Below are 57671 nucleotides of genomic sequence, written 5' to 3'. Positions count from 1 at the left end.
CGCCTGCGCACCCTGACCCGGCGCGGGCCGATCCATGAAGAAGAACAGTTGCAGGTGGCCGATTTGCAGATCGACGTGCTCAAGCGCCGGGTCACCCGCGCCGGCAGCCGGATCACCCTGACCAACAAGGAATTCGCGCTGCTGCAACTGTTCGCCACCCACGAAGGGCAAGTGCTGTCGCGCTCGCTGATTGCTTCCCGAGTGTGGGACATGAATTTCGACAGCGACACCAATGTGGTCGATGTCGCCGTGCGCCGCCTGCGGGCGAAGATCGACGACCCGTTCCCGCTCAAGCTGATCCACAGCGTGCGCGGCATCGGCTACCGCTTCGATACCCAGCCATGAAAGTCGCCGGCACGTATTCCCTGACGCTGCGCCTGGCGCTGGTGTTCGCGGTGCTCGCCTTCGCGTCCCTGGCGGGCCTCGGCGCTGCACTGTACAACGCGCTGGATGAACAACTGACCCGCCGCGACGACATCCAGCTGGTCAGCCGCATCGATCAGTTGCGCACCATCCTCAACGACAGCAACACCCTGGAGCTGATCAAGAACAAACCGGCACTGTTCCAGAACATGCTCGGCAACCGCGAAGCGCTGTTGACCATCGGCGCGACGGGCCAGCCCCCCCTGTTCGTGGTCAATCCCAGTAACCTGACCTTGCCGACCGTACCCGCCGTGCCGATCAACCATGTGATGGCCCTCAACGATGTGCAGCATCTGCCGAGCATCAACGGCGTGCCGTTCTCGGCGGTGGCGGCCAGCATCGACTCCGGCGATCAGGGCAATCTGCAAGTGCTGATCGGCAAGGTGATGAGCGAACGCACGGCGATGCTCGCCAGTTACCGACTCAGCGTGTATGGCCTGGCCTCGCTGGCGGCGATTGTGCTGGCACTGGTTGGCTGCCTGCTGGTGTATCGCGGCCTGCTGCCGTTGCGGCGGCTTGCCCGGCATGCCCACGGAATCGGCATCGCCAACCTCGGTGAACGTCTCGACCGCAACGGCACGCCCCGGGAATTGCAACCGATGATCGAAGCCTTCAACGCGATGCTGGACCGGCTCGACCGAGGTGTCACCCAACTGAGCCAGGTCTCCACCGACATGGCCCACGAACTGCGCACGCCGATCAACAACCTGCTCGGCGAAACCCAGGTCGCCCTGCAACAGAACCGCAGCGTCGAGGCCTATCAGCAGTTGCTCGCCTCCAACGTCGAAGAACTCGAACGGCTGGCGCGGATGCTCGACAACATGCTGTTTCTCGCCCGTACTGACCCGGCCAGTGCCTTGAGCCAGCGTCAGGAGCTGGACGCCTGCGATGAGATGCAGCGCATCGCCGATTACTTCGAAGGACTGGCCGCCGATGTCGGCGTCACCATCGAGGCCCGTGGCAGCGGCGTGATCTGGGCCGAGCCGATGCTGCTGCGCCGGGCGCTGGCCAATCTATGCGCCAATGCGATCAAGTACGGTGCGGCGGACTCGACGATGCAGGTTGAAGCTTTGGCCGAACCGGATGGCAGCTACCTGCGGGTGCGCAATCAGGGGGCGACGATTCCCCCGGAGCATCTGTCGCGGCTGTTCGAACGTTTCTACCGCGCCGATCCGTCCCGCGAGCGTTCGGCCCAATCCAACGGTCTGGGCCTGTCGATCGTGGCGACCATCATGCAATTGCATCAGGGCCGCTACAGCGTCAGCAGCGTTGAGGGTGTCACCTGCTTTGAGCTGTTTTTTCCGGCCCGCCAACTTCGGGATTGAGTGCTCTTTGTGGGAGCGAGCCTGCTCGCGATAGCGTCGAATCAGCCAGCTTAATCAGCGTCGGACACTCCGCATCGCGAGCAGGCTCGCTCCCACAGGGCTGCAGCCAAGGCCGAGGGCAGCGATCATTAACGTCGTGGCAACGCCAAAAGTGACATGTAATCCGCTGGCAATCACTTCAGTCGATGCCCGGGTCGGATCGTCCGTGGTCAGGGCAAACACCGCGCCCATGGCCGCCGCCCCGGTGATCAACCCCAGATTGCGTGACAACCCGAGCATGGCCGAGACCACCCCGCGTTGATCCGGCCCGACACCCGCCATCAGCCCGGTATTGTTGGCGGCCTGGAACAGCGCATAACTCAATGCCACCGCCGTTATCGGCAACACATAGGCAAGCAGTCCGAGACTCACCGGCAACAGCGCCAGCAAAGCGCAACCGCAGGCCAGGCCGAGCAGCGCACCCGGCACCATTCGCCGCGCCCCGAAACGATCCACCAGACGCCCGGCCGGCACGCCACTGAACGCCGCCAGCAGCGGCCCGACCGACAACACCAGTCCGACCTGAGTGCTGCTGAGCCCCAAGCCTCGGCTCAGGTAAAACGGCCCGACCACCAGTGTGGTCATCATCACCGTGGTCACCAGCAAGGTCAGCGCCAGACTGCTGCTGATGCGTGTCTCGGTGAACAACGACAAATGAATAAGCGGCGCCCTGCTCTTCTTCTCGATCAGGATGAACAGCCCCACTCCCGACAGGCTGATCAACAACAACGTCGAGGTGAATCCTTCAACTGTCATCGCCAGCGCATAGGCCGCCAGCGTCAGCATCAGCACCGCGGTGCCGGGATAATCGAACACAACAGGCTTGAGTACGATTCGGTCCTTGGGCAGATAGCGATACACCAGCCACGCGTTGAGCAAGCCCAGCGGCACATTGATCACAAAGATCGACTCCCAGCCGACATGCGCCATCAACAGCCCACCGAGCGACGGCCCGAGGGTGGTGCCGGTGGCCGACATCGTGGCCAGCAACCCCATCGCACTGCCGGCCCGGGCCTTGGGCACCGCGTCGGCCACCAGCGCCACGGTCAATGCGAACATGATCGCCGCGCCCACGCCTTGCACCGCCCGCGCTCCGATCAGCCAGGCCAGGCTCGGCGCCAGTGCGCAGGCCAGCGAAGCGGCAGTAAAAATGCCGATGCCGATCAACAACAAGCGCCGCCGACCAAGACCGTCTCCCAGTCGCCCGACGCTGACAATCAAGGTGGTGACCGCCAGCAGGTAGGCCAGCACGATCCACTGCACTTCCTGAAACGTCGCATCGAAGGCCGCCGCCAGGGTCGGCAGTCCGGCGTTGGCGATGCTGGTGTCCAGCGACGGCATCAACATCGACAGCGCCAGACTGGTCAGCGCCCAGCGGGCTGAAGGGCTCAGGGGTTCTCGGTGCATGGGGGGCTCACAGGGCAGAAGTCATGGGACATAGCCTGAGCCTCGACAATACAAGGCGCAAGACGCATGCTTTGCACTTGATACCTGCATGGAACGCCATGTCATGAACGCACCGGACCTGAACCTGTTGATCACCCTCGACGTGCTGCTGAGCGAAGGCAGCGTGGCCCGGGCCGCCACGCGCCTGGGTCTGAGTCCGTCCGCCATGAGCCGGGCGCTGGCCCGCCTGCGGGAAACCACCGGCGATCCGCTGCTGGTACGCGCCGGTCGCGGGCTGGTGCCGACCCCGCGTGCGCTGGAGTTGCGCGACCGGGTCAGCTATCTGGTGCAGGAAGCCGAAGCGGTTTTGCGCCCGGCAGAAGTGCTCGATCCCGGCCAGTTGCGGCGCACTTTCACCCTGCGCAACACCGACGGTTTTGTCGAAACCTTCGCCGCCGCCCTGCTCGCCCGCATCGCCGAAGAGGCGCCCGACGTTCGCCTGCGTTTTGTGCAAAAGGCCGACAAGGACAGCACGCTGTTGCGCGAAGGCCGGGTGGATCTGGAGACCGGCGTGGTCGACGACAGCACCGACCCGACGCTGCACAGTCGCGTCCTGTTCCGCGATCAGTGGATCGGTGTGGTGCGTGAGGGGCATCCGTTGAGCAGCGGCAAGGTCAGCGCCAAACGCTTCGCTTCGGGCCAGCACATTCTGGTGTCACGGCGCGGGCGCAGCAGCGGCCCGGTGGACGAAGCGCTGCTCGCCTTCGGTCTGACGCGGGACATCGTCACTTCGTTCGGCGGGTTTTCGGCGGCGCTGACGCTGGTCCGAGAATCCGACCTGATCGCCACCGTTCCGGAACGCCACACCAGCAAACTGCGAACGGGCCTGTTCAGTTTCGCCCTTCCGTTGCGCATGCCGGACATCAGCGTGTCGATGCTCTGGCACCCGCGCATGGACGCCGACCCGGCACATCGCTGGTTGCGCAACTGCGTGCGGGAAGTCTGCGCCTAGCGCGCCTCGCCATCCTTGGGTTTGTAGAACAGGAATTTCCCGGTCTCGGCGGTCCTAGTGTACTTCTTCGCCCAACTCGGGTCGACATTGTGGTCATGAAAATACAGCGCGCCATGGGTACGATCAGGGAGCTGACGGTTCAGCGCCTTGCCGGCAATATCCTTGGCCAGCGCGTATTCGGCGTCTTCCTTGACCTGATCGGACTTGCCGTCGCACCACCAGGAAAACTGGCAGCCCTTGGCTTCCGAGCCCTGCTTGACCACTTCACACACGGTGCCCGGAAAACCGTCGTGGCCCAGACGATTCATCACCACATTGGCCACCGCTTCCATTTCCGCCGTGTCCTTGCCCTTGGCTTCCCAATAGATGCTGCGCGCCAGGCAGGTGATCGGGTCGTCCAGCGGCGCGGTGCCGGCCGGGTCGACGGCTTGCACCTCTTTCGGGGTGATGGCTTCGGATTTCGGCGCCGGGGGGGCGTCGGGCTTGTCGGCGGCCTTTTCTTCCAGTACCTCGGCTTTCGCTTCGGCCTTTTCCTTGATCGGTGCCTGATCCGTCGCCAGCACCGCGCCGCTCAGCAGGGTCAACACAAGACAACAGATCAGCCCGTGCAATTTCATGATCGATTCTTCCGGCAGCGCCCGTCGCGGGCTAAGTGTTACGTGGCTGAGACGCCCGGTTTCCGGGGACTTCGCAGAGTGTAGACGGCAGAATTTCGCGCAACGTTCCGTGCTGAAAACCACACCATGAAGAAAAAAGACATTGCACGACCCCGGGGCGTTTCGCGCATCATGGACGCACTCAGCCCAAGGGAGATCTCCATGCGCTTCATGCCATCCGTTCTGCGATTCGCCGCGTTGTCCACGGGCCTGGCGCTGGCCGCTTCGGCCATGGCCAGTGACGAGTCGCAATTGATCGAGTCGATCAACAGCTACCGCAGCCAGCCACAGCGCTGCGGTACCCAGGCATCCAGTGAATTGCCGCCGCTGTCGGCCGACCCGCGCCTGCATCTGCCGGCCAGCGGTGTCGTCGATCTGCAACAGGCCATGGCCAGCGCCAGCTATCCGATGGTCAACGTGCAGGCGATCACCCTCAACGGCCCTCGGGATGCGGCGGCGGCGATGAAGGCGATTCAGGAGAGCTTCTGTCAGGTGGTGCTGGATCCGCAGTTCGTCGATATCGGCGTCAGCCGCGCCGACCGTGACTGGCGCATCACCCTGGCACGACCGCTGCTGTCGGCACGCCTGGGCGACGGACAAGCCGAAGGCCAGAAACTGCTGACGCAACTCAACGCCGCCCGCAGCCAGCCGCGCCAGTGCGGCGGCCAGTCGTTCTCCGCGGCGGCGCCACTGGCGTGGAACGCAGTGCTCGGCGGAGTGGCCCAGGATCACAGCCGCGAGATGGCCAACAACAACTATTTCGATCACAAGGACCGCAACGGCGGTACCCCCGGTGACCGCGCCGAACTGGCCGGTTACAGCGGCCAGCAGGTCGGCGAGAACATCGCCGCCGGGCAGGATACGGTGCAGAAAGTCGTCGCCGGCTGGCTCGCCAGCCCCGGCCATTGTGCCAACCTGATGAACCCGCAGTACCGCGAACTGGGTGCTGCCTACGCAGTCGATCCGAAGAGCAGCGCCGGCATTTATTGGACCGCGATGTTCGGCGGGGAATAAACCTCAAGGCGCCCTCCCATCAGGAGGATGCAAAAAAACCGGAGCCTGGCTCCGGTTTTTTATTGTCAGTGAGTCCTCATCCCCGCCGCATACATCGCCAGTTTCAGCAGACTCGCCACCACCGCCAGCGACACCACGCTGCCGGACCAGATCAGCAACAGCCAGCCCAGACGTTTGTACCAGCGGCTCTTCACTTCACGCATGTCAATGGTAGCCATCGCCGATCCTCACTTTGCCGCGGAACACGTAGTAGTTCCAGAAGGTGTACATCAGGATCACCGGCAGGATAAACAGCGCGCCAATCAGGGCGAACAACTGGCTGGTAGCCGGTGATGCCGCCGCCCACAGACTGACCGACGGCGGGATGATGTTCGGCCAGATACTCAGCGCCAGACCGATGTAACCGAGGAACATCAGCACCAGGGTGAACACGAACGGCCAGTGGGTGTGTCGCTGACGCAGCGAACGCAGCAGCCCGAACAGCGCCAGTGCCGCCAGCACCACCAGCCCGGCGAACACGGTCAGGTGCGCATGGTTGAACCAGCGACTTGCCAGTACCGGGTGCAGTTGCAACGTCCACGCGCCGATCACCACCACCATCGCCAGCAGCAGCCAGGCCAGCGGACGGCTGTAGTGACGCATCCGCGACTCGAGCATGCCTTCGGTTTTCACCAGCAGCCAGGTGCTGCCCAACAAGGCATAGGCGACCACCAGACCGACGCCGCAGACCAGCGGGAACGGTGCGAGCCAGTCGAGACTGCCACCGGCGAACTGCCGATCCACCACCGGAATCCCGGCCACATACGCGCCGATCACCACGCCCTGGGAGAACGTCGCCAGCAGCGAGCCGCCAATGAACGCCCAGTCCCACAGATGACGTTTTTCAGGCGGCGCCTTGAAGCGAAACTCGAACGCCACACCACGGAAAATCAGCCCCGCGAGCATGAAGATCAGCGGCAGATACAGCGCCTCCAGAATCACCCCGTAAGCCAGCGGAAACGCGCCGTACAACGCCGCGCCGCCGAGCACCAGCCAGGTTTCGTTGCCGTCCCACACCGGTGCGACGGTGTTCATCATCACGTCGCGTTCCTGTTCGTCGCTGATCATCGGGAACAGGATCCCGAGGCCCAGATCGAAGCCGTCCATGATCACGTACATCATCACCCCGAAGGCAATGATCACACCCCAGATCAACGAGAGATCGATACCTTGAATACCCATGACTCAACGCTCCTTTATCAGTGGACCCGGGTCGCGGATTCGAGGTTGTCGGTAACCGCCGAAAGTGGCCGGCGCGGGGTCTGCAACGGGGTGCCTTCGGGCGGGTGTTCGTGGTGCGGCTGCGGGCCCTTGCTCACCAGCTTCATCATGTAGCCGATGCCCACGGTGAACACCGAGCAGTAGATGACGACGAACAGCGCCAGCGACGTGCTCATCTGCGCCACCGAGTGATGGGAAGCGGCGTCATGGGTGCGCATCAGGCCGTACACCACCCACGGCTGACGCCCGACTTCGGTGGTGATCCAACCCGCCAGCAGCGCGATCAGTCCGCTCGGCCCCATCAGCAGCACCAGCCGCTGGAAGCCGCGATGACGGTAGACCTTGCCATTGCGCCGCAACGCCAACCCCAGGATTCCGACCAGAATCATCAACATGCCGAGCCCGGCCATCACGCGGAAGCTCCAGAAAATCACGGTCGAGTTCGGCCGGTCTTCTTTCGGGAAGCTCTTGAGCGCCGGGATCTGCTTGTCGAAGCTATGGGTGAGGATCAGGCTGCCGAGGCATGGAATCTCGATGGCGTATTTGGTTTTCTCCGCCTGCATGTCCGGGATGCCGAAAAGCACCAGCGGGGTCGGCCCGTTGTCGGCGTTTTCCCAGTGACCTTCAATAGCGGCGATTTTCGCCGGTTGGTGCTCCAGGGTGTTCAAGCCATGGGCGTCACCGACCACCGCTTGAATCGGCGCGACGATCAGCGCCATCCACAGCGCCATGGAAAACATCTTGCGCACCGGTTGGGTGTCGTTGCCGCGCAGCAAATGCCAGGCTGCCGAAGCGCCAACGAAGAACGCCGTGGCAACGAATGCGGCAATCGCCATGTGCGCCAGACGGAACGGGAACGACGGGTTGAACACGATCGCCAGCCAGTCCAGCGGCATCACCCGACCATCGACGATTTCGAAACCCTGCGGGGTCTGCATCCAGCTGTTGGAGGCGAGAATCCAGAAAGTCGAGATCAGCGTGCCGATGGCGACCATCACCGTGGCGAAGAAGTGCAAGCCACGGCCGACGCGGTTCCAGCCGAACAGCATCACCCCAAGGAACCCCGCCTCAAGGAAGAACGCGGTCAGCACTTCATAGGTCAGCAACGGCCCGGTGATGCTGCCGGCGAAGTCGGAAAATCCGCTCCAGTTGGTGCCGAACTGGTATGCCATGACCAGACCCGAGACCACGCCCATGCCGAAGTTGACGGCGAAGATCTTCGACCAGAAGTGGTAAAGATCGCGGTACGTGTCGTTACGGGTTTTCAGCCACAGGCCTTCGAGCACCGCCAGGAAACTCGCAAGACCAATGGTGATCGCCGGGAAAATGATGTGGAACGAAACCGTGAACGCGAATTGAATTCGCGCCAGGTCCAGTGCCTCCAGGTTGAACATGATGATGTCCTCATCAAGGCTGAAAAGCGGCAGCACACGGCCGGGCCACCGCCAGGCGCGAATGCCTGCAGCCAGTCAGATTGCAAAAGGGTTGGATCGCGTGGGTCGGTTACACCACCGACGACGGGATCAGGTTGCTCGCCTCGGCCGCTTCGAGGCGGATCGCCACGAATTTGGAGGTCGGCGTGTAGGTGCGGTCACCGTAGCTTTCCAGCGGCACCAGCGGATTGGTCTCCGGGTAGTACGCGGCAGCCTGCCCGGCCGGAATGTCGTAGGCGATCAGGGTGAAACCGCTGACCCGACGCTCACGCTCGTCATCCCACAGCGCTACCAGATCAACCTTCTGCCCCGGTTCGAAACCGAGCCGGCGGATGTCCTGCTCGTTGGCGAACACCACGTCGCGCATGCCGTAAACCCCGCGATAACGGTCGTCGAGGCCGTACAGCGTGGTGTTGTACTGATCGTGAGAACGCATGGTTTGCAGGATCAGATGCGGTTTGACCGGCAGGTTGCGCACGCCTTCGCTGATCAGATGTTCCGGCAGCACGCACGGGGTGAACTGGGCTTTACCGGATTCGGTGTTCCAGACACGGTCGGAGGCGTCGTTGCCGAGGTGGAAGCCACCGGGGATCAGCAGTTTCTCGTTGAAATTGTCGAAGCCCGGAATCACGTCGGCGATCAGGTTGCGGATGCGTCCGTAGTCGCCCACCGCCCATTCCCAGTCGATCGGGTGCTTGCCCAACGTGGCGGCAGCGATCCCGGCAATGATCGCCGGCTCGGATTTCAGATGCGCCGACTTCGGTTTCAACTGGCCGAACGACAAATGCACCATGCTGAAGGTGTCTTCCACGGTCACGCCTTGCGGGCCTTCGGCCTGAACGTCGATGTCGGTACGGCCGAGGCACGGCAGGATCAGCGCGTCACGCCCGGTCACCAGATGGCTGCGGTTGAGCTTGGTCGAGATGTGCACGCTCAGGTCGAGTTTGCGCATCGCAGCGTGGGTGCGCGGCGTGTCCGGCGTCGCTTGAGCGAAGTTGCCGCCCAGACCGATGAACACTTTGGCTTCGCCACGCTCCATGGCGCCGATCGCCATCACCGTGTTGTGGCCATGCATGCGCGGCACCTTGAAGTTGAAGCGTTTTTCCAGGGCATCCATCAGCTCGGTCGGGGCCAGTTCGTTGATGCCCATGGTGCGGTCGCCCTGCACGTTGCTGTGGCCGCGCACCGGCGACAGCCCGGCGCCCGGACGGCCGACGTTGCCCCGCAGCAATTGCAGGTTGATGACTTCCTGCAGGGTCGGCACCGAGTGCACGTGCTGGGTCAGGCCCATGGCCCAGCACATGATCACGCTCTTGGCGCGGGCATACATGCGCGCGGCCAGTTCGATGTCATGCAGCGGCACGCCAGACTGCTCGACGATGTGCTCCCAGCTCGTGGCATCGACTTCGGCCAGATAGCTGTCGAGGCCCGACGTGTGCTCAGCAATGAACGCGTGATCGAACACCGGCTCGCCGCCGGTAGCCTGGGCTTCACGCTCCCACTCCAGCAGAAACTTGGCCATGCCGCGAATCATCGCCATGTCGCCGCCCAGTGCCGGGCGGAAGTACGCAGTATTGGTCGCTTCCCAGCCGTTGCTGAGCATCTCGATCGGGTTCTGCGGGTTCTGGAAACGCTCCAGCCCACGCTCCTTCAGCGGGTTGATGCACACCACCTGCGCGCCGCGTTTTACCGCTTCGCGCAGCGGTTCGAGCATGCGCGGGTGGTTGGTCCCGGGGTTCTGTCCGATGACGAAAATCGCGTCGGCGTGGTGCAGGTCTTCATAGACCACTGTGCCTTTACCGACACCGAGGCTTTCGCCCATGCTCACCGCACTGGCTTCGTGGCACATGTTCGAGCAGTCCGGAAAGTTGTTGGTGCCGTAGGCGCGGACGAACAACTGATAGAGAAACGCCGCTTCGTTGCTGGCACGACCCGAGGTGTAGAACTCGGCCTCGTGAGGGGATTTCAGGCCTTTGAGGTGCTTGGCGATCAGTGCGAATGCTTCGTCCCAAGTGGTTTCGACATAACGGTCGACTCGTGCGTCGTAGCGCATCGGATGGGTGATTCGGCCCTGATATTCGAGCCAGTAGTCGCTCTGCTCGGCCAGCGTCGACACCGTGTACTTGTTGAAGAATGCCGGATCGACCAGGCGGCCGGTGGCTTCCCAGTTCACCGCTTTGGCGCCGTTCTCGCAGAACTTCAGCATGCTCGCACCGGGTGCTTCACCCCAGGCGCAACCGGGGCAGTCGAAGCCGCCGTTCTGGTTGGTCTTGAGCATGGCGCGGATGTTTTTCAGGGCGTTTTCACTGCCCAGCCAGTTCTTCGTGAGGCTGATCACAGCGCCCCAACCCGCAGCGGCGCCCTTGTAGGGTTTGTAACGGTCGACTTGTGACATGGGACTTCTCCATGACGATGCACACAGGCAAAAACCTGATCGGGTTTAAACAGCGACGACTGACTTTCAAGTTAAAAAGCGGTCGTTTCGTTTGACGGGGCCAAGGATATGAACCGCTGCAAAAACTTGTCTAATCGCTATTAATGACTGCGTTATCGAAAGCATCTATCACGGATTAAAACCCTTTAAATCCAGGCACTTGCAAAACTAAGAAACGATAAATCCGGAATAATTATTTCATCATCGACAGCATCAATCGGCCGGTCATTAATAGTGATTGGACGCTGTTCCAAGTTGCTCATAACCTGCGCCGACCCAATCCCTTCAATAGCGGATTTCACCCAAGCGAGGCTGTCATGTCAGAGCGCGTCTTGATCGATGGATACAACCGCCGCGTCGACTACCTGCGCATGTCGGTCACCGACCGCTGCGACTTCCGCTGCGTCTATTGCATGGCCGAAGACATGCAGTTCCTGCCGCGCCAACGGGTGCTGACGCTGGAGGAGATCTATCAACTGGCGCAGAGCTTTGTCGCGCTGGGCACCCGCAAGATTCGCCTGACCGGTGGCGAGCCGCTGATTCGTCCCGGTGTCGTCGGCTTGTGCAAGCAGATCGCCGACCTGCCCGGCCTGCGCGAACTGTGCCTGACCACCAACGGCTCGCAGCTCGTCAAACTTGCCAGCCCGCTGTTCGACGCCGGGGTCAAGCGCCTCAACGTCAGCCTCGACAGCCTCGATGCCGAACGCTTCAAGCAGATGACCCGCACCGGCGACCTGGCACAAGTGATCAACGGCATCGATGCCGCCCGCGAGGCCGGATTTACCCGCACTAAACTCAACTGCGTGGTGATGCAGGGCCGCAACGATCACGAGATCAACGATCTGGTGCAGTTCGCCATCGAGCGGGATCTGGATATTTCCTTCATCGAGGAAATGCCGCTGGGCATCATCAGCGAACACAGCCGCGCCGAGTCGTTCTTCTCCAGTGCCCAGGTGCGTGAGCGGATTGCCGAGCGCTTCACCCTGATCGATTCCGCCGAATCGACCCATGGCCCGTCGCGCTACTGGCGGCTGGCAGAAGCGCCGCATATCCGGCTGGGGTTCATTTCGCCCCACAGCCATAACTTTTGCGGCACCTGCAACCGGGTGCGGCTGACGGTCGAGGGGCGTTTGCTACTGTGTCTGGGGAACGAGCATTCGGTGGACTTGAAAGCGGTGCTGCGCGCTCATCCGGGTCAACCGCAACGGCTGGAGAAAGCGATCATCGAAGCGATGAAGCTCAAGCCTTACCGGCACAACTTTGAAGTGAACGACGACGTGCAAGTGGTGCGTTTCATGAACATGACCGGCGGTTGAGCCGCCACGTTTTCAAGGCAAAAACAGCATGATCATCCGACCCAAGGTCAACCAGTTCGCCATCCTGTTCACCCTCAAGGGCTCGATTGCCAAACGCATCGCCCTGCGCACCCTGATGGTCACGTTGCTGGCGTCGGCCATCGTGCTGGTGGAAATCCTCCACCCGAGCAACTTCACCAAGGTCAACGCCACGCCGTTCACCCTGCTCGGCCTGTCGCTGTCGATCTTCATGAATTTTCGCAACAACGCCTGCTACGACCGCTGGTACGAGGCGCGCAAGGCTTGGGGTGAGGTGATCGTGCATGTGCGATCGGTGATTCGCGAAACCCATGTCATCCGCGAATCGGCGCAGCGCCGCTTGCTGTTGCTCAATCTCTGCGGTTTTGCCCACGCCTTGAATGCTCGGCTGCGCCGGGAAAACGAAGCTGCCGCCAGTGCCGAGTGGATAACCCCGCAACACGACGCACAGGTGCCGGACTACAGCGGCCGCATCCTGCAAACCGTCGGCCAGCAATGCTCCGATCTGCATGAAGCGGGCGACCTCAGTGAATGGCGCTACATGTTGTTGGCCAATCACCTGACCAGCCTGACCCAGGCGCAAGCGGTGTGCGAGCGGATCAAGAACACCCCGCTGCCCTTCCCTTACACCCTGCTGCTGCACCGCACGATCTACCTGTTCTGCATCCTGCTGCCGTTCGCCATGGCCGAACCGCTGGGCTGGCTGACGCCGTTGTTTACGGCAATTGTCAGCTACACCTTCTTTGGCCTGGATGCGATTGCCGATGAACTGGAAGACCCGTTCGGCCGGGATGAAAACGATTTGCCGACCGATGCGCTGGTGCGGGGTATCGAGCGGGATATTCTGGCGGAACTCGGTGTAGAGCCTTTGCCTCCGGCGCTGAAACCGGTGGACTACGTGCTCAGCTGAAGCTGACGCGTCGCTGCTCCCCTGTGGGAGCCAGCCTGCTGGCGATTACGGTGTGTCAGCTTGCAGATTAGTTGGATCAGGCACCGCTATCGTCAGCAGGCTGACTCCCACAGGGGGCATGCGGTGTTTTCTGGATCGGGTCAGTCCAGATGCGCCCAGGTCATGCGAAACGACGCCCCGCCCCACGGTGAATCGCCAACCTCGACCCGGCCGCCATGGGATTGCGAAACCCGCCGCACCAGCGCCAGCCCGAGGCCGAAACCACCGGTGCGACGGTCGCGGCTGGCGTCCAGGCGCGAGAATGGTTCGAAAATCTTCTCCCGACCGGCCAGCGGCACGCCCGGGCCGTCGTCGTTGACTTGCACTTCGTATTGATCGCCGATGCGCACCAGCGACACCTCGACCCGCTGCTCGGCATATCGAATGGCGTTACGCAGCAGATTGATCACCGCCCGCGCCATGAAACGCGGCTCGATCCGTACCTCTTCGACCCGACACTCGCCGATCAGCAGTTGCACGCCGGCAGCCTCGGCCTCCAGCGCCACGCTCCCGACTACACTGTCGAGCCAGTTGGCGGCCTGAATGTTTTCACGAGTGATGACCGTCGCGCCGCGTTCGAGGCTGGCGTAGGTCAGCAGTTCGGAGACCATTTCTTCCAGCTCGCCAAGGTCGGCGTACATGTCGGCGATCAGTTCGCGGTTCTGGCTGGCGTCCGGCTGTTGCTTGAGCTGGTCGAGTTCGAACGACAGCCGGGCTATCGGCGTGCGCAGTTCGTGGGACACGGCGTTGGTCAGTTCACGCTGATTGGCGATCAGGCCTTCGATGCGCGCCGCCATCAGGTTGAAGTGTTCGGCCAGATCGCGAATGTTCGAGCGTTTTGAAAGCTGGATACGCGCGGAGAGGTCGTTGTCGCCGAAACGCTCGGCGGCCAGGCGCAGTTTTTCCAGATCACGCCAGTGCGGGCGCACCCAGAAGTACAGGACGATCCCGAGCAGCACGGCCAGCATCATGTAAGCCGCCGAGATGTAGAACGGCATCAGGCTCGGCTCGGGCGGCAGCTTGATGCTGAGCAGTTGCGAGCCGCCGTCGATGTTGCTGATGAACTGGGTGTAGTCGTGGCGGATCACCAGCAGGCCCTGGGCCAGTTCGGCTTTTTCCTCATCGCTGAGCTTCAGTTGATCGGCCTCGACCAGACTCAGCGTCAACCCGTAGTGCGGGCGCAGCGCGTCCAGTTGCGCCTCCCGCGCCGCGCCTTTCTGGTCGCGCATGTGTTCGATCAGCGACCAGGCCTGGCCACGCACCGCCTCGCGGTTGTAGGCCTGCATCTGGTTGTCGAGCAGCGCGTTGAAGGTGTGTTCGACGGTTTGCAGCGCCGCCACCAGCCCGACGGTCATCACCAGAAACAGCCCGAGAAATAACCGCAGCATCTACAACTCCCACGCAAACGGATTGAACAGATAGCCCTTACCCCACACGGTCTTGATGCACGCCGGTTCGCGGGGGTTGTCCTTGAGTTTGTTGCGCAACTTGCTGATGTACACGTCGACGCTGCGGTTGAGACCGTCGAAGGCGATGCCGCGCATGCGGTTGAGAATGTCATCGCGCGACAGGATGTTGCCGGCAGCACTGGCCAGCAACCACAGCAGTTCGAACTCCATGGTGGTCAGCTCGATCAGCTCGCCGGCCAGACGCACTTCGCGGCAGCTGCGGTCGATAAGCAACTGACCGAACTCCAGGGAGCTGACCACACCACTGTCCGGCACTTGCCGGCGTTGCAGTGCCCGCAGACGCGCGAGCAGCACTGGCGGCTTGATCGGCTTGATCACGTAATCGTCGGCCCCGGACTCCAGGCCCAGAATGTGGTCGAGGTCATCTTCCTTGGCCGTCAGGATGACAATCGGCGTGTCCGACACGCTGCGGATTTCCCGGCACACGTGCAGGCCGCTCTGCCCCGGCAACATCAGGTCGAGCACCACGACTTTGGGCTTGAATTCAAGAAACGCGGCCACGGCCAGATCGCCGCGATGCACCGTGCGCACCTCGTAGCCGTGCTGTTCGAGAAAGTGGGCGATCAGCGCGGCCAGCCGCTCATCGTCTTCCACCAGCAGGACTCTGCCAAAACCCAGGTTATCCATAACGACCGTCGCCAACCCTCAGTGAAGTGGGCGACATTATGGCGGCATTCGCAGGCAAGACGATTATCGCGGGCAGCAAAAACCGGCCACTTGGGCCGGTTTTCGTTGATGTTTCATGCTCTTAAGAGTTTTTAACAATTCATGCCGCGACGGGTACGCCGCTGTGGAAACGGAATTCCTCGTCCGGTGACTCGATCAAGTCCTGCTCGGCGGCGCGGACTTTCTCGATCACTTGAGCGATGTCCTTGGCGTCGCCGTACTGGTAGGCCAGTTTCAGGTAACCCTGGAAATGCCGGGCCTCGCTTTTCAGCAGGCCGAAGTAGAACTTGCCCAGCTCTTCGTCCAGATGCGGCACCAGTGCTTCGAAACGTTCGCAACTGCGGGCTTCGATGAAGGCGCCGACCACCAGGGTGTCGACCAGTTTCACCGGTTCGTGGCTGCGCACCACTTTGCGCAGGCTCGAGGCATAACGGCCGGCGTGGAGCTGGCGCAGCTCGATCTTGCGCCGCTTCATGATGCGCATGACCTGTTCGTGGTGCACCAGTTCTTCCCGGGCCAGGCGCGACATCATATTGATCAGATCGACATGGGAATGGTACTTGGCGATCAGGCTCAACGCGGTGCTGGCGGCCTTGAACTCGCAGTTCTTGTGGTCGATCAGCAGGGTTTCCTGATCGGCCAGCGCGGCCTGGACCCAGGCGTCTGGCGTGCGGCAACCAAGGAATTCGTGGATTTCGGGAAGGATCATGGGGCTCACGGTCAAAGGTGTTCGAGCGAAGGGCGCCGATTATACCGGCCTGCCCGCAGACCACCAGCGCCAGCCCTTGATATGCATCAAGTCGCAGGCGCATCAGCAGCAACTATAGTTGTGCAACGCCGTGCCTTTTCATTGCTGGAGACTCACTCATGCAAGCCATTCGCAGCATTCTGGTGGTCATCGAACCCGAACACGCGGAAAGCCTGGCGCTCAAGCGCGCCAAGCTGATCGCCGGGGTGACCCAGGCCCATCTGCACCTGCTGGTCTGCGACAAGAAGCACGATCACGCCGGCATGCTCAGCGTGCTCAAGGCCGCGCTGTTGGCGGACGGTTACAGCGTCACCACCGAACAGGCGTGGAACGAGAGCCTGCACGAAACCATCATCGACGTGCAGCAGGCCGAAGGCTGCGGGCTGGTGATCAAGCAGCACTTCCCCGACAGTTCGCTGAAAAAAGCCCTGCTGACCCCGGCGGACTGGAAACTGCTGCGCCATTGCCCGACCCCGGTGCTATTGGTCAAAACCGCCGGTTCCTGGAAAGACAAGGTAATTCTGGCCGCTGTCGATGTGGGCAACGCCGACGGCGAACACCGTCACCTGCACACCACCATCATCGACCACGGCTATGACATCGCCAGCCTGGCCAAGGGGCATCTGCACGTGATTACCGCCCATCCGTCACCGATGCTCTCGGCCGCCGACCCGACCTTCCAGCTCAAGGAAACCATCGAGGCGCGCTATCGCGAGCAATGCCGGGCGTTCCAGGCTGAATTCGATGTCGATGACGAGCATTTGCATGTCGAGGAAGGCCCGGCGGACGTGCTGATTCCGTTCATGGCGCACAAGCTGCAGGCCGCCGTGACCGTGATTGGCACCGTGGCGCGTACCGGGTTGTCCGGGGCGTTGATCGGCAATACGGCCGAAGTGGTGCTGGATGCGCTGGAGAGTGATGTACTGGTGCTCAAGCCGCAGGAGGTTGAAGACCATTTGGTGGAGTTGGCGGTGAAGCATTAAGCATTGTTGTCATCCTGTGGCGAGGACACTCGCCACAGGTAACGCTCACTCGCCCAGCGCATCCTTCAGAAAACCGGGCGCGATGTAGCGCTGATAGTGCGCTTCCGACAGCAGGAAAAATTCCCGATCAATGGCATCGCGCAGTTCCGGCAGGTTCCAGTCGCGAAACTCCGGCAGCAGCACCATCCCGTAGGCTTCCAGATTAATGATCACCCGCGCGCCTCGGGCGATCAGCTGGTACGCCCAGCAATATTCCGACTGATGCGGCACGAAGCGGATCTTGCGCTGTTCCAGTTGCTGGCGCAGCCGTGCCGGATCGAAGACCTCGACCTTGCTCGCCATCACTTGTGACAGCAATTGCTCAAGACGCAGCCACACCGCGCGCTTTTCCTCCTCGTTGTAACCGTTCCAGTGGATCACTTCGTGGTGGAAACGCTTGCAGCCACGGCACACCAGATCACCGTAAACAGTGGAGCAGAGGCCGACGCAGGGGGTCTTGATGGTCTGATTGGGCATAAATGGGCAGAACACTTGAAACGCGGAACAGGTCGGCATGTTAGCCCTTTGTCCGGCATTCATCACCCCTCAAACGTCAGGGGCAAGCGCTGGATCGGGGTTTGACCTGCCCACGCACAACGCCACCAAAGTCCAATAGAGCCCGACTTACCTTTAAATTTTTTTTGCCGTAGAATCAGCCAGCCTTTTTAGGCGCCAATGTCCGTTAGAAGCTGTTTTCAAAGCGTCACGAGCACAGTCGTTCCTTCAGAGCGGTGTTGGCGAAGGGTTTTTCCAGCGGGGAAAAGCCCAACGCCAACCCTCATCAGCTCCCCGTTCTGCAGGCGTAAAACTTTGAAAGCAGCTTCTGTAAGGAATTGCCGGTAATTCTGGCCGAACGACCCACAACGTCGTGAGGAGCATGAGTACGGCAATTTCGGGATGAGCGTCCCGGACACCCATTTGGGACCACTGATGAGGGTAATAACTGTGCTTGAAGCCTACCGCAAACATATCGAAGAGCGTGCAGCACTGGGTATCGTTCCCCAGCCGCTTAACGCCGAACAAACTGCAGGCCTGGTCGAGCTGCTGAAGAATCCTCCGGCTGGCGAAGAAGCTTTCCTCGTTGACCTGATCACCAATCGCGTACCACCAGGAGTGGACGAAGCCGCCTACGTCAAGGCCGGTTTCCTCTCCGCACTGGCCAAGGGCGAAGTCTCCTCCCCTCTGCTGGACAAGAAACGCGCTGTAGAACTGCTCGGCACCATGCAGGGCGGCTACAACATCGTGACCCTGGTCGAACTGCTGGACAACGCCGAGCTGGCGCCAGTGGCCGCCGAAGAACTCAAGCACACCCTGCTGATGTTCGATGCCTTCCACGACGTGGCTGAAAAAGCCAAGAACGGCAACGTTCACGCCAAGGCCGTGCTGCAATCCTGGGCTGACGGCGAGTGGTTCAAGAAGCGCCCTGTGCTGGCCGACAAGATCAGCCTGCGCGTCTTCAAGGTGACCGGCGAAACCAACACCGACGACCTGTCCCCTGCTCCAGACGCCTGGTCGCGTCCCGACATCCCGCTGCACGCCCTGGCCATGCTGAAAATGGCCCGTGACGGCATCGTTCCGGACGAGCAAGGCAAGACCGGCCCGATGAAGCAGATCGAAACCATGCGCGGCGAAGGCTTCCCGATCGCCTACGTCGGTGACGTGGTCGGTACCGGTTCTTCGCGTAAATCCGCGACCAACTCGGTCCTGTGGTTCTTCGGCGACGACATCCCTTACGTGCCGAACAAGCGCGGCGGCGGCTTCTGCTTCGGCAGCAAGATCGCTCCGATCTTCTACAACACCATGGAAGATGCCGGCGCACTGCCTATCGAGTTCGACGTATCGAACATGAACATGGGCGACGTGATCGACCTGTACCCGCACGCCGGCAAAGTCTGCAAGCACGGTACCGACGAAGTCATCACCACCTTCGAAATGAAGACCCCGGTCCTGCTGGACGAAGTCCGCGCCGGCGGCCGTATCCCGCTGATCATCGGCCGTGGCCTGACCGAGAAGGCTCGCGCCGAACTGGGTCTGCCTGCGTTCGACCTGTTCAAGAAACCTGAAGCACCGGCCGAAAGCACCAAGGGTTACACCCTGGCGCAGAAAATGGTCGGCAAGGCCTGCGGTCTGGCAGAAGGCAAAGGCATCCGTCCTGGCACCTACTGCGAACCGAAGATGACCACCGTAGGTTCTCAGGACACCACCGGTCCAATGACCCGTGACGAACTGAAAGACCTGGCGTGCCTGGGCTTCTCCGCTGATCTGGTGATGCAGTCCTTCTGCCACACCGCGGCTTATCCAAAGCCGATCGACGTGACCACTCACCACACCCTGCCTGACTTCATCATGACCCGCGGCGGCGTTTCCCTGCGTCCGGGCGACGGCATCATCCACTCGTGGCTGAACCGCATGCTGCTGCCGGACACCGTGGGTACCGGTGGTGACTCGCACACCCGTTTCCCGATGGGCATCTCGTTCCCGGCCGGTTCCGGTCTGGTCGCGTTCGCCGCAGCCACCGGCGTCATGCCGCTGGACATGCCGGAATCGATCCTGGTGCGCTTCAAAGGCAAGATGAAACCTGGCATCACCCTGCGTGACCTGGTTCATGCCATTCCTTACTTCGCTATCCAGAACGGTCTGCTGACCGTCGAGAAGAAAGGCAAGAAAAACGCCTTCTCCGGCCGCATCCTGGAAATCGAAGGCCTGGAAGGTCTGACCCTGGAACAGGCGTTCGAACTGTCCGACGCCTCGGCCGAACGTTCGGCTGCCGGTTGCACCATCAAGCTGTCGAAAGAGTCGATCACCGAGTACCTGCAGTCCAACATCACCCTGCTGCGCTGGATGATCGGCGAAGGCTACGGCGATGCGCGTACCCTGGAACGTCGTGCTCAAGCGATGGAAGCCTGGATCGCCAACCCGCAACTGATGGAAGCCGATGCCGACGCCGAATACGCCGAAGTCATCGAAATCGATCTGGCCGACATCAGCGAGCCTGTACTGTGCGCGCCGAACGACCCGGACGACGCTCGTCTGCTGTCCAGCGTTGCTGGCGAGAAGATCGACGAAGTGTTCATCGGTTCGTGCATGACCAACATCGGTCACTTCCGCGCTGCCGGCAAATTGCTGGATCAGGTCAAGGGTCAGCTGCCAACCCGTCTGTGGCTGTCGCCGCCGACCAAGATGGACGCTCACCAACTGACCGAAGAAGGCTACTACGGCATCTACGGCAAGGCCGGCGCCCGCATGGAAATGCCAGGCTGCTCGCTGTGCATGGGTAACCAGGCACGCGTCGAGCCGAACAGCACCGTGGTGTCGACATCGACCCGTAACTTCCCGAACCGTCTGGGCGACGGCGCGAACGTCTACCTGGCTTCGGCTGAGCTTGCGTCCGTGGCTTCGATCCTGGGTCGCCTGCCGACCGTCGAGGAGTACATGGAATACGCTGGCAAGATCGACAGCATGGCGGCCGATGTTTACCGCTACCTGTCCTTCGACCAGATTGCCGAGTTCCGTGAAGCTGCTGCGAACGCCAAGATCCCTGTCGTTCAAGCCTGACGCCGCAACGCAATGAAAAACGCCGCCCATCGCGAGATGAGCGGCGTTTTTTTTATGCCTGCGGAAACTCATGCATTCAGCTTGAGTGCCTGCTGTACCGCCTCGTCCACACTCAAACCGCTCAACAGCACCTGCTCGCGCTCCAGCGCCGGCAATTGCGCCAGCACGGTCTGCGCCTCATGTTTGAGGCGCGCCAGAATCAACAGCTTGTCCTCGGCCCGCACCTGCAGGAAGAACGCTTCCAGCGCTTCGATGCTGGTGCCGTCCAGGTCCGGCGACTCTTCCAGACTCAGTATGATCGTGTGCACCGCCGCCGGCGCATGCCGAGCCAGCCGCAGCGCGCCGCCGAGAATCCGTTCCACGTTGGCGAAAAACAGCGCCTCGCTTGGCCGGACAATCAATACGCCGGGGATTTCCCGGGCATCCGGATGGCGCTGCACGTCGACATAATCGTGACCGCCGCCCATTTGTCCCAGCACCTGGATATCCGCTGATGACATCTGCTTGAGCATCAGCACCACGCTGATCGCCACCGCCAGCAGCAAACCGTCGAGCACACCCAGCACCAGCACCGCCGCCACCGCGCAAATCACCAACAAGCGGTCACGGCGCCAGATGAAATAGCGACCCAGTGGTTGCAGGCTCAGCGCCCGTCCCAGCGCGTGAATCACGATCGCGGCCAGCACCGGTTCCGGAGTCAGGGCGATGTACGGCAGCACGGTCAACACGATCAGCAACACCACTGCCGCCGCGACAACTCCCGCCAATCGCGATGTAGCGCCCGCCGCTTCATTGGCCGAAGTCGCCGAATACCCGGCCCCGGCGGGCATGCCGTGAAACAGGCCCGACAACAGATTGGACGCGCCAAGGGCCAGCAGATCGCGATTCGAGGACACCCGGTCGCCGTGTTTCAGGGCAAACGAGCTGATCGAGCCATAGGACTCGGCATACAGAATCATCACCATGGCAAACGCCAGCTCGCCGAGTCGCAGCCAGTCGGCAAACGGCATGTTTGGCAGCTGTGGCATCTCCAGCGCCAGGTCGATGACTCCGATCAGCTTCACGCCGTAGGTCGGCAGGTTCAGCCATTGGCTGGCGGCGATACCCAATGCGACAACAATCAATCCACCTGGTACCCGGCGAAAACGGGCGCAGACCATCAGCACCAGCAACGCCACCAGCGCTACTCCTGCGCCCGCCAGATTCCATTTTTGCCACTGCTCGATCAATTGCGGCAGGAAGCGAACCAGGTTGCTCTCAGTCAGGTGGACATCGACGACGCTCGCCACCTGCTTGAGGATGATCGTTACCGCCAATCCCAGTGCAAAGCCACGCAACACCGGTTTGGCAATGAAGGACGTCACACTGCCGAGCTTGAACAGCCCCGCCAGCAGAAACAGCACACCGGTCATCATCACCAGACCGACCGCCAGGCTCAGGCGCAAGGCCGGATCGCCGCTGGCCAGCGAAGCCGTCGCAGCCGCCAGCACCGCCGCCGATGACGACGTGGCCGAGACCACGGCAAAGCGGCTGGTGCCCATCAACGCGTAACACAGCAGCCCGGCGAACAGGGCGATCACCCCGGCCTGGGGCGGCAGCGCGGCAATGCTGGAATACGCCACGGCCTCGGGCAGTAACAGACCGGCAATCGACAACCCGGCCAGCAGATCCTGGCTGCGACTTTGCACTTCGGGGCGGGAAGCGGCACTCAGAGGTTCAGTTGACAATCGGACCCACCCACCCTGGCAGATACCGAGCTTCCTGACTGCGAGCCAGATTCATGGCTTTGGTCTGCAATTTGGGACTGAGATCACTGATCTGATCGCTGGCGATGCGGCTGCGAAAGAAGTCCGCCCAGAGAAACTCGCTGTAGGGCGTGGCGTCCTTGGCGTAGCCACCGGCCCGGCGCAGGCGTCCGGCGAGGCTGCGGTAAGGGTCGTCCTGCAGATCGGCAATGGATTTGGGAATCGCTTCAAAGGTGCGCCGGACACCGCGCCCGTCGTAGGGGTGCGCCCACTGGTTGAAGTTCATCACGTTCCAGAAGGTTACCGTGTCGACAAACGAAAGATCCTTGAGCACCAGTAAGGAAGCCTTCTTGACCTCTTCCTCGATAAGCGCAAGACCAAAGTGATGGTGATCGACGATGTAATAGACACCTTCAGGCCCGAGCACACTGGGGAACCAGTGATTGTCCAGCGCTGCCGCCCGCTCCTTGCGTTTGAGTTTTTTCCATTCCTGGCGCTTGTCGGCGACTTCGGCGAGGCCGACCGTGAGCTGGGTGGGATGGAGTTTTTCCAGTTTGGCGCTGATCAATTGGGGTCGTGCACGGGGCATGAGGCATCTCCGGGGAAAAGTGCCTTTCAAGCGTAGCCGTTTATGCCTTGGGATGTGTGCCCTGGATCAGGCACTGAGGGGTCTTGCAAAAGCGGGGGCGAATGGCTCGCCCCCGTCTGGAGCTGCTGGCCTGGAATCAGGCGGCCAGCGAGTAGATCAGCGCCGAAATTGCCACCAGGCCTACGGCGGTGACAAACACGTTCGACGCCTGACCGCGATAACGCGCCATGGCCGGTACCTTGCGGATCGCGTACATCGGCATCAGGAACAGGATCGCCGCGATGACCGGGCCACCGATGGTTTCGATCATGCCGAGGATGCTCGGGTTCAGGGTCGCCACGATCCAGCACACCACCAGCATGAACGCTGCAACGATGCGATCCAGCGCCTTGGCGCCCGGGCGCTTGCCGCTTTTCACGATCAAGCCTTTCAGGCCTTCGCTGGCACCGATGTAGTGGCCGAGGAACGACTTGGAGATGGCCACGAATGCAATCAGCGGCGCGGCGAACGCGATGGTCGGGTTGCTGAAGTGGTTGGCCAGGTACGACAGGATCGACAGATTCTGCGCCTTGGCTTCAGCCAGTTGTTCCGGCGACAGGGTCAGTACGCAGCTGAAGACGAAGAACAGCACCATCACCACCATCAACAGGTGGGCGCGGGACAGGATCTGCGAGCTGCGCTCGTCGGCGTGAACGCCGTAACGGCGCTTCTGGTCCACCGCGAACGCCGAGATGATCGGCGAGTGGTTGAACGAGAACACCATCACCGGAATCGCCAGCCACAGCGTGTGCAGCAGCGCCGACGGCGCCGGCACCTGCGAAGCGGTGCTCAGGATGCCGCCGTTCCAGTGCGGAATCAGGTACACCGCCAGGAACAGCAGCGCGACGATGAACGGATAGACCATCAGGCTCATGGCCTTGACGATCACTTGTTCGCCGCAACGCACCACGGCCAGCAGGCCGAGGATCAGCACGAACGACAGCAGCGCGCGCGGTGGCGGCGTGATGTGCAGTTGGTGTTCGAGGAAACTGGCGACTGTGTTGGTCAGGCCAACGCTGTAGATCAGCAGGATCGGGAAGATCGCAAAGAAGTACAGCAGGGTGATCAGCGCACCGGCCTTGATGCCGAAATGCTGTTCCACCACCTCAGTGATGTCGGCGCCTTCGCGACCGGAAAGCACGAAGCGGGTCAGGCCGCGATGTGCGAAAAACGTCATGGGGAATGCCAGCAGCGCGAGGATCACCAGCGGCCAGAAGCCACCCAGACCTGCGTTGATCGGCAAAAACAGGGTACCGGCGCCGATGGCCGTCCCGAACAGTCCCAACATCCAGGTAGTGTCATGGCGATTCCAGCTCGACAATTGAGCTGGTGCTGCCGTTTCAAAGCGTTGTTCGACGCTATTGGCCTGATCATTCATCCGGTCGGATCTCCGCATTCCGGTCACTTGCCACTCGGTCAGGACGCGTCGGAAAAAACCGACAGACATGCTCCGGCCGAAACAGGGGCGCGATTCTCCGCGATAAATGAGCGGAAGCAAAGACTTAGCTGAGGAATGGTTGTGCGGAGCAGATTGGAGGATTGTCGTTTTTGGGAAAAACACTGTCGACGCCAGATACGTCTAATGTCGTTTTATGACACGTTCCGGCGCCGAATGCGTCATCGGGAAAACCCGATCAAATCGATCGGGCCAACATGAAGCCAAGGGACATGCAAAAGATGCCCAGACCCAGCAAGCCCCAGATCGGGCGCATTTCTTTCCTGTTTTTGATCCGTATTTTTTCGGCCCACTCATCGTGTTCCCGTTCCAATTGTTCCATTCTGGCTTTGGCGTCATAGGTACTCATGTTGATTTCCTTTTGGGTCATGTGTCTGAAGATTGCGAAAGCCAACGCTCAAAACCTGAAAAAGACGCCCGCCAATGCCGCGCTTGCCGTTAACACGCCGGCCACTACCGCGACTGGATAAAAATACGTCTCCCACTTCAGCTTCTTTTCTTCCGCCAGAAGCTTCTGCCTTTCAGCCACAAGTTTTCGCGTTTCGTTATGCAGCCTGTCGAGTTCCAGGTTTTCACGGTTGTTCTGAAGCATTGGCCTTCCTTGGCTGATGGCAATTTCCGTCCAGGCCTACGTCCCATCCTGAAGAGCGCGTCCTGTCCTGCTCTCTATGGTTTCGTGCTTCACATCTCGCCGTATAGCGGATAAATCCGGCAGCACTCGTAGGCAACATCCGTAAATTCAGCAGGACGCGGGCATCCGTTTCCTAACGTTTTTAAACAACCTCACAGATTGGCATTTTCAGCTATACCCAATGGCGAACCGACTGACAGCCCCTTCCAGTCCCCTGCCCCATGGAGCCCGCTCATGCCCCTCGTCCGCGTCGAACTCAAGAAACGCCCCGACCCGACCTTCGCCAAACGCATCGGCGAGCAGATCTACGCCGCCATGCGCAGCACGATCAATGTGCCGGAGCACGACAACTTCCAGATCCTGGCCGAGCACGACGGCGAGCATTTCGTCTTCGATACTCAATACCTGGGGATCCAGCGCAGCGACCAATTGGTGATCATCCAGATCACCCTCAATGAGGGCCGGACGCTGGAGCAGAAAAAGGCGCTGTACCAGACCATCGCCCAGAACCTGAACACGCATCTGTCGATCCGTCTGGAAGATGTGTTCATCAATCTGGTCGAGGTGAAAAAGGAAAACTGGTCGTTCGGCAACGGCATCGCCCAGTACGCCAGTTGATGCACCTGCTCGCGATCCGCCGGCGCAGCGTCCGCGAGTTGTTCGGCACCGCCGACATCGCCTTCTGACGAAGCGCCCGCGCACTCCCCGCATCAGCTCCTACACTGGCTGGTGCGGGGCAATGTCGGCCATTGCCAAACCGCTCTGCAATCAGCACTCTGACACGACTTTCGCGACCGACCCGCCGACGATCACAGGAGCCGAGCAATGCCCGCCACCGTTCTGGTACTGGTTGAAACCATCAATGACTATTTGCCCATTCTTGAACGACAGGGCTTTCACCTGATTCTTGCCCCGACTCCCGCCGAACGCGCCCAGGCCATTGCCACTCACGGCGCTCGTATCGACGCAGTGCTGACCCGTGGCCCACTGGGTCTGTACGCCGAAGAAATCGCCGCATTGCCTGCGCTGAAAATCATCTGCGTGATCGGCGCCGGCTATGAACAAGTGGACCTGCAAGCCGCCAGCAACCGGGGCCTGACCGTCACCAACGGTGCCGGCGTCAACGCGTCATCGGTGGCCGACCATGCCATGGCGTTGCTGCTGGCGCTGGTACGCGACATTCCACGCTGCGATGCCGCCGTGCGCCGTGGCGAATGGCCGAAGATCATGCGCCCGTCCCTGGCGGGCAAGCGGCTGGGGATTCTCGGCCTCGGCGCAGTGGGCATGGCCATCGCCAAACGGGCGAATCTGGGTTTCGACATGGAGATCAGCTACCACAACCGCCAGGTGCGCAACGATGTGCCTTACACCTTCTGCTCGACCCCGACCGAACTGGCCCGGGCCTCGGATTTTCTGGTGGTGGCGACGCCCGGCGGCATCGGCAGCCAGCATCTGGTGACACGCCCCGTGCTGGACGCGCTGGGGCCCAAAGGCTTCATCGTCAATATCGCCCGCGCCAGCGTGATCGCCACCGCGGACCTGATCACGGCACTTGAGCAACGGCGAATTGCCGGTGCCGCACTGGACGTGTTCGACCACGAACCGCGGGTTCCGGACGCATTGAAAACCCTGAGCAACGTGATTCTCACCCCCCACGTCGCCGGGCTGTCACCGGAAGCCACCCAAGGCACCGTGGAACTGGTGGGGAAAAACCTGGTGGCGTTCTTTTCCGGGGAGCCGGTACTGACACCCCTCACACTGCCGCCGAAACAGAACAACCAGCGCGTGCACTAAAGTACGCCGAGCAACGTCCACAGCCGTCGCGATTCGGCGTCGGCCGAGATCAGCTCGCCGAGCAGTTCACTCAACGGCTTGTTGCCCCATTCCACTCCACGCCGGATCAAGTACGGCACGGGGCTGTGGGGTTCGGTGCGGGCCAGGTACTCGGCGATCAGCAGCAATTGCCGATAGGCCTCTTCACGGCTCGCCGGCTCACGAAAGACCTGCGCCGCCACGGCGGCTTCCTCGACCGGTTGCGCCTCCACCACGGTGGTTTCGACGGGTGCGACCGGCGCCGGTTTTTGTGGGTGCATGGCAATGAACTCCTGAACCAGTTTCAGCAGCGCTTGAATGATCTCCTGCAAGGGCTGCAGACCCGGCCCCTGATCACCGAGGTAGGTATCGCTCCAGGCGTTCAGACGTTGCAGATGTTGCTGACTCAACAGCAGATTGCCCTGTTGGCGCAGCCAGAACGCCAGCGGCGTGGCGCGCACCTGTTCGCTGAGTTTCTTCTGTTCATTGCGCGCAGTCTCCGCTGAAGCCTTGGCATTCTTGCTGTCGTTGACCTGCACCTGCTGCACCTGCAAACGGCGCCAGGTTTCCAGGTTGCAGGCCTCGAAATCGCTGTTGTGCGAGCCGAACAGCGGCACCCGAGTCAGCAGCACTTCACTGTACCGCCGCACCAGCCACTCCAGAGGAATCACCCGCCATGACTGGTCGCCCTCCTCGGCCTGCGGATGCAGTTGTTCGGGATAGCGCTCACACAATCCGGCGATCAGCGCCAGGCCGCCGGGCAATCCATCCAGCCCCTGAAGATGCAGCCAGGCCTCGCCGAGCCAGGCGCTGAGCATCAGGTCCTTGCTGCGCTCGATCAGCAGCGTGGTGGTGAGTGTTTCCACTGCCGGCCAGTTCGCCTGTTTCAACGTCGATTGCCAGACCCCGGTCGGCAGGCTCGCATCGTCTTCACGGCGCAGGTCGCGCAATTGATCGAACTCGCGTTCGTAACGCAGATCCGCACCACAAGGCGCATCAGGGCTGATCGGTGCGAGCAACTGATCGATCAGGTCGGGCAAGGTTGCAGATGGCAGGCTCACAGGCCCTCCTCGCGAGATTCAATGGCGGCGGTGGTGCCGGTCACCTGGAACGGCGAACGCGGCGCCCGGGTCGGCAACGGTGGAATCGACAGCGGCAGTTTCGAACCCTGGCTCATCAACGACAGCCGCACGAACATCCGGGTGAATTCGCTGGTGACACTGTCATTGAGCGCAGTGACCGGCAGGCGCAACGTCAGCGGAAAATCCGTGTAATCCATGCTCGGCTGGCGCTGCACCGAGAAATGCGCGCGCATCAGCCGCAGCAACGACCATGGACCGCCGTACTCCCAGCCCGCCTCCATGTCGCGCACCACCAGGTTCGGTTGCAGCGGATCGTTGACCGGGCGCTCACGGCCGTTGCGCGCCCAACGCAGGGTCAGGCGGATCGGCTGACCGACCATCCAGCGCAGGTTCGGCTGTTCGGCGGCGGGATAGTTGATTTGCTGACTGCCCGCCAGCAAGCCCCCGGCAATCACCTGATCGGCACCGCGCTCATCATCACGATCAGTGCGCCAGCGAACGTCCATCTCGACACCAAGAATGCCGCTCTTGTCACGCACGAACAGCGGCGTCAGCCACAGGCTTGCCTGCTTGAGACGGTTGAGAAAGTCTTCCGCCGCCAGTCGTTCCGGGGTCTGGCTCAGCACCAGTCCGGCCTGAGCCACCGGCAGGCGCTTGTCGATGATTTCCAGAAAATGCTGCACCCGCGCCGGGTCCGCATCCTGTGCCTGCAAACCGTTGGCAAACGGAAAGCGATCGGCCAGGTACTGATTGAAATAGTTGGCCAGCTCATTCCACGCCGCCGCAGCCTGCTGTTGTTGCAGGTACTGGCAACGCTGCATGGCCGACTGTTGCAGCTCCACCGCACGCATCGCCAGAGTACCGCGCCCGCCCGCCAGATTGGCGGTCTGCAACACCTGCACGCAGGAGCCGGTGTCCATTTCGATGAAATCGCGGCTGACCAGTTGCTCGATCTGCGCCGGCGAACTGGCCGGGTTCGAATCCTTGTACTTGAGCAGTTCGTCGTTGAGTGCGCTGAACTGGGTCACCCGTTCGTAATCCAGCGCCGACAGATTGCCCTGTTGGGTCATCAGCCACTGCAACGCCGAGGTGCGCCGCTCGGTGATGCCGAGCATGGTGTTGAATTGCTGCTTGAGGCTCAGCTTCAAATCCTGCACATCGCTGGCGCCGTACAGTTGCAGACCGAGGTTTTTCGAGCCGTCCCACTGACTGATTTCAGTCCGGCCACCAAACAAAGGTTGTGCGGTGATTTCATCCAGACCGTTGACGATCTGCGCCAGGGCCCGGCGATTCAGCGCGCCTTGCAGACGCGCCGCCAGATCACTGCGATGGACTTCGACAAAGGCCTTCTGCAAAGCCATCGCCTGCTCGGCCTGCACGTTGAACACCGCGTAGGGATGCGTCTGGTCGTTGTGATCCTTCAGGCTCAGCCACATGGCCTGCGCCGCCGCGCCTTCTGCCGCTTGCAGCAACGCCTCGCGATAAACCGGCGGGATGCGCGGCAGTTCTTCGGCGACGTAACTCTTGTAGCTGGTGAAATAGTTGAGCGAGGTATTGAGGTCGTCGCCATCGACGGTCTGCCCTTGCAGGTTGACGTTGTCTTCGGTGGCGCGCATGGCGATGGACACGAAGTCGCGCTTGAACAGTGCCTGCACCGCGTTATTGAGTTTCACCACCTGATCCTGCAACGCCAGTTGCCCGCTGCCCTGTTGCACCAGCAAGTTGCCGCGCGAACCGATCTGGGCGATCCACTGGTCACGGAAACTCTGCTGCAACTTGCCTGCCTGGGCATCGAGTTGTTGCTCGACCGCCGGCCCGAGAAGCGTGCTCTTGCGCACCTTGTCGAGAAATTCGCGGTAGCCCGGCACCAGCTCCTGGCCCTTGCCGCGACTCCAGGTCGAGTTGGTCAGGGCAATCGCCGCTTGCAGGTCATCGATCAGCGCACGCAGGTCTTCCAGCTCGCTGAGGCTGTTGCCACTCCCGGCCTCGAGCTGCTCCAGGTGCAACTTGAGGTAGCCGGCCTTGCTGACAAAGTTGTCGGCCAGGAAATACTGGTCGAGCCAGCGCTCCATCAGCCCATTGAAATTGCTGACGATCAACGGCCGCTCGACACTCAAGTCCAGCGCCTGCAAATCACCGCTGTCCCCCGCCGCCAGCAGCCGGTTGTAGTAAGCGGCGTGGGGCACCGTCGCCGCGTTGAGGTTGAGCGACAGCGCGTTGTTGCTCAGTTGCACCAGATCGTCCAGCGGTACTCGCTGATTGTTCTGCACCTCGGCGAACAACTGGTTCTGTTGTTCCAGGCGCAGCGCCCGGTCCACCAGGTCCGTGGCTTTCTGGTAAGTCTGCCACTGGGCCGGGTCTTCGCTTTCGACGCTGTTGCGCCGATCCGTCGCGCGGATCGCCTTGAGCTTCGCCAGCTCCGCCACCAGCAATTCATGCAGCGGCTGGATCATATGGCGCTGGGCGGACTGGAACACCGCCCGTTCGATCTTCACATCGACAGAAGAAACCCACGATGACGGAAACGCCAGCGACACGTAGTGCCAGTGCGGTGCCTTTTCCAGCACCCGCCAGAAGCTCTGCACGTTGCGCCGGGTCGGCTCGACGCGGTGGGCGTCATCGGTGACCGTGACGTAACTCTTCTGCGCGCCCTGCATCAGCCGCGCCAGTTCATGGGCATCCTTGACCGACTGGTTCCACACCCAGAACATCGCCAGCGCCCAGACGACCCCGACCACCAGCGCCACGCCGGCCGTCAGCCGTTGCCAGCGCTGACGCAGGCGCAACAGACGCGGCACCCCCTGTGCCAGCCCCCGCTCGCCCACCAGGCGCTGGCGCCACAACTGACGCATGAACACGCTGCGCTGCAGGCCACTGTCATCGGCGCTGAAGCCGTCCAGTGCGTCGTCGGCCGGTTGGTTGGCGCTGAAATACACACCGCGAAAACACGGTGCCTCGCCCTGAGCGTTGCCCTGAAACACCGGTTCCAGCACATTCTGCAGACCCCGTCGCAGCGTTTCGAGACGCTCGGGCAAGGCGTACAGGTCCGCAGTCAACTGCCCGGACAACGTACCGAGTTCAATCACCGCTTCGGCGACGGCGCGGTGCAGGCGATCCAGCGCCTGATCACTCCATTGACCCTGCCACACCGCATCCCGCGCAAACGGCGATGACCAGCCCAGGGTGCGTTCGCGCGCCTCATCCGGCAGCGCACTGATCAGGTCCTGAAATCCCGGCAGTTCTTCAAGACCGGTGACGATCACGTACACCGGCACGCTCAAACCAAAACGTTGCAACAGGTCGATGAAGCGTCGGCGCGCCGCCAGACCCAACTGCGTCGCCTGCTCCAGATTGCCCAGGCGACTGACCGGCACGGTCCAGATCACGCCGTCGAGCGGACGCTTGCTGCGCAGGCGCAGGATCAGGCCGAGCAATCGCCACCAGCCGCCCCGTTGCAAATGCATGCCGTCTTCCGGCAGAAACAGGCCTTGGGGTACCACCAGCACCGCGCCTTCTGGGTCCGACCACCAACGGCCGAACCAGGCCGGCTTGTCGGTGGGTTGCAGGCGCCATTCGGTCACCAGTTGCGTGCCCTGGACCTCATCACCGAGCATCAGCAGCCATGGCAACTGATAGCGATCGTGAGTGCCCTGTTCTTGCTCCATGTGCCGCACCGCAAGATAGAAACTGCGGATCGCCGCGCCGCTTCGAGTGCGCAGCCACCACACCGCCACCCCGACGATCACCAGCAGCAACAGCACCGCCACCACCCACGCGACGATCGTCAAGGTACTCATGAGTCTTGCTCCGGCGCCGCCATCGAGTCGGTGGTTTGCAGCACCGGCTCCAGTTCGGAACGAATGTCGCTCCACAAGAACTGGCCGACCCCGGTCAGCAACAGCACCATCGCCAGAATCCCCAGCGCCAGACGAAAGCCGTCCGGCAACGCCGTGCGCACCGGCAATTGCAGCGGCGTGGTCAGCGAAGGTTGTACCAGGCGCTGGCTGACATCGTCGTAACTGGCCTCGTCCTGCCAGGCAAAGGTGAACAGCGCCAGCCGCCACTTTTCCAGTTGCGCCTGACCGTGTTCGCCGCGCAGGCGCCCGTGGAAACCGAGAATCAGGCATTGCAGGTAAACGTTGGCGAGATCGCGGGTGGTGGGTTGCTGCTCATCGAGAAGGGTCTGGATCGCCGCCGGCAACTGCTCACCCGCCTGCCGGCTGGAGTAGAGACGCGATTCCAGAGGTTTTTCCTGCCAGGCGCTCTGGCCCGGCCATGGACTGAACAGCAGCGTTTCATCGACCAGCGCAACGAAGGCATACACCAGCGCCTTGACCTGTTCGGTCGCCGAGTCGCCGACCCGCGAAAACGCCGTGCGCCACAACCGTTGTGAAGCCTGGGTGGACAGCTCGACCACGGTTTCGACCAGCGCCGCATCGTCCTCGATGTCCTTGGGCAACTGCGTCCAGTCCAGTTGCCACTGCTGCCATGTCTGACGGAACGCGCTGCTCAACGGTGCGTCCTGCAACCCAAGGTTTGCGGCACTTCCTTGCGACATACGGCGTTCCTTGTGTGATCAGGCACTTTCACTGTTCTGGGCGACAAACAGCACCACTTGCCACGGACTGCTGGTCAACCGGGTGGCCGGCGCGGCGATCACCAGCGGCAATTGCGCGTCGAACCAGTTGCCTTCGGCCGTCACCACAAACAGTCGGGTGTCGTCGCCGACGCTATAGGCCACTTGCTCGCTGCGATTCATGGCCTGGTGCGTCAGGCCACTCATACGCTGGCGGCTGAGCAAGGCGATGTGCGGCGCCGAGGCGATGATCGCGCCGCGCAACCACTCGCCGGCCGCCTGTTCGCTGGCACCGTTGGGCATGCGCAACCCGATGACCAGCCGCTGACTGGGCTGCTCGTCCGGCAACTGAATGGAAAAGCTGTGTTCGCTGCGCTCGAAAGCGATGCTGCGATAACCGGCGCGAATCAGTTCCAGCGTGGTTTCCAGCCAATCGAGCAGCGGTTCGTACCCACGCTGCAATTCGAAAAAATCCAGCGGCGCAAACGACGGCACGCCCGCCAGCGGATCCAGCGCCGACCACGCGCCGGCCAGCCCCAGCAGTTGCACATACAACGCCTGCGGATGAGCAATGCGACTGTTCAGCGAGCCTTCGATTTCCGGCAACCGCGTCCATAACGCGGTCAGTTGACGGCGAATCTCCAGCGCATCGTCCTGATTGCCGGACTGTTGTGCCTGACGCAGGCGCCCGCCGAGAAACAGGCACTTTTCCCGGGCCCGTGCGCAGAGCCCGGCAATCCGCCGACCCAGCGGCGACTCCGGCAACAGGACCGGCGTCGGCGGTGTATACGGCAACGGCAGGAAACCGCCACCCTCCCTGCGGATTTTCAGCAGCGGCAGGCAGATCGAGTCCGCCTTGTTGAGTTGCGTGCACAGACGCGGATTGGGTCGCCACACCGTGATCGATTCGGGGAACTCGCCGCTGGTGAGATCCGGCAGGGCCTCGCCGACCACCGACTGCAAACGGCCCTTGAGCGGCAACAATTGACCGGCGCGCCACAAAGGGCTGATCGCGAGGTACACGGTGACCGTTGCATCATCGGTTTCGTTGATCGACGGGCCGACATCCAGCTCCACCAACGGCCCGACACCCGCCTGCAGATTGACCGGCAAACCATCGGGCATCGTCCCCTGCAAGGACATCACCCGCACCACCCCGGCACTCATCGCCGAAGGGTCGAACTCCATGTGACTGACCCCGAAGAACCACGGATTGCACGCCTGGGCCAGATGCGCGCCGAGCGCTTCGGCCCGCAGGCCTTGCAACTGAAAATGCTGAGGCAGCAATTGCATGCCTTCATGCCAGCAGACCGCGTCAGGTAGCAGACTCATACGACTCCCTTCGACTGCACCGCGAACCGGCGGCGGACGGTTTTTTCAGTTTTCCTTGCTGACCAGGGTCATCTCGCGGCTGTCGAACTTGAGCCACGCATCGCTCTGATCGTCCAGCCGCAAGCGGTGCGCTCCGGGTGTGTTATAGCTGGCGAAGACTAAAAGTCCAGCCGCCCGCTTGCCCCCCAGCGGGAAGGGTTGGCGGTCGATGAATTGCCCCGGCACCAGCTCCAGTCCCCATACGCTCATCAGCTGACGATAGTCGCGCTGGTACTGCTCGCGCCCGGCGAACCACTGCCGGGCGCTGATGCCCGACAGTTGCTTGAGCAGGTCAGGGTCGTTGACCGCGATGAAATCCACGGCAATCGGTGTGTCGTCGTTGGCCTTGGGCGCGACGTCGAGGGTCAGGCTGTCGAGGTCGACTTTCGGCCCGAAGAACGAACAGCCCGCGAGCAGCGCAAAGCCGAGTGTTAGAAAAAGTCGTGAAGACAAAATGAATTTTCCTTTTCGCGAGACAGTCCAAAAAAGTTTTTCGCTTGCATTTTTATAGACCTGTTCTAGCGTCTTGGGTAGTTCGGTTCCTACAGCCGAATGTGGAAGGTTTGTCAAAGGAACGACAGGTCATCTGCCTCCCTTTCTAACCTGTGGTCCAGCAAGGGAAAGCGATGAACGGGCCTCCCCGATGCATTGCGCCCGCTCATCGCATCGGAGTCCGCCGACATGGCAGAAAGTACCCAGCACAAGCTCGACCGGGTTCGCCCGCCCCGAGTGCAAATCACCTATGACGTCGAAATCGGCAACGCCATCGAGAAAAAGGAATTGCCGCTGGTGGTCGGGATTCTTGCCGACCTCTCGGGCAAGCCGCTCGAACCACTGGCAAAACTGACTGAACGCCGTTTCACCGAAATCGACCGCGACAACTTCAACGACGTCCTCGCCTCCATCGCCCCTCGCGCCACGCTGCAAGTCAACAACACCCTCAGCGGCGACGACAGCAAGCTGAACATCGAACTCAACTTCAAACACATCGACGATTTCGACCCGGTCAAGGTGGTGGAGCAAGTCACTCCGCTGCGTCGCCTGTTCGAAGCCCGTCAGCGCCTGCGCGACCTGCTGACCAAACTCGACGGCAACGACGATCTCGACAAGCTGCTGCGCGATGTCATCGCCAACACCGAAGGCTTGCAAGAGATCAAATCGGCTCGCCCGGACACCGCTGTCCCGGCAGCTGACGCCGAGGCTCCGGCTGAACCGCAAGCCTGATCGTCCACCTGACCGAGGAAGAATTCGCCATGCCCGCCGCCGCCCAGAATCAAGCCAGCGAAAATGCTGCCGCCGAAACTTTATCCCTGCTTGACCGGATCATCGCCGAGGGCCGCATGGCCCATGACGACAGCCAGCAGGACTATGCCCGCGACATGCTCGCGGAATTCGCCACCCAGGTACTCGACGAAGGCATGGCCATCGACAAGGACACCGTGGCGATGATCAATGACCGCATCAGCAAGATCGATGAACTGATCAGTGCCCAGCTCAACGAGGTGCTGCATCACCCGGACCTGCAAAAACTCGAAGCGTCCTGGCGCGGCCTGCACATGCTGGTGCAGAACACCGAAACCAGCACCCGGTTGAAACTGCGCCTGCTCAACGTGACGCAGAAAGAGCTGCAGAACGACCTGGAAAAAGCCGTCGAGTTCGACCAGAGCGCGTTGTTCAAAAAGATCTACGAAGAGGAATACGGCACTTTCGGTGGCCATCCGTTCAGCCTATTGGTCGGTGACTACACCTTCGGTCGTCACCCGCAGGATATCGGCCTGCTGGAAAAACTCTCGAACGTCGCCGCCGCTGCCCACGCGCCATTCATTGCCGCCGCCAGCCCGCGTCTGTTCGACATGAACAGCTTCACCGAACTGGCCGTGCCCCGGGACCTGTCGAAAGTCTTCGAGAGCCAGGAGCTGATCAAGTGGCGCTCATTCCGTGAAAGCGAGGACTCGCGCTACGTCTCCCTGGTGCTACCGCACTTCCTGCTGCGCCTGCCTTACGGCCCGGACACGTCGCCGGTAGAAGGCATCCATTACGTCGAAGACACCAACGGCACCGACCACAGCAAATACCTGTGGGGCAACGCCGCGTGGGCGCTGTCGCAACGCATCACCGAGGCCTTTGCCAAATACGGATGGTGCGCGGCGATCCGTGGCGCTGAAGGCGGTGGCGCGGTCGAAGGCCTGCCGGCGCACACTTTTCGTACCAGTTCCGGCGACCTGTCGCTCAAATGCCCGACCGAAGTGGCGATCACCGACCGTCGAGAGAAGGAACTCAACGACCTCGGTTTCATCGCCCTGTGCCACAAGAAGAACAGCGACATCGCGGTGTTCTTCGGCGGCCAGACCACCAACAAGTCCAAGGTCTACAACACCAACGAGGCCAACGCCAACGCACGGATCTCGGCGATGCTGCCGTACGTGCTCGCGGCCTCGCGTTTCGCCCATTACCTGAAGGTGATCATGCGCGACAAGGTCGGCAGCTTCATGACCCGCGACAACGTGCAGACCTACCTCAACAACTGGATCGCCGACTACGTGCTGATCAACGACAACGCGCCGCAGGAAATCAAGGCGCAATACCCGTTGCGTGAAGCGCGGGTGGACGTCACCGAAGTCGCCGGCAAACCCGGTGCCTACCGCGCGACGGTATTCCTGCGGCCGCACTTCCAGCTGGAAGAGCTGACCGCGTCGATCCGCCTGGTCGCCACCCTGCCGCCTCCGGTAGCAGCCTGACCTGCCTGTGCCCGCAGGATTTCCCTGCGGGCGCTCCCCCGTTTGTCTAGCGCGACAACCTTCAGGAGTTTCAAGCGATGGATGCAATCATTCTCGACCTCGGCGGCGACATCAAAGGCGACAGCCTGCTCGAGGGCTACAAGGACAAAATCGAAGTCATGTCCTACAGCCACAACGTGGCGATGCAGGTGACCAACGACGTCAGCAACTCGGAACGTACCTCCGGCCGGCCGCACATCGGTGAATTTACCCTGACCAAATTCATCGACAGCTCGACCCCTTCGCTTAACGAGTACTGCTGTGCCGGCAAGCCGATCCCGGAAGCCAAGATCACCATCGGTCGCAACGCCGCCGAAGGCAGCGGGCAGATCATGCCGTTCATCATCTACACCCTGACCAACGTGGTGATCTCCAACGTCAGCGTCAGCGGCGGCACCGGGGGCAAACCGGTGGAAACCCTGTCCTTGAACTTCACCAAGATCAAATGGGAACTCACCGCGCAAAAAGACGACGGCACCAAGGAAGGCACCGCCGGCACGGTCTGGGACCTGGCGGCCAACAAGGCCAGCAAGTAACCGGACGCCCTCGCCATGGCAGGCACCGGCATACGTGCACCGCTGTTCGAACGCCTCGCCTGGAGCGAGGCCGACGAGCCGCCGGTGTTCAATCGGCAGGATCTGCTCGACTCGGTGCACGCCGAGCTCGGGCGCCTGTTCAACACCCGCCGAGGCCCGCGCGCACTGACGACACCTCCGAGCGTGATCGACTACGGCATCGCCGACTGGAGCGCCCTGCAACAACAGCGCAGCGATGACCGCCGTCGCCTGGCGCGGGACATTCGCGAGGCCATCACCCATTTTGAACCGCGCCTGCTGCTCGGCGAGGTTCAGGTCAATCCCCTCCCCGAGCACCCGCAGCGATTGAGCATCCGCCTGCTCGGCGAGTTGCGCAGCGGCTTTCAGCACTGGCCGGTGGCCTTTGTCATCGAGCCCGGCAACGAAGGGCTGGAGGTGCGCCATGAGCGACTCGATTGACCCGCAACTGCTCGACTACTACCAGCGTGAACTGACCTGGTTGCGCCATGCAGGCAGCCAGTTTGCCGAGCGTTATCCGAAAGTCGCGCGGCGATTGGAGCTGTCTCCCGGTGAGTGCCCCGACCCGCACGTCGAGCGTTTGCTCGAAGGTTTCGCCCTGCTCGCGGCGCGTCTGCAACGGCGTCTGGACGACGACTACGCCGAGTTCAGCGATGCCTTGCTGGAACAACTCTATCCCTTGGCCGTGCGCCCGCTGCCGTCCTGCGCCATCGTGCAGTTCGAGCCGGACCCGAGCAAAGGCAAACTCGACGGCGGCTATCCCCTGCCCCGTGACACGCCACTATTCGTCACCACCAGCAAGGGTGAAAGCATTCACTTTCGCACCAGTGCCGCCGTGCGGCTGTGGCCCAACGAAGTGACCGAAGCGCTGTTGCTCGGCAGTGACGAAGCCCAGGCGCTGACCGGTGTGGCGCAGTCCCGTTCGGCCTTGCGCCTGAGCCTGCGGTGCCTGGGCGAAAGCCAATGGTCCGAGCTGGAGATCGACAGTTTACGCATTCACCTGGCCGCCTCACCGGTGATCAACGCCGGGCTCTATGACCTGCTCGGCGCACACGCCGTGCAGGTGCTCGCAGGCTCACCGGGGAGTATTCCGGCGAAATTGAAGGGACTGCCGCAGATCGTCGGTTTTTCCGACGACGAAGTGCTGCTGCCGGACGAGGACGGCGTGCACCCGGGCATGCGCCTGCTGGCGGAGTACTTTGCCTTCCCGGAGAAATTCCATTTCTTCGACCTGCCGCTCTCCGGCGTATCCAGCGACAGCCAGACGCTTTACCTGTACATCGTTTTCGACCGTGCGCCGGCGGGTCGATTGCACTTGCAGGCCAGCGACATCGCCCTCGGCTGTGCCCCGGTGATCAATCTGTTCCCGCGCACCTCCGAGCCGCTGCGCCCCGACGGTACCCGCAGCGAATACCGACTGGTCGCCGACAGCCACCGGGAAAACAGCGTCGAGATCCACAGCATCCGCGCGATGCGCTCCAGCTCCAGCACCGGCGTGCAGCGCCTGCCCGCCTATTACGGCAGCCAGCACAGCGGCGGCGATCAACAGCGTTACTGGCATGCGCGGCGAATCAGTGGCCAGTCGCCGAACCGGCTCGGCAGTGATCTTCTGGTCAGTGTCGTCGATACCCGTTTTGAACCGCAAACCGATCTTCCCGACTACAGCCTTACGGCCGAACTGCTGTGCACCAACCGCCACCTCGCCCAGAGTCTGCCGGCTGGCACGCCGCTGGGATTCGAGCGGCCGGGCCCGGTGGCATGGGCACGCCTGCGCAATCCGCCGAGCCCGCAGAGCCTGCCGCGACTGGACGGCGATTCGCGCTGGCGGCTGGTGTCGCAACTGACCCTCAATCATTTGTCGCTGGTCGAAGGACCGCAGGCGCTGGATGCGCTGAAGGAGATTCTGCATCTGCATAACCTGCGTGATGAAGCCAGCGCCCTGCGCCAGATCGATGGCTTGCTGAGCCTCGCTTGCGAACGGGTGATCGGCCACGTTGGCGCCGATGCCTGGCGCGGTTGGCGCAACGGGCTTGAAGTGCAGTTGCAGCTCGATCCGCAGCATTTCGTCGGCAGCAGCGCGGTGCTGTTCTCGGCGGTGCTCGCGCAGTTCTTTTCGGTGTACGCCACGGCCAATCGCTTTGTGCGCACGGTGCTTATGCAGGCTGACAAGGAGGTCAAGGCATGGCAACCCCAAGCCGGCATGCCCCTGTCGCTCTGACCCTGGGCCAGCGTCTGCGCCGCGATCCGCAGGCGTTCGAATGGTTGCAGGCGTTGCTGCTGCTGGAGCGCGAACAGCCGCAGGCCGACTCCCTCGGTTCAGGCACGTCGCCGCAGGCCGAAGCGCTGAAATTGCGCGGGCCGTTGACGCCCGTGTTCGCCGCCAGCCAGATCGAAAGCCTGGAAGAAAAGCCCGGTGAACCGCTGACGCTCAACTCGCCGATGTTCGGCCTCGGCGGCCCCGACGGTCCCCTGCCCTACGCCTATCAGGAATGGCTGCAACAACGGGCCCGGGCCAAGGATCACGCACCCGCCGAATTCCTCGACCTGTTCCAGCATCGGCTGCTCAGCCTGCTGTACAAGGTGATGCGCAAACACCGGATCGCCCTCGGGTTTACCACGCCCGGTGCTTCGCCGGCGCAGGCGCAATTGCGGGCCCTGACCGGGTTGTTGCCCAAGTCCCTGCAGGAGCGCCAGGCGATTCCCGACTGCGCCGTTCTTGCCTGCACCGCGTTGTACGCCGATGGCCGCCGGTCGTTGGCGGGGTTCGCAGCCATTGTCCGCGAGCAATTTGCCGTGCCGGTGGAGCTGAGCGCCTATGAAGGTGCATGGCGTGAGATTCCGGACGCCAGTCGCAGCGTCATGAAGGCCGGCGGGCGCAATCTGCAACTGGGTCGCAGCGCCGTGGCCGGCACCCGGGTCTGGGATGAGCATGCCGGGATTCGTTTGACGCTCGGGCCATTGTCCTCGGCGCAAGCAGGAAGCTTTCTGCCGGACGGCGAAACGCACCCGGCACTGGCGAGCCTGGCAGCATTGTATTTCGGCCCGGATCTGGACGTGAAACTGGTGATGCTGGTACGCGGCGCCGGGCCGCTGAAACTCGGCCGCCAGGCCCCTGCGTTGTTGAGCTGGAACGGTGGTTTGCAGCGTCAGGCCAGCCTTGCAGTGCAACGGATCGAAACCCGTCTTCGTCAGCTGGAGATCACCTGAAATGGAACTGGCCAGCCTGATCGGACGCCTCAACCCGGACAACCGCCGCGCCCTCGAACGCGCCGCCCAGCGCTGTTTACAGCACGGGCATCACTTTGTCGAAATCGAGCATCTGTTGCTGGAATTGCTCGACATCGACGGTGGCGACTTTGCTTTTCTGCTGCCGCGTTTCGGGCTGGAACGGGATGCACTGACAACTGAAATCAACAAGGCGCTGGACCTGTTCAAGGCCGGCAGCACACGCACCCCGGCGTTGTCCTCGCACACGCTGGGATTGCTGGAGGATGCAGTGGTGCAGGCCAGTGTGCTGGGGATCGACAGCATTCGTTCCGGGTTGTTGTTGCTGGCACTGATCGATCGTGACGAGCGCCGCAGTCTGCTGCTCAACAGTGCTTCATCACTGTTGCGGATTCCCAAGGAAGCCTTGCGCGCGAACCTGCTGGAGTGGACGGAGAACTCCCGCGAGCACGCAGGCCCGCGCTCTGTGTCTTCTGGAAATCCGGCGCCACGTCAGGATTCGGTACTGGACCAATACACCCAGGACCTGACCGCTGACGCCCACGCCGGGCGCATCGACCCGATCGTAGGTCGCGACGGCGAGATTCGTCAGTGCATCGACATTCTTCTGAGGCGCCGGCAGAACAACCCGATTCTGGTCGGCGCGCCGGGCGTGGGCAAAACCGCCGTGGCCGAAGGCCTGGCACTGCGCATCGCCGCCGGGGACGTGCCGCCGTCGTTGCAGGAAGTCAGCCTGCGGGTGCTCGACCTGGGCCTGTTGCAGGCCGGTGCCGGGGTCAAAGGTGAATTCGAACAACGGCTCAAAGGCGTGATCGACGCGGTTCGCAGCGCCGACAAGCCGATCATCCTGTTCATCGACGAAGCCCACACCCTGATCGGTGCCGGCGGTGCAGAGGGCGGCAGCGATGCGGCCAACCTGCTGAAACCTGCGTTGGCCCGTGGTGAGTTACGTACGTTGGCCGCCACGACCTGGATGGAATACAAGAAATACTTCGAGAAGGATCCGGCCCTCGCCCGCCGCTTTCAACTCGTGCAGGTGGAAGAGCCGGACGAAACCACTGCGGTGGAAATGCTCCGTGGCGTAGCTGCCAAACTCGAACAGCATCACGGCGTGCAAGTGCTGGATGCGGCGATCCACGAAGCGGTGAAACTCTCGCACCGCTACATCTCCGGACGCCAGCTACCGGACAAAGCCATCAGCGTCCTCGACACCGCGTGCGCCCGGGTCGCCCTTGGTCAGCATGACGTGCCGCCACCGCTGGAAAGCCTGCGTCACCGGCAGAACAGCCTCAAGGATGAAGTCGAGCGCCTGCGCCGGGAGCAGGCCACGGGGCTGGATCATCGTGAGCGCATCACGCTGCTGGAAAATGAATCGAAAACCAATGTGCAGGCCATCCGCGAACTGGAAACTCGTTGGAGTGAAGAGCGTGTCGCCGTGCGTGAACTACTCGAAACACGCCGCGAATTGCTGGCGTTGAGCGAAAGCGCCGACAGCGACAAACCCGACGAGGCCACCGACAGCCGCATCGATCATCTGGCCGCCGAACTGCTGCGCCTGGAGGCGGGACTGGATGCGATCCGCCAGGACGATCCGCTGGTGCCGGAACAGGTCGACAGCAAAACCGTCGCTGCCGTGATCGCCGGCTGGACCGGCATCCCCGTCGGCAAGATGCTTGCCGACGAAGCTCATGCCGTGCGCACCCTCGGCACCCGCATGGGCCAGCGCGTCATGGGCCAGAGCACTGCGCTCAACACCATCGCCCAGCGTTTGCAGGCTTATCGGGCGGGGCTCACCGATCCACAAAAACCGGTCGGCGTGTTCCTGTTGGTCGGCCCCACGGGCGTTGGCAAAACCGAAACCGCGTATGCGCTGGCCGATGCCTTGTACGGCGGCGAACGCAACCTGATCAGCATCAATTTATCCGAGTACCAGGAAGCCCATACCGTCAGCCAGCTCAAGGGCGCCCCGCCGGGCTATGTCGGTTATGGCAGTGGCGGCGTGTTGACCGAAGCCGTGAGGCGCAAACCGTATTCGGTTGTATTGCTGGACGAAATCGAGAAGGCGCATCCGGATGTGCTGGAAGCGTTTTACAACGTGTTCGACAAGGGCTTGATGGAAGACGGCACCGGGTTGGTGGTCGACTTCAAGAACACCGTGATGCTTGCCACCAGCAATGTCGGGGCCGAATTGCTACTCGATACCCCGATGTCGCAAATCGGTAGCGAAGCCTTCAACGAAGCGCTGCACAAAGTCCTCCTGCAAGCCTTCCGCCCGGCGTTTCTGGCGCGCATGACGGTGGTTGCGTATCGACCGCTGGATGAGGCGACGCTGGAAGGGATTGTGTTGGCGAAGCTGGAGAAATTGCGTGGGCGCTACAAGGCTGCGACCGGCAAGCAGTTCGAATTTGATTCGGGAATTGTGAAAGCGGTACTCGCCAAGTGCAGCGCGGCGGGTGCGCGGGATGTCGAGAATGTGTTGATGACGCAGGTGACGGGGAAGTTGGCGGAGTGGGTGTTGGAATAAAGCGTACCCAAGGCTCATACGGAAACAAAACGACGGGACGAAAACATGGGGAATATACATTTCAACTTGAACAACTCTGCGCACCTTGGAGGATTGGCGCCGCCCCCCTTGGCCGCGGGAGGTTTTGGAAACGCGCTTTTGCCAGGTGGAATGTATGGCATGGCGGGGACGTACATCATTGTCAACTCCAACTCCAACAACCGCTACATCGGTATCGCCAACGATATAGGAACACGCTTCAACACCCGCCTGGCGACGATTACAGAGACCGGTTTTTTACCGGCCGAAATGGCCAGAATCGGCGTCACCTGGGGAACAACCACTTGCCAGAATACTGCTCCGGTCTTTGGCGTCGCTCCCGCTCCTGTGCTTGCAGTACCCGCCCCTCCGGCTGCATTCAATGCAGTGATCGATGGTGTCGCGGTAAACCTGGAGCGCTTGCTGATTCGCTTTGTCATCACTCAACTGGGTGCCGGCGGTACCGTTTCCAACAACGCCATGGCCGTAGCCCCGTATGCCAATCCGACTGCCAATCCCATTACCGTCCGCTTGACCTGGGGGGCCATGGGTGGCCTGTACCTGGCCGGGTTTCATCAGGCGATATGGAATGTGGGAATGATCAACGCATGGTGAAAAACGCCAGCGCCCGGGCCTGTAAGGAAAAACAAGGACATTCGATGGAGAATTGAACCATGTTGAAAGCCAGACTTGAGCAACTCGACAGGCATCTGCGTCCCACCTTTCCCAATGCACATGTCGGGACTGTGAACTTCGATGAAGACCTTGATATCAGTAATGAGCTGCTGGCACTCGTCGCCGGCAACACCCACGCCGCCTATTACTTGCCGTGGGATGAGAACACCGGTTTCTACGTTGACCTGCCAGCCCACCCTACCGGAAACAATCCGGTATTGTTTCTGACGGCCAACCTGACAGGCTGCTGTGTCGGCATACAGAACTTCGGCGGTTTTATCCGCGTTCGTCACTACAACCTCTATACCACGGGTAATCACAACCCTGTGTTTTCACAAGATGATCTCTTCAGATACGGCACCAACGTTTCCTGGCTGCTGCCTGCCAACAAATACAACGTTCCTGCGATCAATCGTGCAGAGCCCTATACACACGCTGGCCCATGGGGCGAGGCGGTGCTGTGGGGTGAATATGTAGCACGCTACTGGCCATACACTTCGAAATGGCACTTCTATTATCAAAATGGAAACTCCGACACCGTCATTCATGAGTTGAACTATCAGTAGAGGCGTTCGCATGCCCCGTTCCACCGACAGCAACTCGACCCTTTCCCTGACGGCCGACTCGCTGTCGGCGCTTTACCCTGACTCGCTGTCCGGCGACGAAGCACTCAACCAGTTGAGTTCGCAGATCCTCAACGGCCTCAACGACGGCACTTCCCTCAGCCTGACTGGCGCCGTTGCCACCCACGTCACCACCACCCTGCACAACGACGCGCAGTTGCGCCCGTTCGACGCCCTCGTCGCCGAAATCCGCCAACTTCCTGCCGACGCCACCGCCGAGCGCTATCAGCTTTTATTAAGACCATGGCTCTGGTGGCTGACCCTCGCCAGCAACAACCGCGTCTTCCAGAACCTCGCCACTTCGGACATCGTGACCACGATTTTCAAGGCCCACGGCTTCACCGATTTCAAACTCTCGCTGACCGGCAGCTACACCTCGCGCGAGTACTGCGTGCAGTACGGCGAAACCGACTTCGCCTTCGTCTCCCGTCTGCTGGAAGAGGAAGGCATCTTCTGGTTTTTCACCCACGACGAGGGCAAGCACACGCTGGTGCTGGGCGACAGTAATGACGCCTTCGTGCAGATCCCCAACGGCCCGAAGGTCAAGTATCTGGCTCAGCAAATGGGCGAGCGCGAGTTGCATGGCATCCGCTCGGGTCAAGTGTGCCTGCAAGCTGTGGCCGGGGTGTACAAGGCAACGGATTACGAGTTCACCACGCCGACCACGTCACTCTTCGGCCAGGCCGAGGCGGTTGCCGGGCCGCGTTCCTTCTATGAGCATCCCGGCGGTTACAACGCCAAAGCGCGGGGTGACGCATTGACCAAACAACGGGTCGACGGGCTGCGCAGTGAAGAGAAACGTTTTGTTGGCGAGAGCGACTGCCGCTGGTTGATCCCCGGCCATTGGTTCACTCTCGACGGCCACGAAGACGCGAGTCTGAACATCGATTGGGTCGTCACGCGAGTCACCCACGACGCCAGCCACGAAAGCTACCGCAACCGCTTCGAAGCCATCCCCAAGGCCACACCATTTCGTCCGCAACGCACAACGCCCAAGCCGCGCATGCATCCACAGACCGCGATCGTCGTAGGCAAGTCCGGCGAAGAAATCTGGACCGACGAGTACGGCCGGATCAAGTTGCAGTTCCCCTGGGATCGCGACGGCAAGAACGATGAAACCAGTTCCTGCTGGGTGCGTGTGGTGTTGCCGTGGAGTGGCAAGGGCTTCGGCATGCAGTTCGTGCCACGCATCGGCCAGGAAGTCATCGTGACCTTTATCGACGGCGACCCGGACCGGCCACTGGTCACCGGTTGCGTGTACAACGGCGACAACGCCCTGCCCTACGCCTTGCCGGCGAACCAGACCCAATCGGGGATCAAGACCCAATCGTCCAAGGGTGGCGGCGGTTTCAACGAGCTGCGTTTCGAGGACAAGAAGGATGCCGAAGAGGTGTTCCTGCAAGCGCAGAAAGACCTGAAGATCAACGTGCTCAACGACACCACCGCCACCGTCGGCCACGACGAAACGCTGACGGTGCAGAACGCACGCACCCGCACGGTCAAGGACGGCGACGAAACCGTCACGCTGGAAAAAGGCAAACGCAGTGTGACCATCCAGACCGGCAGCGACAGCCTCGATGTGAAGGACAGTCGCACCGTCAAGGTCGGCGCCGACCAGAACCACAGCACCGGCGGCAATTACACCGACAAGGTCACCGGCGACTACAGCCTGACGGTGGACGGCAACCTGACAATCAAGGTCAGCGGCACCCTCACGCTGCAAAGCGGCGGCAGTTTCACGATCAAGAGCGGCGCGGATCTGGCGACCTCGGCCAGCACCTCGATCACCCAGAAGGCCGGCACCGCCATGACCAACCAGGCCGGCACTTCGCTGGACAATAAGGCCGGAACCACGCTGACCAACGACGCCGGCATCAGCCTGACCAACAAGGGCGCGGCCTCGCAGACCGTGGACGGTGGCGGCATGCTGACCATCAAGGGCGGACTGGTACAGGTCAACTGACAAGGAGTCGCCATGGCGATCACACCGCTCGATTTGCAGCAGGATGACAAACACCTCAAGGGACGATTGCAGGACGGCCAGCTCGATGGTCCGTTGAATATCAAGGATGACGGTCGCCAGCAGGCAGACATGAATTACAGCCAGGGCCAATTGCAGGGCACGTCCCTGCTCTACCACCCCAACGGCAAGGTCTCGGCGCAGATGCCGTTCGTGCGCGACAAGCTGCAGGGCGTCGCCAGTTTTTATGCGCCCGAGGGCTGGTTGCAGCGCAAGGCCACTTATCGGCGTGGGTTATTGCATGGTGAGGCATTCAATTACTTTCCCGACGGGCAAGTCGCGGAAGCCGAGTTCTATCGTGATGGCGTGCGCGAGGGGCGCTATCAGCGCTTTCATCCCAACGGCAAACCGGCGGTGGATGCGCGTTATCTGAATGGACAACTGATGGAGCCGGAACAGGGATTTGCCGAGGACGGGCGACCGCTGGATGCCGATGGCAAGCCGATTTCCCGGGTGCGCTGGTGGTTTCGCAAGTGGACGGATCCGGCGCAGGCCTGACTCAGGGAATCAACATCTGCATCTGCCCCGGCATCACGATCTTGATCACCCCTGCCCAGTTGCACATCAACGTGCTGTTCGCATCGATCGCCGGCATCCCGCCCAGCAGCAGAGTCGGCGCTCCGCCGGGGACCCACGGCGTGGCGGTGGCGGGAATGCACGGCATCGGCGTCAATACGCCCAGCGCAGCAGCAGTGGCAGCGGCGACCATCGGATTGGCCATGCTCATGCACATGCCGAACGTGGTGACGTTGACCAGCGGAATGTGATCCATGATGTTCGCCGCCGGCATCCCGCCGGTCAGCGTGCGATTGACCGGCAGCACGTTGAGCACCGCCGGCGCGGCACCGAAACTGCATTGCAGGGTGGCGCTGGCACAGACTTGCGGGCAGCCCATTTCAAAGCTCCTTTCCGAACAAGGCATTCGTGCTGAACCTTAGTCGCCAGCGGCCCGCCGCGCACATTCCCAAAGGTGATTATCGTCCAACACGCTAACCTATAAGACCGAACCGCGCTTGTGACGACCCGAGCGCGCCATTAGATTAGCCAATGATGTCTGGCCTCCAAAATAAGCAGAAGGGATAAGCATGGCGCTTACTGACCAGTCCACCCGTATCCGCTCTGGCGAAGAACTCGATGCCAGCCTGATCGATCCGTACCTCAAGGCGCACATTCCGGGCCTGAGCGGCACGCCGCAGATCAGCCAGTTTCCCGGCGGCGCGTCGAACCTGACCTACCTGCTGGAATACCCGGACCAGGAATTCGTCCTGCGCCGTCCGCCGTTCGGCCACAAGGCCAAGTCCGCCCACGACATGGGCCGCGAATTCCGCATCCTCAACCAGTTGCGCGACGGCTTCCCGTATTGCCCGAAAGCCTACGTGCACTGCACCGACGATTCGGTGATCGGCGCCGAGTTCTATGTGATGGAACGGGTCAAGGGGATCATCCTGCGCTCGGACCTGCCGCCGGAACTGGGCCTGGACGCAGCGAAAACCGAAGCCCTGTGCAAGAGCTTCATCGACCGTTTCGTCGAACTGCACCGGGTCGATTACAACGCCTGCGGCCTGGGCGATCTCGGCAAGCCTGAAGGCTACGTCGCCCGCCAGATCAAAGGCTGGAGCGAACGCTACGAAAAAGCCCTGACCCCGGACGCACCGCACTGGGAACAGGTCAAAGCCTGGCTCAACGACAAGATGCCGGCCGATCACCCGACCTCCAGCATCGTGCACAACGACTACCGCTTCGACAACGTCATCCTCGACCCGAACAACCCGATGCAGATCATCGGCGTGCTCGACTGGGAACTGACCACCCTCGGCGATCCATTGATGGACCTGGGCAACACCCTCGCCTACTGGATCCAGGCCGACGATCCGGCACCGGTGCAACTGATGCGCCGCCAGCCAAGCCACGCCCCGGGCATGCTGACCCGCCGCGAATTCGTCGACTACTACGCCGAACGTTCGGGCATCCAGATCGACAACTTCGACTTCTACTACACCTACGGCCTGTTCCGCCTGGCCGGCATCGTGCAGCAGATCTACTACCGCTTCTTCCATGGCCAGACCCAGGACAAACGCTTCGCGCAGTTCATTCACATGAACAAACTGCTGGAGCACATGAGCCTGCAGGTCATTGCCAAATCCAGCCTCTGATGACGGCGTTATAACAAGGCTCACTACAAGGGAATCCCATGTCCAAGACTCAGTTGTTCGACCTCGACGGCAAGATCGCTTTCGTCTCCGGCGCCAGCCGTGGCATCGGTGAAGCCATCGCCAAACTGCTGGCCCAGCAAGGTGCCCATGTCATCGTTTCGAGCCGCAAACTCGAAGGCTGCCAGCACGTGGCCGACGCCATCATCGCCGCCGGCGGCAAGGCCACAGCGGTCGCCTGCCACATCGGCGAAATGGAACAGATCAGCCAGGTCTTCGCCGGGATCAAGGAACAGTTCGGCCGCCTGGACATCCTGGTCAACAACGCCGCGACCAACCCGCAGTTCTGCAACGTGCTGGACACCGACCTCGGCGCCTTCCAGAAAACCGTCGACGTGAACATCCGTGGCTACTTCTTCATGTCGGTGGAAGCCGGCAAGCTGATGCGCGAAAACGGTGGCGGCAGCATCATCAACGTGGCGTCGATCAACGGCATTTCGCCAGGGATCTTCCAGGGCATCTACTCGGTGACCAAGGCTGCGGTGATCAACATGACCAAAGTCTTCGCCAAGGAATGCGCGCAGTTCGGCATCCGCTGCAACGCCCTGCTGCCGGGCCTGACCGACACCAAATTCGCCTCGGCGCTGGTGAAGAACGACGCGATCCTGAAACAGGCGCTGACGCAGATCCCGCTCAAGCGCGTGGCCGACCCGAGCGAAATGGCCGGCGCCGTGCTGTACCTGGCGAGCGATGCCTCAAGCTACACCACCGGCGTGTCGCTGAACGTGGACGGCGGTTTCCTGTCCTGATCCGCTCCTGACGCAAACAAAAAGGCAGCCCAAGGGCTGCCTTTTTCATGCCTCCAGAACCTTTGGCAACTGCCAGCCGAAATGCACCGACAACAAGCGCAACAACAGACACGCCGCCCCCGCCAGCAACGCAGCCGCCACCGGCGAAACGCCCAGCCTGCGCCCGACGATCAACACCGCCGCGCCGACAAACGCCGAACTGGCATACAGATCCGCCTGCAACACCACCGGCACCCGCGCCAGCACAATGTCCCGCAGCACCCCGCCACCGACGCCGGTAATCGTGCCCATCAACATGGACACAAACGGCGAGATTCCGAAGTTCAAAGCCTTCTGCGCCCCGGCCACGGCAAACAGCGCCAACCCCGCCGCGTCCAGCACGATCAAGGTCGAACCGGACCAGCCCAGCACCTGCTCATGAAAAACAAACGCCACCCCGCCCATGGCAAACGCCAGCGCCGGATAGCGCCAGTCGGCCACAGCCTTGGGTGGCGTAGCGCCGATCAACAGGTCACGGGTCACCCCGCCGCCGAGCGCAACGATGAAGGCAATCACCATCACACCCAGCAGATCGAGTTGAGCGTGCATCGCCGCAATGGCGCCTTCAACGGCAAACACGGCGGTGCCGACCAGATCGGCCACCAGCACAATCCACTCGACCCGCGCCTTCGACGGCGCGTGCGTTATTGAGTGACGCAACGCGTCTTGGTGATGTGTCGGGTTACCTGCCCGTCGGCATACATGTCACCGGCGACCTCGGTATTTTCCATCACCTGACAGGTGCGTTCAGGGGGTGGAGGCGGCGCTGCCGGCGGAGGGGGTGGAGGACTGGCACAGCCACTGAGCAGCACCAGACCGAAAGCCGACAACAACGAAAAACACACGCGTTTCCCAGGATTGTTCATAGGATGACCCGCGATAAATGGAAGAAAAACTCCCGTCGCCGAGCGTACAAATACCCGGTTATGGAAACCGAACCACTCATTCCTTATAGACCAGTGGGGGGTGAGTGCCAGTGGAATGGGGAGAACAGGTGATATTTGCTGTCGATTTTCGGGATGAGCAAATATCGATTGAATGCGTCGACTGATAGGCCGCCATCGCTGGCAAGCCAGCTCCCACATGGTTCACGTACAGCCGAAAGTAATTGGCCGGCTGTCAGGCCGCCATCGCGAGCAGGCTCGCTCCCACAGAAGAGCAAGCGGCGAAGCCGCCCCTCTCAACACGATGAGCGTTAGCTCGAGTACCGCTTTTGATCGCAGCGCCCGTCGGCAGGCTGAGTGGAGGGATTGATCCGGGGGTGGGAGCGCAGCGACCGTTTGGCGAAGCCAAACACATCGAGAGGAGGTGCAGCGAAGCAAACCGTAGGCGATGCCCCCGGATCAATCCCGGAGCGAAGGAACCCGAGCCACAGCGAGGGCCGAACGTCAGGGTAAAGACTTTTTGGTTACTTTTGAGGCGTTTGTCAAAAGTGACCCGCTGTAAAAGCGGAACCGCCAGCCGCAACACCCGAAGCAACGGATATTCACCCAAAAAAACCCTTGAACCTGGTCGGCCCAGAGGCCGCCAAGTTCAACCGGGCGACCGCAAAGAATTACTCTCAAGCTCATACCGCAATTCATCAATCAAGGCATCCACCGCTTCCGGCGTACGCAAGGCACCAAGACTCAACCCACTGATCACCAGATCCACCCGCCCCGAAACCGGCTCATACAACTTCACAGTAAGCGAATGATCCCCATCCACCACACACTCACAAGCCAACGGCGAAAAACTGCGCTCAAGCTGCGCCCGCAACTGCGCCAGATAAATCATCGCGCAAGCTCCACACAACGAGACTCGACAACAAACAACACATTCATAAGGGGCTGATCCATTAGCAGGTTCAAAAGGGACGCGATCACGGGAAAAAACCGCACCGCACCTCACCAGACTAAGAACACCCCGCCCGATCAAACACCCGAATTTGCACCCCATGAACTAGTGCATTTGCACCTTACCGCTGCCCCCGGCTGCTGCTCGAAAACAACCCGCGCTCACGAGCCCAGACAATCGCCTCGCTGCGACTGTGCACATCGAGCTTCGAATACACCGTCGCCACATGATTGCGCACGGTATTCGGCGCCAGTTTCAATCGTGCCGCAATCTCCTTGTCCGCCAACCCTTCACAGATCAATCCCAGCACATCGCGTTCGCGAGCCGTGAGATCGGTGAACGAAACGCTGGGCAATTGCGGCGAGTTGACCTTCTTCACATTGGCCAGTTTTTCGATCAGCGTACGGCTGAACCACGACGCATCCTTCATCACCTCTTCAATCGCCGCCACCAGCTCAAGCTCGGTGCGCTTGCGTTCGGTGATGTCCATCAGCACCAGCAGGTAGCAAACGCTATCCTGGATGTTCACGGTATCGGCGGACACCGCGCACTCCAGCAGCTCGGCGTCTTTCTTGCGGATCCGCATATCGACACGGTCAACCCGGCCGGTCTTCTCCAGCGCCGCCAGCAACCGGGCGCGTTCCGCCGGTTCATCGATGAAGTCCAGTTGCGCGACGGTCTTGCCCAGCACGTCGTCGCTCTCGTAAGCCAGGGTATCGAGAAAGGCCTGATTGACGTCGATCAGCCGCTGCTCGTCGGCGCTGCAGATCAGGATCGGCACCGGCGTCAGGCGAAAGGCCTTGGCGAAGCGCTCTTCACTTTGGCGCAGGGCAACTTCAGCCTTGTGCCGCAGCTCCATGTCGACAAACGAAAACAACATGCAGTCCTCGTCATTGAGCACCAGCGGCTGGCCCGCGACGATCACCTGCTTGCTGCCGCCGTCCGGCAGACGCAACTCGGCCTGCATCTGCGGAATGGTCGCGACATCCCGCAGGCGCTGGATCGCCAGTTCCTTGCGTTCGGCCTGTTCGAGAATGTCCAGCTCATAAGTGGAAGCGCCGATCACTTGATCGCGGGTGTAGCCGGTCATCTCCAGGAATCCCGGATTGACCTTGATGTAACGCAGATCGCTGAGGCGGCAGATCACCGCCGGTGCCGGGTTGGCGTTGAAGGTCTTTTCGAAGCGCTGCTCGGCATTGGCCCAATCGGTGACGTCGCTCATGATCAGCACCAGCGATTCGGTCTCGCCGTCACGATCGGTCAGCACCATGCTGCGCACGCTGTGCACCCAGGTGCGTTCTTCATCGCTGTGCGGGGTGACTTCCACCAGCACATCGCTGAAGGTTTCCCCCGCCGCCACGCGACTGATCGGGTACTGCTCCGTTGTCAGCGTGTGGTTGTTGCGATAGCGCAGGTTGAAGCGCTCGGCATACTCCCCGGCATTGTTGCCCAACTCGCCGATGCGACTGACGCCATGCATCGCCAGCGCGGCTTCGTTGGCCCAGAGGATGGTCTGGTCGAGTTCCAGCAGAATCACTCCGTCGGACAGACCGGCGATGATCTGCTGCAACTGGCGGCGATTGGTTTCGGTGGTCAGGACGTCCCGGCTCATTGGCTCTCCACAAGTACGCGCATGTGAAGATTACGACCGCAGGCCGTTGTGATCGTGCCGGGCAATTTTGCCCCTGATTACCGCGAAGAGTGATCGACCAGTTCCCGCAGCGTATCGAGAAACAGCTTGAGCACCGGCGAGGCATCGTCCGCCCGATAGGTCGCGTACAGCGGCACCTGCGGCAGCGCCGGGGTCAGGCGCCGGAACACCAGCCCGGCGGGAGCCAGTTGCTCGATGGAGGCCGGCAGCAAAGCCACGCCAAACCCGGCGCGAACCAGACTGAGCAAGGTCTGCACCTCGATCACCTGCTGGCGGATCTGCGGGGTGAACCCGGCCTGAATGCAGCACTGATAGAGAAAATTGGCGAACCGCGATTGCTTCAATTCCAGCGCCACAAACGGTTCCTGCGCCAGGTCGGCGGGCGCCAGCACCTCGCGCCGAGCCAGCGGGTGATCCTGCGGCATCACCACATGGATTGGCTCATGGATCAGCAGTTCATTGCGTAATTGCGGGTCGTCATAACCGACGCGGAACACGCAGGCGTCGATGCGTTTCTCCTTCAACGCCTTGACCTGGGCCGCCGGGGTCATTTCATGCAGGCGCCAGGTCACCTGCGGGTAACGCTCGCGAAACAGGTGCAGCGCCTTGGGCAGCACGCCGACCATCACCGAACTGATCATGCCGATTTCCAGCTCGCCGAGCTGCCCGCGCCCGGTCTGCCGGGTCAGGTCCAGCGCCCGTTCGAGTTGTTCGAACACCAGCGGCGCCTGCTCCTTGAGCATCTGCCCCGCCGCCGTCAGCTCGACACGGTGATGACTGCGCTCGAACAGCGGCGTGCCGAGTTCTTCCTCCAGCAAGCGAATCTGCTGGCTCAGCGGCGGCTGGCAGATGTGCAGCCGTTCGGCGGCGCGGCCGAAGTGCAGTTCATCGGCCAGGGCCATGAAGTACCGCAGCAATCGCAGATCCATGGCGGCTTACCCCAGGTTCAGTGGCGTGGAACGCTGACGCACCCCGGTCAGGCTGAACAACGCATTGGCGATCGCCGGAACCACCGACGGACTGCCCAGCTCTCCGACGCCGCCCGGTTTGTCCGGCTGGCCATCGAGCACGAGGATGTCCACCGGCGGCATGTCGGACATGCGCGTGACGCGATAGTCGTGGAAATTGCTCTGCACCACCCTGCCCTGCTGAATGTCGAGACGGTCGAACAGCGCATGGCCGAGGCCCCACAGCAGCCCGCCGTAAATCTGCTCTTCGACCCCGCCGGGCGACACCGCCAGACCGCAATCGACCACGCAAGTCAGCTTCTCGACCCGGGCCTTGCCGTCGACTTTCGCAACCCGCGCCACCACGGCGATGAAACTGGTGTAGCCCTGATTGGTGGCGATCCCCAGCGCCGTGTCCGGCGGCAGTTTCTGGCCCCAACCAGCGCGTTCGGCTGCCTGTTTCAGCACCGCGACATGCCGTGGCCGCTCCCGCATGTTGGCCAGGCGGAACGCCAGCGGGTCTTCAGCGGCCGCATGGGCCAGTTCATCCATGAAGCTTTCCACGGCGAACACGTTGGGAATAAAGCTCACCGAGCGATACCAGCCGCTGGGCACGTGGCTTTCGTGCTTGACCCAGTTCAGCTCCAGGTGCGGCGGACGATAGGCGAAGTCCCACGCGGTGATCGCTTCAGTGGTGCTGTAATCCATGTGATCCGGACGCTCGAAATAGCCCGGCTCCCACTGCTCCGGGGAGGCCGGCGACACTGCATGCAGTTGCAGCGCGGTGAGTTTGCCCTGGGCATCCAGCGCGCCTTTTACTCGATGAAGAGTCGCCGGGTGATTGAACAGCGCGTGCATTTCGTCTTCGCGGCTGTTGAGCAGTTTCACCGGCACACCGCTCTGCTGCGCCAGATACGCGACTTCGAACAGCCAGTATTTGGCTTCCCGCGCACCGAAGCTGCCGCCGGACACCAGCTCATGGATCGTGACTCTGTCCTTGGCGATGCCGCACACGGTCTGCGCCGCTTCCAGCGCCGACGACGGCACCTGCACGCCGCCCCAATAGGTGATTGCCTTGTCCTTGACCTGCGCGGTGATGCAGATCGGTTCCAGCGGGTTTTGCACCTTGTAGGGCATGGTGTAATCGGCTTCGAGCAGCTTCGCCGCGCCCGGCCATTGTCCGGCGACATCGCCCTGGGCCATGGCTTTGACGGTTTGCGTTGCCGGATCGCTGATCGCTGCGATCTGTGCCTTGGGCAGCTCGGCACTGTCGAAGTTGGCCAGCGGCGAGTCGCTCCATTTGATCTCCAGCAACTTGCGTCCCTGCTGCGCGGCCCAGAAGGTTTCGGCGAGCACCGCGACGCCTTCGAGGTTACCGCCGAGCACGTCCGGCCGCCCCGGAACCGCGATCACCTTGCGCACACCCGGCACCTGCAACGCGGCAGCCGAATTCACCGCGACAACCTTGGCGCCCACCACCGGCGCACGTTGAATCACCGCCACCAACATCCCCGGCAACTGCACGTCGATGCTGTATTTGAAACGCCCGCACACCTTGGCCGCCGCATCGCGTTTGTGGCGCAACCTGCCGATGTATTTGAACTGCGACGGATCTTTCAGCGTGACGTTGGCCGGTGCCGGCAATTGCGCCGCCGCGCCGGCCAGTTCGCCATAGCCGAGGCTGCGTTTGCTCGAGGCATGCACGACCCGGCCTGCTTCGGTGGAACAGCTGCCGGGGGTGACTTTCCACTGCTGCGCCGCCGCACTGATCAGCAGTGCCCGTGCCGTGGCACCGGCCATGCGCAGGCGATCGTATTCCAGCGACACACTGGTGCTGCCGCCGGTGGAGAAGACTTTCCAGACCGGATGAATATAGGTTTCGAAGAACGGATCTTCCGGGGTGATGACCTGCACAGTCATCGGGTTCACATCCAGCTCCTCGGCCACGCACGCGGCCAGTGCGGTCTGGGTTCCGGTGCCGGAATCGTGCTTGTGCACCACCAGTTTCACCGTGCCGTCGGGCAGCACGCGCACCCAGGCGTTGGGTTCGAATTCGGTGGCCGAGGTTTTGGGCTCAGTCGCTGCACCGGTTGGCAGATACAGCGCAATCGCCAGACCGGACGCCACCGTCACCGTCTGCTTTAGAAATACCCGGCGCGACAGTTCGAAACCGGCATTTTCGACGAGGCTCATCACGCCTCCTTCGGCGCATTCGCCGCACGTTTGATCGCCTTGTTGATGCGCCCGTAAGTGCCGCAGCGACAGATATTCCCGGACATGGCGTTGCGGATCGAGTCGTCGTTGACCGGTGCGCCGGTGTTGAGCAGCGCGGCGGCGGACATGATCTGCCCGGATTGACAGTAGCCGCATTGCGGCACATCTTCGGCGACCCAGGCCAGTTGCAGCGGATGATTTTCGTTGGGCGACAGGCCCTCGATGGTGGTGATGCTGTGGCCCGCGACGGCGGCCAGCGGCAACTGGCAGGAACGTACCGCGACCCCGTTCAGGTGCACGGTGCAGGCACCGCACAGCCCCATGCCGCAGCCGAATTTGGTGCCGGTGAGTTTCAACTGATCACGCAACACCCATAACAAGGGCATGGAGGGGGACGCCTCATTCAGCTCGCGTCGTTCGCCGTTAACCGTGAATGCAATCATTGTCAGGCTCCAAAAGAGCGGCCCGTCTTTGTGCAGGCCTGGTCACCGATTATTGGAACCCCGGGCAACACGCGGCCAGCGACGATTTCTGCCAACCGGTGTAAGCAGGACTAACAACATGTACAAGCGATACCCGTCGGTGCAGTCCATGAGCGCGTTCATCCACGCGGCGCGCAGCGGCAGTTTTTCCAGCGCCGCGCGCAAGCTCGACCTGACCCACAGCGCAATCAGCCAGCAGATCCGCGCCCTGGAAGAATTCATCGGCCAGCCGCTGTTCGTGCGTGAGGGCGGCGGCAGCAACCTGACCGACGCCGGACAGTTGTTTGCCAGCGTGCTGTCGGACGGTCTGGCGCAGATTGACCGGGCGTTGTCCTCGGTGAAAAACCGCAGCGTGGCCCAGCGTCTGACCGTGGATGTCGACAGCGAACTGGCCCAGAGCTGGCTCAATCCGCGCCTGCCGCAGTTGCTCGACGGTTTGCCGGATTACGAAGTGACGATCCTGTCGATGCCGCGCAGTGATCGCAGCACCTTCGAACGGGTGGACCTGTCGCTGCGCTATGGCTACGGCGATTGGGACGATTGCGAGATGACGCAGATCTGCGGGGATCGGGTGTTGGCGGTGGCGTCCCCGGCTTTGCTGGAGCGGCATGGTTTACAGCTGCCGTTGAGCCCGGCGCAAATTCTTGAATTGCCGCTGCTGGGGTATACGCGCAGGTCGTGGATTCCGTGGCTGGATGCGGCCGGGATGACACCGACGGAACCGCCGGCGCGGGTGGTTTTCGATAATGCGGCGAATCTGATTGCGGCTGCGGAGGCTGGCGTTGGCGCCGGGCTGGTGCGCGGATTATTGGCCGCCGATGCGTTGCGCAGCGGGCGACTGGTGGCGTTGAACGAGGCGCGGATTGCGGCGCATTACAACCTGTATGCGGTGTGGCCCCATGGGCAGGCCGAACGGGTGGCGCCTGTTGTTGAAGTGATCAAGCAGTTGGCCATGCAAACACTTCACTGACGCCATCGCGAGCAGGCTCGCTCCCACAGGGGCCGCATTTCAACGGGAGAAATGCGATGAAATTGTGGGAGCGAGCCCGCTCGCGATGGCGTCAGTGAAGTGTTTGCATGGCCTGTCTCTTATACACATCT

General features: G+C 61.8%; 51 protein-coding genes (1 of these 51 running past the window's edge). 24 read left to right on the top strand and 27 right to left on the bottom strand.

Annotation, left to right across the window (positions count from 1 at the left end; all coding sequences use genetic code 11):
• Together DXT77_RS08530 and DXT77_RS08525 are read left to right on the top strand one after the other, a co-directional pair.
• Positions 1–345, top strand: partial view of a heavy metal response regulator transcription factor gene (locus tag DXT77_RS08530; protein ID WP_119427321.1) — the 3' portion only. It extends 327 nt beyond the left edge of the window; only the last 345 of its 672 coding nucleotides appear in the window; its start codon lies beyond the left edge, outside the window; it ends in the stop codon at positions 343–345.
• A complete protein-coding gene (locus tag DXT77_RS08525; protein WP_119427320.1) occupies positions 342–1748 on the top strand; it encodes a heavy metal sensor histidine kinase in 1407 nt (468 codons plus the stop codon). Before DXT77_RS08530 ends, DXT77_RS08525 begins: the two co-directional genes overlap by 4 nt.
• A gap of 54 nt (positions 1749–1802) precedes the next feature.
• Here DXT77_RS08525 and DXT77_RS08520 read toward each other — a convergent pair whose 3' ends face one another.
• Complete coding sequence (locus tag DXT77_RS08520) at positions 1803–3194, bottom strand: MFS transporter (protein ID WP_119427319.1); 1392 nt, start codon at positions 3192–3194, stop codon at positions 1803–1805.
• A 103-nt stretch (positions 3195–3297) separates the two neighbouring features.
• On the opposite strand from DXT77_RS08520, the gene DXT77_RS08515 reads away from it, so the two are divergent.
• A complete protein-coding gene (locus DXT77_RS08515) occupies positions 3298–4185 on the top strand; it encodes a LysR family transcriptional regulator (protein WP_119427318.1) in 888 nt (295 codons plus the stop codon).
• On the opposite strand, the gene DXT77_RS08510 is transcribed toward DXT77_RS08515, so the two are convergent.
• Positions 4182–4802 carry a cell wall hydrolase gene (locus DXT77_RS08510; protein ID WP_119427317.1) on the bottom strand — a complete coding sequence of 207 codons (621 nt, stop codon included), beginning with the start codon at positions 4800–4802 and terminating at the stop codon, positions 4182–4184. The two genes, DXT77_RS08515 and DXT77_RS08510, sit on opposite strands and share 4 nt — an antisense overlap.
• 201 nt (positions 4803–5003) lie before the next feature.
• Here DXT77_RS08510 and DXT77_RS08505 point away from each other — a divergent pair, with 201 nt between their 5' ends.
• The gene (locus DXT77_RS08505) at positions 5004–5855 is read left to right on the top strand and encodes a CAP domain-containing protein (protein WP_119427316.1); all 852 of its coding nucleotides are present in this window, start codon (positions 5004–5006) and stop codon (positions 5853–5855) included.
• Positions 5856–5920: 65 nt separating this feature from the next.
• On the opposite strand, the gene DXT77_RS08500 is transcribed toward DXT77_RS08505, so the two are convergent.
• The 4 genes from DXT77_RS08500 to DXT77_RS08485 all read right to left on the bottom strand — a co-directional run bounded on the left by DXT77_RS08500 (position 5921) and on the right by DXT77_RS08485 (position 10943).
• On the bottom strand, positions 5921–6073 hold the full coding sequence (locus tag DXT77_RS08500; protein WP_119427315.1) for a DUF2474 domain-containing protein: 153 nt from the start codon (positions 6071–6073) through the stop codon (positions 5921–5923).
• Positions 6060–7076 (bottom strand): cytochrome d ubiquinol oxidase subunit II, encoded by a 1017-nt coding sequence (gene cydB / locus DXT77_RS08495; RefSeq protein WP_119427314.1) that lies wholly within the window; start codon positions 7074–7076, stop codon positions 6060–6062. Before cydB ends, DXT77_RS08500 begins: the two co-directional genes overlap by 14 nt.
• Before the next feature lie 17 nt (positions 7077–7093).
• Entirely contained in the window at positions 7094–8509 is a 1416-nt protein-coding gene (locus DXT77_RS08490; RefSeq protein WP_119427400.1) for a cytochrome ubiquinol oxidase subunit I, read from the bottom strand.
• 109 nt (positions 8510–8618) lie between these two features.
• Positions 8619–10943, bottom strand: coding sequence for an FdhF/YdeP family oxidoreductase (locus DXT77_RS08485; RefSeq protein WP_119427313.1), 2325 nt, complete (start codon positions 10941–10943; stop codon positions 8619–8621).
• 356 nt (positions 10944–11299) lie between these two features.
• Here DXT77_RS08485 and moaA point away from each other — a divergent pair, with 356 nt between their 5' ends.
• Together moaA and DXT77_RS08475 are read left to right on the top strand one after the other, a co-directional pair.
• Positions 11300–12298 carry a GTP 3',8-cyclase MoaA gene (gene moaA / locus DXT77_RS08480; protein ID WP_119427312.1) on the top strand — a complete coding sequence of 333 codons (999 nt, stop codon included), beginning with the start codon at positions 11300–11302 and terminating at the stop codon, positions 12296–12298.
• A 28-nt stretch (positions 12299–12326) separates the two neighbouring features.
• A complete protein-coding gene (locus tag DXT77_RS08475; protein WP_085711473.1) occupies positions 12327–13226 on the top strand; it encodes a bestrophin family protein in 900 nt (299 codons plus the stop codon).
• Between the two features lie 140 nt (positions 13227–13366).
• Here DXT77_RS08475 and DXT77_RS08470 read toward each other — a convergent pair whose 3' ends face one another.
• From DXT77_RS08470 to DXT77_RS08460, 3 genes are all read right to left on the bottom strand, one after another.
• Positions 13367–14653: an ATP-binding protein gene (locus DXT77_RS08470; protein WP_119427311.1), complete on the bottom strand. Its 1287-nt coding sequence runs from the start codon at positions 14651–14653 to the stop codon at positions 13367–13369.
• The gene (locus DXT77_RS08465; RefSeq protein ID WP_119427310.1) at positions 14654–15361 is read right to left on the bottom strand and encodes a response regulator; all 708 of its coding nucleotides are present in this window, start codon (positions 15359–15361) and stop codon (positions 14654–14656) included.
• 139 nt (positions 15362–15500) lie between these two features.
• Entirely contained in the window at positions 15501–16109 is a 609-nt protein-coding gene (locus tag DXT77_RS08460) for a tRNA-(ms[2]io[6]A)-hydroxylase (RefSeq protein WP_085610660.1), read from the bottom strand.
• 158 nt (positions 16110–16267) lie between these two features.
• Here DXT77_RS08460 and DXT77_RS08455 point away from each other — a divergent pair, with 158 nt between their 5' ends.
• The gene (locus DXT77_RS08455; protein ID WP_065260604.1) at positions 16268–17131 is read left to right on the top strand and encodes a universal stress protein; all 864 of its coding nucleotides are present in this window, start codon (positions 16268–16270) and stop codon (positions 17129–17131) included.
• A gap of 45 nt (positions 17132–17176) precedes the next feature.
• Here the strand turns inward: DXT77_RS08455 and DXT77_RS08450 are convergent, their stop codons facing one another.
• Complete coding sequence (locus tag DXT77_RS08450) at positions 17177–17647, bottom strand: DUF1289 domain-containing protein (RefSeq protein ID WP_085711613.1); 471 nt, start codon at positions 17645–17647, stop codon at positions 17177–17179.
• A gap of 468 nt (positions 17648–18115) precedes the next feature.
• Between DXT77_RS08450 and acnB the strand changes: the two genes are divergently transcribed.
• Positions 18116–20725: a bifunctional aconitate hydratase 2/2-methylisocitrate dehydratase gene (gene acnB / locus DXT77_RS08445; protein ID WP_119427309.1), complete on the top strand. Its 2610-nt coding sequence runs from the start codon at positions 18116–18118 to the stop codon at positions 20723–20725.
• Between the two features lie 68 nt (positions 20726–20793).
• Here the strand turns inward: acnB and DXT77_RS08440 are convergent, their stop codons facing one another.
• The 5 genes from DXT77_RS08440 to DXT77_RS08425 form a co-directional block, all read right to left on the bottom strand.
• Positions 20794–22452 (bottom strand): SulP family inorganic anion transporter, encoded by a 1659-nt coding sequence (locus DXT77_RS08440; protein ID WP_256662927.1) that lies wholly within the window; start codon positions 22450–22452, stop codon positions 20794–20796.
• Positions 22442–23059 carry a ParB-like protein gene (locus DXT77_RS08435; protein ID WP_119427308.1) on the bottom strand — a complete coding sequence of 206 codons (618 nt, stop codon included), beginning with the start codon at positions 23057–23059 and terminating at the stop codon, positions 22442–22444. The genes DXT77_RS08440 and DXT77_RS08435 overlap by 11 nt, the downstream gene beginning before the upstream one ends.
• A gap of 136 nt (positions 23060–23195) precedes the next feature.
• Positions 23196–24476 (bottom strand): HAAAP family serine/threonine permease, encoded by a 1281-nt coding sequence (locus DXT77_RS08430; protein WP_085732019.1) that lies wholly within the window; start codon positions 24474–24476, stop codon positions 23196–23198.
• 256 nt (positions 24477–24732) lie between these two features.
• Positions 24733–24903 (bottom strand): hypothetical protein, encoded by a 171-nt coding sequence (locus tag DXT77_RS29900; protein ID WP_167443778.1) that lies wholly within the window; start codon positions 24901–24903, stop codon positions 24733–24735.
• A gap of 48 nt (positions 24904–24951) precedes the next feature.
• On the bottom strand, positions 24952–25146 hold the full coding sequence (locus tag DXT77_RS08425) for a hypothetical protein (protein ID WP_085732020.1): 195 nt from the start codon (positions 25144–25146) through the stop codon (positions 24952–24954).
• A gap of 273 nt (positions 25147–25419) precedes the next feature.
• On the opposite strand from DXT77_RS08425, the gene DXT77_RS08420 reads away from it, so the two are divergent.
• On the top strand, positions 25420–25803 hold the full coding sequence (locus DXT77_RS08420; protein WP_119427307.1) for a tautomerase family protein: 384 nt from the start codon (positions 25420–25422) through the stop codon (positions 25801–25803).
• 207 nt (positions 25804–26010) lie between these two features.
• Positions 26011–26979, top strand: coding sequence for a 2-hydroxyacid dehydrogenase (locus DXT77_RS08415; protein WP_119427306.1), 969 nt, complete (start codon positions 26011–26013; stop codon positions 26977–26979).
• Here the strand turns inward: DXT77_RS08415 and tssA are convergent.
• From tssA to DXT77_RS08390, 5 genes are read right to left on the bottom strand one after another with little or no spacing between them, the layout of a single operon-like run.
• Positions 26976–28058 (bottom strand): type VI secretion system protein TssA, encoded by a 1083-nt coding sequence (gene tssA, locus DXT77_RS08410; protein ID WP_119427305.1) that lies wholly within the window; start codon positions 28056–28058, stop codon positions 26976–26978. The two genes, DXT77_RS08415 and tssA, sit on opposite strands and share 4 nt — an antisense overlap.
• The gene (locus DXT77_RS08405; RefSeq protein ID WP_119427304.1) at positions 28055–31876 is read right to left on the bottom strand and encodes a type VI secretion protein IcmF/TssM N-terminal domain-containing protein; all 3822 of its coding nucleotides are present in this window, start codon (positions 31874–31876) and stop codon (positions 28055–28057) included. The genes tssA and DXT77_RS08405 overlap by 4 nt, the downstream gene beginning before the upstream one ends.
• The gene (locus DXT77_RS08400; RefSeq protein WP_119427303.1) at positions 31873–32637 is read right to left on the bottom strand and encodes a DotU/TssL family secretion system protein; all 765 of its coding nucleotides are present in this window, start codon (positions 32635–32637) and stop codon (positions 31873–31875) included. The genes DXT77_RS08405 and DXT77_RS08400 overlap by 4 nt, the downstream gene beginning before the upstream one ends.
• Before the next feature lie 18 nt (positions 32638–32655).
• Positions 32656–33987: a type VI secretion system baseplate subunit TssK gene (tssK, locus tag DXT77_RS08395; RefSeq protein ID WP_119427302.1), complete on the bottom strand. Its 1332-nt coding sequence runs from the start codon at positions 33985–33987 to the stop codon at positions 32656–32658.
• 45 nt (positions 33988–34032) lie between these two features.
• Positions 34033–34479 carry a type VI secretion protein gene (locus tag DXT77_RS08390; protein WP_119427398.1) on the bottom strand — a complete coding sequence of 149 codons (447 nt, stop codon included), beginning with the start codon at positions 34477–34479 and terminating at the stop codon, positions 34033–34035.
• Between the two features lie 228 nt (positions 34480–34707).
• Here DXT77_RS08390 and tssB point away from each other — a divergent pair, with 228 nt between their 5' ends.
• The 11 genes from tssB to DXT77_RS08335 all read left to right on the top strand — a co-directional run bounded on the left by tssB (position 34708) and on the right by DXT77_RS08335 (position 46940).
• Complete coding sequence (gene tssB / locus DXT77_RS08385) at positions 34708–35250, top strand: type VI secretion system contractile sheath small subunit (RefSeq protein WP_007958861.1); 543 nt, start codon at positions 34708–34710, stop codon at positions 35248–35250.
• A gap of 29 nt (positions 35251–35279) precedes the next feature.
• On the top strand, positions 35280–36764 hold the full coding sequence (gene tssC, locus DXT77_RS08380; RefSeq protein WP_119427301.1) for a type VI secretion system contractile sheath large subunit: 1485 nt from the start codon (positions 35280–35282) through the stop codon (positions 36762–36764).
• A 77-nt stretch (positions 36765–36841) separates the two neighbouring features.
• Positions 36842–37339 (top strand): Hcp family type VI secretion system effector, encoded by a 498-nt coding sequence (locus DXT77_RS08375; RefSeq protein WP_025111453.1) that lies wholly within the window; start codon positions 36842–36844, stop codon positions 37337–37339.
• 15 nt (positions 37340–37354) lie between these two features.
• A complete protein-coding gene (gene tssE / locus DXT77_RS08370) occupies positions 37355–37798 on the top strand; it encodes a type VI secretion system baseplate subunit TssE (protein ID WP_119427300.1) in 444 nt (147 codons plus the stop codon).
• Positions 37782–39575, top strand: coding sequence for a type VI secretion system baseplate subunit TssF (gene tssF, locus DXT77_RS08365; RefSeq protein ID WP_119427299.1), 1794 nt, complete (start codon positions 37782–37784; stop codon positions 39573–39575). Before tssE ends, tssF begins: the two co-directional genes overlap by 17 nt.
• Positions 39539–40564, top strand: a complete 1026-nt coding sequence (gene tssG / locus DXT77_RS08360; protein ID WP_119427298.1) for a type VI secretion system baseplate subunit TssG — start codon at positions 39539–39541, stop codon at positions 40562–40564. The genes tssF and tssG overlap by 37 nt, the downstream gene beginning before the upstream one ends.
• 1 nt (position 40565) lies before the next feature.
• Positions 40566–43106 (top strand): type VI secretion system ATPase TssH, encoded by a 2541-nt coding sequence (tssH, locus tag DXT77_RS08355; RefSeq protein ID WP_119427297.1) that lies wholly within the window; start codon positions 40566–40568, stop codon positions 43104–43106.
• A gap of 159 nt (positions 43107–43265) precedes the next feature.
• A complete protein-coding gene (locus tag DXT77_RS08350; protein ID WP_218568650.1) occupies positions 43266–43739 on the top strand; it encodes a GIY-YIG nuclease family protein in 474 nt (157 codons plus the stop codon).
• A 59-nt stretch (positions 43740–43798) separates the two neighbouring features.
• Positions 43799–44365 (top strand): hypothetical protein, encoded by a 567-nt coding sequence (locus DXT77_RS08345; protein WP_119427295.1) that lies wholly within the window; start codon positions 43799–43801, stop codon positions 44363–44365.
• Between the two features lie 10 nt (positions 44366–44375).
• Positions 44376–46385, top strand: coding sequence for a type VI secretion system tip protein VgrG (gene tssI, locus DXT77_RS08340; protein WP_119427294.1), 2010 nt, complete (start codon positions 44376–44378; stop codon positions 46383–46385).
• 12 nt (positions 46386–46397) lie between these two features.
• A complete protein-coding gene (locus tag DXT77_RS08335) occupies positions 46398–46940 on the top strand; it encodes a toxin-antitoxin system YwqK family antitoxin (protein WP_119427293.1) in 543 nt (180 codons plus the stop codon).
• 1 nt (position 46941) lies between these two features.
• On the opposite strand, the gene DXT77_RS08330 is transcribed toward DXT77_RS08335, so the two are convergent.
• Entirely contained in the window at positions 46942–47337 is a 396-nt protein-coding gene (locus tag DXT77_RS08330; protein WP_119427292.1) for a DUF4280 domain-containing protein, read from the bottom strand.
• 190 nt (positions 47338–47527) lie between these two features.
• Here DXT77_RS08330 and DXT77_RS08325 point away from each other — a divergent pair, with 190 nt between their 5' ends.
• Both DXT77_RS08325 and DXT77_RS08320 read left to right on the top strand, forming a co-directional pair.
• Positions 47528–48595 (top strand): phosphotransferase family protein, encoded by a 1068-nt coding sequence (locus DXT77_RS08325; RefSeq protein WP_119427291.1) that lies wholly within the window; start codon positions 47528–47530, stop codon positions 48593–48595.
• 38 nt (positions 48596–48633) lie between these two features.
• On the top strand, positions 48634–49401 hold the full coding sequence (locus DXT77_RS08320; protein ID WP_085687598.1) for an SDR family oxidoreductase: 768 nt from the start codon (positions 48634–48636) through the stop codon (positions 49399–49401).
• A gap of 45 nt (positions 49402–49446) precedes the next feature.
• On the opposite strand, the gene DXT77_RS08315 is transcribed toward DXT77_RS08320, so the two are convergent.
• The 6 genes from DXT77_RS08315 to DXT77_RS08290 form a co-directional block, all read right to left on the bottom strand.
• The gene (locus DXT77_RS08315) at positions 49447–50100 is read right to left on the bottom strand and encodes a trimeric intracellular cation channel family protein (RefSeq protein ID WP_248742052.1); all 654 of its coding nucleotides are present in this window, start codon (positions 50098–50100) and stop codon (positions 49447–49449) included.
• Between the two features lie 873 nt (positions 50101–50973).
• Positions 50974–51216 (bottom strand): DUF1652 domain-containing protein, encoded by a 243-nt coding sequence (locus DXT77_RS08310; protein WP_085711500.1) that lies wholly within the window; start codon positions 51214–51216, stop codon positions 50974–50976.
• 181 nt (positions 51217–51397) lie between these two features.
• Positions 51398–52888 carry a helix-turn-helix transcriptional regulator gene (locus tag DXT77_RS08305; protein ID WP_119427289.1) on the bottom strand — a complete coding sequence of 497 codons (1491 nt, stop codon included), beginning with the start codon at positions 52886–52888 and terminating at the stop codon, positions 51398–51400.
• Positions 52889–52965: 77 nt separating this feature from the next.
• Complete coding sequence (locus DXT77_RS08300; protein WP_011334794.1) at positions 52966–53856, bottom strand: LysR family transcriptional regulator; 891 nt, start codon at positions 53854–53856, stop codon at positions 52966–52968.
• Positions 53857–53862: 6 nt separating this feature from the next.
• Complete coding sequence (locus tag DXT77_RS08295; RefSeq protein ID WP_119427288.1) at positions 53863–56067, bottom strand: xanthine dehydrogenase family protein molybdopterin-binding subunit; 2205 nt, start codon at positions 56065–56067, stop codon at positions 53863–53865.
• The gene (locus tag DXT77_RS08290; RefSeq protein ID WP_119427287.1) at positions 56067–56531 is read right to left on the bottom strand and encodes a (2Fe-2S)-binding protein; all 465 of its coding nucleotides are present in this window, start codon (positions 56529–56531) and stop codon (positions 56067–56069) included. Before DXT77_RS08290 ends, DXT77_RS08295 begins: the two co-directional genes overlap by 1 nt.
• Before the next feature lie 118 nt (positions 56532–56649).
• Here DXT77_RS08290 and DXT77_RS08285 point away from each other — a divergent pair, with 118 nt between their 5' ends.
• On the top strand, positions 56650–57540 hold the full coding sequence (locus DXT77_RS08285) for a LysR substrate-binding domain-containing protein (protein ID WP_119427286.1): 891 nt from the start codon (positions 56650–56652) through the stop codon (positions 57538–57540).
• Positions 57541–57671 lie beyond the last annotated feature (131 nt).

It is taken from the genome of Pseudomonas sp. 91RF (assembly GCF_003576265.1).
In the GTDB taxonomy this organism is placed as follows: Bacteria; Pseudomonadota; Gammaproteobacteria; order Pseudomonadales; family Pseudomonadaceae; genus Aquipseudomonas; species Aquipseudomonas kribbensis.
The sequence above is the reverse complement of the archived record's forward strand: the minus strand, read 5'-3'. Positions and strand labels throughout refer to the sequence as shown.

Coding starts and splice junctions, on each gene's coding strand:
- DXT77_RS08455 (WP_065260604.1), top strand. CDS start 16,268: ATGCAAGCCATTCGCAGCATTCTGGTGGTCATCGAACCCGAACACGCG.
- DXT77_RS08300 (WP_011334794.1), bottom strand. CDS start 53,856: ATGGATCTGCGATTGCTGCGGTACTTCATGGCCCTGGCCGATGAACTG.
- DXT77_RS08505 (WP_119427316.1), top strand. CDS start 5,004: ATGCGCTTCATGCCATCCGTTCTGCGATTCGCCGCGTTGTCCACGGGC.
- DXT77_RS08470 (WP_119427311.1), bottom strand. CDS start 14,653: ATGCTGCGGTTATTTCTCGGGCTGTTTCTGGTGATGACCGTCGGGCTG.
- DXT77_RS08450 (WP_085711613.1), bottom strand. CDS start 17,647: ATGCCCAATCAGACCATCAAGACCCCCTGCGTCGGCCTCTGCTCCACT.
- DXT77_RS08485 (WP_119427313.1), bottom strand. CDS start 10,943: ATGTCACAAGTCGACCGTTACAAACCCTACAAGGGCGCCGCTGCGGGT.
- DXT77_RS08335 (WP_119427293.1), top strand. CDS start 46,398: ATGGCGATCACACCGCTCGATTTGCAGCAGGATGACAAACACCTCAAG.
- tssB (WP_007958861.1), top strand. CDS start 34,708: ATGGCAGAAAGTACCCAGCACAAGCTCGACCGGGTTCGCCCGCCCCGA.
- DXT77_RS08460 (WP_085610660.1), bottom strand. CDS start 16,109: ATGATCCTTCCCGAAATCCACGAATTCCTTGGTTGCCGCACGCCAGAC.
- DXT77_RS08405 (WP_119427304.1), bottom strand. CDS start 31,876: ATGAGTACCTTGACGATCGTCGCGTGGGTGGTGGCGGTGCTGTTGCTG.
- tssF (WP_119427299.1), top strand. CDS start 37,782: ATGAGCGACTCGATTGACCCGCAACTGCTCGACTACTACCAGCGTGAA.
- DXT77_RS08520 (WP_119427319.1), bottom strand. CDS start 3,194: ATGCACCGAGAACCCCTGAGCCCTTCAGCCCGCTGGGCGCTGACCAGT.
- DXT77_RS08350 (WP_218568650.1), top strand. CDS start 43,266: ATGGCGGGGACGTACATCATTGTCAACTCCAACTCCAACAACCGCTAC.
- moaA (WP_119427312.1), top strand. CDS start 11,300: ATGTCAGAGCGCGTCTTGATCGATGGATACAACCGCCGCGTCGACTAC.
- DXT77_RS08500 (WP_119427315.1), bottom strand. CDS start 6,073: ATGGCTACCATTGACATGCGTGAAGTGAAGAGCCGCTGGTACAAACGT.
- DXT77_RS08290 (WP_119427287.1), bottom strand. CDS start 56,531: ATGATTGCATTCACGGTTAACGGCGAACGACGCGAGCTGAATGAGGCG.
- DXT77_RS08345 (WP_119427295.1), top strand. CDS start 43,799: ATGTTGAAAGCCAGACTTGAGCAACTCGACAGGCATCTGCGTCCCACC.
- DXT77_RS08510 (WP_119427317.1), bottom strand. CDS start 4,802: ATGAAATTGCACGGGCTGATCTGTTGTCTTGTGTTGACCCTGCTGAGC.
- DXT77_RS08330 (WP_119427292.1), bottom strand. CDS start 47,337: ATGGGCTGCCCGCAAGTCTGTGCCAGCGCCACCCTGCAATGCAGTTTC.
- DXT77_RS08525 (WP_119427320.1), top strand. CDS start 342: ATGAAAGTCGCCGGCACGTATTCCCTGACGCTGCGCCTGGCGCTGGTG.
- DXT77_RS08465 (WP_119427310.1), bottom strand. CDS start 15,361: ATGGATAACCTGGGTTTTGGCAGAGTCCTGCTGGTGGAAGACGATGAG.
- DXT77_RS08310 (WP_085711500.1), bottom strand. CDS start 51,216: ATGATTTATCTGGCGCAGTTGCGGGCGCAGCTTGAGCGCAGTTTTTCG.
- tssK (WP_119427302.1), bottom strand. CDS start 33,987: ATGAGTCTGCTACCTGACGCGGTCTGCTGGCATGAAGGCATGCAATTG.
- DXT77_RS08295 (WP_119427288.1), bottom strand. CDS start 56,067: ATGAGCCTCGTCGAAAATGCCGGTTTCGAACTGTCGCGCCGGGTATTT.
- DXT77_RS08475 (WP_085711473.1), top strand. CDS start 12,327: ATGATCATCCGACCCAAGGTCAACCAGTTCGCCATCCTGTTCACCCTC.
- DXT77_RS08285 (WP_119427286.1), top strand. CDS start 56,650: ATGTACAAGCGATACCCGTCGGTGCAGTCCATGAGCGCGTTCATCCAC.
- DXT77_RS08490 (WP_119427400.1), bottom strand. CDS start 8,509: ATGTTCAACCTGGAGGCACTGGACCTGGCGCGAATTCAATTCGCGTTC.
- DXT77_RS08320 (WP_085687598.1), top strand. CDS start 48,634: ATGTCCAAGACTCAGTTGTTCGACCTCGACGGCAAGATCGCTTTCGTC.
- DXT77_RS08420 (WP_119427307.1), top strand. CDS start 25,420: ATGCCCCTCGTCCGCGTCGAACTCAAGAAACGCCCCGACCCGACCTTC.
- tssH (WP_119427297.1), top strand. CDS start 40,566: ATGGAACTGGCCAGCCTGATCGGACGCCTCAACCCGGACAACCGCCGC.
- tssG (WP_119427298.1), top strand. CDS start 39,539: ATGGCAACCCCAAGCCGGCATGCCCCTGTCGCTCTGACCCTGGGCCAG.
- DXT77_RS08305 (WP_119427289.1), bottom strand. CDS start 52,888: ATGAGCCGGGACGTCCTGACCACCGAAACCAATCGCCGCCAGTTGCAG.
- tssC (WP_119427301.1), top strand. CDS start 35,280: ATGCCCGCCGCCGCCCAGAATCAAGCCAGCGAAAATGCTGCCGCCGAA.
- DXT77_RS08375 (WP_025111453.1), top strand. CDS start 36,842: ATGGATGCAATCATTCTCGACCTCGGCGGCGACATCAAAGGCGACAGC.
- tssI (WP_119427294.1), top strand. CDS start 44,376: ATGCCCCGTTCCACCGACAGCAACTCGACCCTTTCCCTGACGGCCGAC.
- tssE (WP_119427300.1), top strand. CDS start 37,355: ATGGCAGGCACCGGCATACGTGCACCGCTGTTCGAACGCCTCGCCTGG.
- DXT77_RS08435 (WP_119427308.1), bottom strand. CDS start 23,059: ATGCCCCGTGCACGACCCCAATTGATCAGCGCCAAACTGGAAAAACTC.
- DXT77_RS29900 (WP_167443778.1), bottom strand. CDS start 24,903: ATGAGTACCTATGACGCCAAAGCCAGAATGGAACAATTGGAACGGGAA.
- DXT77_RS08415 (WP_119427306.1), top strand. CDS start 26,011: ATGCCCGCCACCGTTCTGGTACTGGTTGAAACCATCAATGACTATTTG.
- DXT77_RS08425 (WP_085732020.1), bottom strand. CDS start 25,146: ATGCTTCAGAACAACCGTGAAAACCTGGAACTCGACAGGCTGCATAAC.
- DXT77_RS08515 (WP_119427318.1), top strand. CDS start 3,298: ATGAACGCACCGGACCTGAACCTGTTGATCACCCTCGACGTGCTGCTG.
- cydB (WP_119427314.1), bottom strand. CDS start 7,076: ATGGGTATTCAAGGTATCGATCTCTCGTTGATCTGGGGTGTGATCATT.
- DXT77_RS08400 (WP_119427303.1), bottom strand. CDS start 32,637: ATGTCGCAAGGAAGTGCCGCAAACCTTGGGTTGCAGGACGCACCGTTG.
- DXT77_RS08325 (WP_119427291.1), top strand. CDS start 47,528: ATGGCGCTTACTGACCAGTCCACCCGTATCCGCTCTGGCGAAGAACTC.
- DXT77_RS08430 (WP_085732019.1), bottom strand. CDS start 24,476: ATGAATGATCAGGCCAATAGCGTCGAACAACGCTTTGAAACGGCAGCA.